At 64.7% G+C, this 55,512-nt stretch carries 54 protein-coding genes, 1 tRNA gene and 1 riboswitch (2 of these 56 cut by a window edge); of the genes, 34 read left to right on the top strand and 21 right to left on the bottom strand.

Annotation, left to right across the window (positions count from 1 at the left end):
- Positions 1–876, top strand: the 3' portion of a protein-coding gene (gene petB / locus ACXAJT_RS05200) for a cytochrome b (RefSeq protein ID WP_475233496.1). Its footprint begins 468 nt before the window's first position; only the last 876 of its 1,344 coding nucleotides appear in the window; its start codon lies off the left edge, out of view; its stop codon occupies positions 874–876.
- Between the two features lie 19 nt (positions 877–895).
- A complete protein-coding gene (locus ACXAJT_RS05195) occupies positions 896–1,684 on the top strand; it encodes a cytochrome c1 (protein WP_475233494.1) in 789 nt (262 codons plus the stop codon).
- An 87-nt stretch (positions 1,685–1,771) separates the two neighbouring features.
- Here the strand turns inward: ACXAJT_RS05195 and ACXAJT_RS05190 are convergent, their stop codons facing one another.
- Genes ACXAJT_RS05190 through thiB form a run of 3 tightly spaced genes read right to left on the bottom strand, consistent with a single transcriptional unit; the run spans position 1,772 to position 4,942 of the window.
- The gene (locus tag ACXAJT_RS05190; protein ID WP_475233492.1) at positions 1,772–2,470 is read right to left on the bottom strand and encodes a thiamine ABC transporter ATP-binding protein; all 699 of its coding nucleotides are present in this window, start codon (positions 2,468–2,470) and stop codon (positions 1,772–1,774) included.
- Complete coding sequence (locus tag ACXAJT_RS05185) at positions 2,457–3,986, bottom strand: thiamine/thiamine pyrophosphate ABC transporter permease ThiP (RefSeq protein ID WP_475233490.1); 1,530 nt, start codon at positions 3,984–3,986, stop codon at positions 2,457–2,459. Before ACXAJT_RS05185 ends, ACXAJT_RS05190 begins: the two co-directional genes overlap by 14 nt.
- Complete coding sequence (gene thiB / locus ACXAJT_RS05180; protein ID WP_475233489.1) at positions 3,962–4,942, bottom strand: thiamine ABC transporter substrate binding subunit; 981 nt, start codon at positions 4,940–4,942, stop codon at positions 3,962–3,964. Before thiB ends, ACXAJT_RS05185 begins: the two co-directional genes overlap by 25 nt.
- 50 nt (positions 4,943–4,992) lie before the next feature.
- A riboswitch (TPP riboswitch) is annotated at positions 4,993–5,099 on the bottom strand.
- A 139-nt stretch (positions 5,100–5,238) separates the two neighbouring features.
- Here thiB and aroC point away from each other — a divergent pair.
- A complete protein-coding gene (gene aroC / locus ACXAJT_RS05175) occupies positions 5,239–6,339 on the top strand; it encodes a chorismate synthase (RefSeq protein WP_475233486.1) in 1,101 nt (366 codons plus the stop codon).
- A 67-nt stretch (positions 6,340–6,406) separates the two neighbouring features.
- Here the strand turns inward: aroC and ACXAJT_RS05170 are convergent, their stop codons facing one another.
- From ACXAJT_RS05170 to ACXAJT_RS05150, 5 genes are all read right to left on the bottom strand, one after another.
- Positions 6,407–8,284, bottom strand: a complete 1,878-nt coding sequence (locus ACXAJT_RS05170) for a methyl-accepting chemotaxis protein (protein ID WP_475233484.1) — start codon at positions 8,282–8,284, stop codon at positions 6,407–6,409.
- A 223-nt stretch (positions 8,285–8,507) separates the two neighbouring features.
- Positions 8,508–9,620, bottom strand: a complete 1,113-nt coding sequence (locus tag ACXAJT_RS05165; RefSeq protein ID WP_475233482.1) for a DNA methyltransferase — start codon at positions 9,618–9,620, stop codon at positions 8,508–8,510.
- Positions 9,621–9,710: 90 nt separating this feature from the next.
- Entirely contained in the window at positions 9,711–10,340 is a 630-nt protein-coding gene (locus tag ACXAJT_RS05160) for a ribonuclease HII (RefSeq protein ID WP_475233480.1), read from the bottom strand.
- A 39-nt stretch (positions 10,341–10,379) separates the two neighbouring features.
- On the bottom strand, positions 10,380–11,306 hold the full coding sequence (locus tag ACXAJT_RS05155) for a tyrosine recombinase XerC (RefSeq protein ID WP_475233478.1): 927 nt from the start codon (positions 11,304–11,306) through the stop codon (positions 10,380–10,382).
- Positions 11,303–12,007 (bottom strand): DUF484 family protein, encoded by a 705-nt coding sequence (locus ACXAJT_RS05150; protein WP_475233476.1) that lies wholly within the window; start codon positions 12,005–12,007, stop codon positions 11,303–11,305. Before ACXAJT_RS05150 ends, ACXAJT_RS05155 begins: the two co-directional genes overlap by 4 nt.
- A 203-nt stretch (positions 12,008–12,210) precedes the next feature.
- Here ACXAJT_RS05150 and ACXAJT_RS05145 point away from each other — a divergent pair, with 203 nt between their 5' ends.
- Positions 12,211–12,528, top strand: a complete 318-nt coding sequence (locus ACXAJT_RS05145) for an antibiotic biosynthesis monooxygenase family protein (RefSeq protein ID WP_475233473.1) — start codon at positions 12,211–12,213, stop codon at positions 12,526–12,528.
- A 31-nt stretch (positions 12,529–12,559) separates the two neighbouring features.
- On the opposite strand, the gene ACXAJT_RS05140 is transcribed toward ACXAJT_RS05145, so the two are convergent.
- Positions 12,560–13,255 (bottom strand): winged helix-turn-helix transcriptional regulator, encoded by a 696-nt coding sequence (locus ACXAJT_RS05140; protein WP_475233471.1) that lies wholly within the window; start codon positions 13,253–13,255, stop codon positions 12,560–12,562.
- A 307-nt stretch (positions 13,256–13,562) separates the two neighbouring features.
- On the opposite strand from ACXAJT_RS05140, the gene ACXAJT_RS05135 reads away from it, so the two are divergent.
- Positions 13,563–13,970, top strand: coding sequence for a universal stress protein (locus tag ACXAJT_RS05135; protein WP_475233469.1), 408 nt, complete (start codon positions 13,563–13,565; stop codon positions 13,968–13,970).
- A 109-nt stretch (positions 13,971–14,079) separates the two neighbouring features.
- On the opposite strand, the gene ACXAJT_RS05130 is transcribed toward ACXAJT_RS05135, so the two are convergent.
- Positions 14,080–15,144 (bottom strand): NAD-dependent epimerase/dehydratase family protein, encoded by a 1,065-nt coding sequence (locus tag ACXAJT_RS05130; protein WP_475233467.1) that lies wholly within the window; start codon positions 15,142–15,144, stop codon positions 14,080–14,082.
- Between the two features lie 573 nt (positions 15,145–15,717).
- Here ACXAJT_RS05130 and ACXAJT_RS05125 point away from each other — a divergent pair.
- The 4 genes from ACXAJT_RS05125 (at position 15,718) to ACXAJT_RS05110 (ending at position 19,683) form a co-directional block, all read left to right on the top strand.
- Positions 15,718–15,951 (top strand): hypothetical protein, encoded by a 234-nt coding sequence (locus ACXAJT_RS05125; RefSeq protein ID WP_475233465.1) that lies wholly within the window; start codon positions 15,718–15,720, stop codon positions 15,949–15,951.
- Positions 15,952–16,080: 129 nt separating this feature from the next.
- Positions 16,081–17,112, top strand: coding sequence for a hypothetical protein (locus tag ACXAJT_RS05120; protein WP_475233463.1), 1,032 nt, complete (start codon positions 16,081–16,083; stop codon positions 17,110–17,112).
- Positions 17,113–17,230: 118 nt separating this feature from the next.
- Positions 17,231–18,211: a nucleotidyltransferase family protein gene (locus tag ACXAJT_RS05115; protein WP_475233460.1), complete on the top strand. Its 981-nt coding sequence runs from the start codon at positions 17,231–17,233 to the stop codon at positions 18,209–18,211.
- Between the two features lie 149 nt (positions 18,212–18,360).
- Positions 18,361–19,683, top strand: coding sequence for a UDP-glucose dehydrogenase family protein (locus ACXAJT_RS05110; RefSeq protein WP_475233458.1), 1,323 nt, complete (start codon positions 18,361–18,363; stop codon positions 19,681–19,683).
- A gap of 68 nt (positions 19,684–19,751) precedes the next feature.
- On the opposite strand, the gene ACXAJT_RS05105 is transcribed toward ACXAJT_RS05110, so the two are convergent.
- Entirely contained in the window at positions 19,752–22,274 is a 2,523-nt protein-coding gene (locus tag ACXAJT_RS05105; RefSeq protein WP_475233456.1) for a right-handed parallel beta-helix repeat-containing protein, read from the bottom strand.
- Positions 22,275–23,063: 789 nt separating this feature from the next.
- Between ACXAJT_RS05105 and ACXAJT_RS05100 the strand changes: the two genes are divergently transcribed.
- The 9 genes from ACXAJT_RS05100 to ACXAJT_RS05060 all read left to right on the top strand — a co-directional run bounded on the left by ACXAJT_RS05100 (position 23,064) and on the right by ACXAJT_RS05060 (position 30,816).
- A complete protein-coding gene (locus tag ACXAJT_RS05100) occupies positions 23,064–24,257 on the top strand; it encodes a glycosyltransferase (RefSeq protein WP_475233454.1) in 1,194 nt (397 codons plus the stop codon).
- Positions 24,254–25,489 (top strand): glycosyltransferase family 4 protein, encoded by a 1,236-nt coding sequence (locus ACXAJT_RS05095; RefSeq protein ID WP_475233450.1) that lies wholly within the window; start codon positions 24,254–24,256, stop codon positions 25,487–25,489. The genes ACXAJT_RS05100 and ACXAJT_RS05095 overlap by 4 nt, the downstream gene beginning before the upstream one ends.
- 1 nt (position 25,490) lies before the next feature.
- Entirely contained in the window at positions 25,491–26,393 is a 903-nt protein-coding gene (locus ACXAJT_RS05090; RefSeq protein WP_475233448.1) for a sulfotransferase, read from the top strand.
- A gap of 85 nt (positions 26,394–26,478) precedes the next feature.
- Positions 26,479–26,552, top strand: a tRNA-Cys gene (locus ACXAJT_RS05085).
- Positions 26,553–26,863: 311 nt separating this feature from the next.
- A complete protein-coding gene (gene rutA / locus ACXAJT_RS05080; RefSeq protein WP_475233447.1) occupies positions 26,864–27,949 on the top strand; it encodes a pyrimidine utilization protein A in 1,086 nt (361 codons plus the stop codon).
- Positions 27,950–27,957: 8 nt separating this feature from the next.
- Positions 27,958–28,653: an isochorismatase family protein gene (locus ACXAJT_RS05075; RefSeq protein WP_475233446.1), complete on the top strand. Its 696-nt coding sequence runs from the start codon at positions 27,958–27,960 to the stop codon at positions 28,651–28,653.
- Positions 28,646–29,029, top strand: coding sequence for a pyrimidine utilization protein C (rutC, locus tag ACXAJT_RS05070; RefSeq protein ID WP_475233444.1), 384 nt, complete (start codon positions 28,646–28,648; stop codon positions 29,027–29,029). Before ACXAJT_RS05075 ends, rutC begins: the two co-directional genes overlap by 8 nt.
- Positions 29,029–29,796, top strand: a complete 768-nt coding sequence (rutD, locus tag ACXAJT_RS05065) for a pyrimidine utilization protein D (protein ID WP_475233442.1) — start codon at positions 29,029–29,031, stop codon at positions 29,794–29,796. The genes rutC and rutD overlap by 1 nt, the downstream gene beginning before the upstream one ends.
- A 231-nt stretch (positions 29,797–30,027) precedes the next feature.
- A complete protein-coding gene (locus tag ACXAJT_RS05060; protein WP_475233441.1) occupies positions 30,028–30,816 on the top strand; it encodes an aldolase in 789 nt (262 codons plus the stop codon).
- Positions 30,817–30,828: 12 nt separating this feature from the next.
- Here the strand turns inward: ACXAJT_RS05060 and ACXAJT_RS05055 are convergent, their stop codons facing one another.
- On the bottom strand, positions 30,829–31,584 hold the full coding sequence (locus ACXAJT_RS05055) for a DeoR/GlpR family DNA-binding transcription regulator (protein ID WP_475233440.1): 756 nt from the start codon (positions 31,582–31,584) through the stop codon (positions 30,829–30,831).
- A 351-nt stretch (positions 31,585–31,935) separates the two neighbouring features.
- Between ACXAJT_RS05055 and ACXAJT_RS05050 the strand changes: the two genes are divergently transcribed.
- The 4 genes from ACXAJT_RS05050 (at position 31,936) to ACXAJT_RS05035 (ending at position 34,928) form a co-directional block, all read left to right on the top strand.
- The gene (locus tag ACXAJT_RS05050; protein ID WP_475233438.1) at positions 31,936–32,292 is read left to right on the top strand and encodes a hypothetical protein; all 357 of its coding nucleotides are present in this window, start codon (positions 31,936–31,938) and stop codon (positions 32,290–32,292) included.
- A gap of 117 nt (positions 32,293–32,409) precedes the next feature.
- Positions 32,410–32,979 (top strand): copper chaperone PCu(A)C, encoded by a 570-nt coding sequence (locus ACXAJT_RS05045; RefSeq protein WP_475233436.1) that lies wholly within the window; start codon positions 32,410–32,412, stop codon positions 32,977–32,979.
- Positions 32,980–32,989: 10 nt separating this feature from the next.
- Positions 32,990–33,592: an SCO family protein gene (locus tag ACXAJT_RS05040; RefSeq protein WP_475233434.1), complete on the top strand. Its 603-nt coding sequence runs from the start codon at positions 32,990–32,992 to the stop codon at positions 33,590–33,592.
- A gap of 97 nt (positions 33,593–33,689) precedes the next feature.
- Positions 33,690–34,928 carry a lytic murein transglycosylase gene (locus ACXAJT_RS05035; protein WP_475233432.1) on the top strand — a complete coding sequence of 413 codons (1,239 nt, stop codon included), beginning with the start codon at positions 33,690–33,692 and terminating at the stop codon, positions 34,926–34,928.
- Positions 34,929–34,949: 21 nt separating this feature from the next.
- Here the strand turns inward: ACXAJT_RS05035 and ACXAJT_RS05030 are convergent, their stop codons facing one another.
- From ACXAJT_RS05030 to ACXAJT_RS05020, 3 genes are all read right to left on the bottom strand, one after another.
- Complete coding sequence (locus tag ACXAJT_RS05030; protein WP_475233431.1) at positions 34,950–35,459, bottom strand: hypothetical protein; 510 nt, start codon at positions 35,457–35,459, stop codon at positions 34,950–34,952.
- Positions 35,460–35,785: 326 nt separating this feature from the next.
- Positions 35,786–36,487, bottom strand: a complete 702-nt coding sequence (locus ACXAJT_RS05025) for a hypothetical protein (RefSeq protein WP_475233429.1) — start codon at positions 36,485–36,487, stop codon at positions 35,786–35,788.
- On the bottom strand, positions 36,459–36,749 hold the full coding sequence (locus tag ACXAJT_RS05020) for a hypothetical protein (protein ID WP_475233427.1): 291 nt from the start codon (positions 36,747–36,749) through the stop codon (positions 36,459–36,461). Before ACXAJT_RS05020 ends, ACXAJT_RS05025 begins: the two co-directional genes overlap by 29 nt.
- Positions 36,750–36,920: 171 nt before the next feature.
- On the opposite strand from ACXAJT_RS05020, the gene ACXAJT_RS05015 reads away from it, so the two are divergent.
- Entirely contained in the window at positions 36,921–37,505 is a 585-nt protein-coding gene (locus ACXAJT_RS05015; protein WP_475233426.1) for a hypothetical protein, read from the top strand.
- Positions 37,506–37,563: 58 nt separating this feature from the next.
- Here ACXAJT_RS05015 and ACXAJT_RS05010 read toward each other — a convergent pair whose 3' ends face one another.
- The 4 genes from ACXAJT_RS05010 to puuE form a co-directional block, all read right to left on the bottom strand.
- On the bottom strand, positions 37,564–38,931 hold the full coding sequence (locus ACXAJT_RS05010) for a uracil-xanthine permease family protein (RefSeq protein ID WP_475233425.1): 1,368 nt from the start codon (positions 38,929–38,931) through the stop codon (positions 37,564–37,566).
- Between the two features lie 89 nt (positions 38,932–39,020).
- Positions 39,021–39,518 (bottom strand): ureidoglycolate lyase, encoded by a 498-nt coding sequence (locus ACXAJT_RS05005; protein ID WP_475233424.1) that lies wholly within the window; start codon positions 39,516–39,518, stop codon positions 39,021–39,023.
- A complete protein-coding gene (locus ACXAJT_RS05000; protein WP_475233422.1) occupies positions 39,515–40,357 on the bottom strand; it encodes a bifunctional allantoicase/(S)-ureidoglycine aminohydrolase in 843 nt (280 codons plus the stop codon). The genes ACXAJT_RS05005 and ACXAJT_RS05000 overlap by 4 nt, the downstream gene beginning before the upstream one ends.
- 5 nt (positions 40,358–40,362) lie before the next feature.
- Positions 40,363–41,775, bottom strand: a complete 1,413-nt coding sequence (puuE, locus tag ACXAJT_RS04995) for an allantoinase PuuE (protein ID WP_475233421.1) — start codon at positions 41,773–41,775, stop codon at positions 40,363–40,365.
- Between the two features lie 399 nt (positions 41,776–42,174).
- On the opposite strand from puuE, the gene smpB reads away from it, so the two are divergent.
- The 3 genes from smpB (at position 42,175) to ACXAJT_RS04980 (ending at position 44,794) form a co-directional block, all read left to right on the top strand.
- The gene (gene smpB, locus ACXAJT_RS04990; protein WP_475233420.1) at positions 42,175–42,648 is read left to right on the top strand and encodes an SsrA-binding protein SmpB; all 474 of its coding nucleotides are present in this window, start codon (positions 42,175–42,177) and stop codon (positions 42,646–42,648) included.
- Between the two features lie 104 nt (positions 42,649–42,752).
- The gene (sseA, locus tag ACXAJT_RS04985) at positions 42,753–43,610 is read left to right on the top strand and encodes a 3-mercaptopyruvate sulfurtransferase (protein ID WP_475233418.1); all 858 of its coding nucleotides are present in this window, start codon (positions 42,753–42,755) and stop codon (positions 43,608–43,610) included.
- Positions 43,610–44,794, top strand: a complete 1,185-nt coding sequence (locus ACXAJT_RS04980; protein WP_475233417.1) for an amino acid aminotransferase — start codon at positions 43,610–43,612, stop codon at positions 44,792–44,794. The genes sseA and ACXAJT_RS04980 overlap by 1 nt, the downstream gene beginning before the upstream one ends.
- 59 nt (positions 44,795–44,853) lie before the next feature.
- Here ACXAJT_RS04980 and ACXAJT_RS04975 read toward each other — a convergent pair whose 3' ends face one another.
- Complete coding sequence (locus tag ACXAJT_RS04975) at positions 44,854–45,198, bottom strand: antibiotic biosynthesis monooxygenase family protein (protein ID WP_475233415.1); 345 nt, start codon at positions 45,196–45,198, stop codon at positions 44,854–44,856.
- Positions 45,199–45,446: 248 nt separating this feature from the next.
- On the opposite strand from ACXAJT_RS04975, the gene ACXAJT_RS04970 reads away from it, so the two are divergent.
- The 5 genes from ACXAJT_RS04970 to rlmH all read left to right on the top strand — a co-directional run bounded on the left by ACXAJT_RS04970 (position 45,447) and on the right by rlmH (position 50,662).
- A complete protein-coding gene (locus ACXAJT_RS04970) occupies positions 45,447–46,136 on the top strand; it encodes a hypothetical protein (protein WP_475233413.1) in 690 nt (229 codons plus the stop codon).
- A 72-nt stretch (positions 46,137–46,208) separates the two neighbouring features.
- Positions 46,209–47,201 (top strand): deoxyribose-phosphate aldolase, encoded by a 993-nt coding sequence (gene deoC, locus ACXAJT_RS04965; protein ID WP_475233411.1) that lies wholly within the window; start codon positions 46,209–46,211, stop codon positions 47,199–47,201.
- Between the two features lie 31 nt (positions 47,202–47,232).
- On the top strand, positions 47,233–49,572 hold the full coding sequence (locus ACXAJT_RS04960) for an aldehyde dehydrogenase family protein (RefSeq protein ID WP_475233410.1): 2,340 nt from the start codon (positions 47,233–47,235) through the stop codon (positions 49,570–49,572).
- Positions 49,573–49,803: 231 nt separating this feature from the next.
- A complete protein-coding gene (gene rsfS, locus ACXAJT_RS04955) occupies positions 49,804–50,181 on the top strand; it encodes a ribosome silencing factor (protein WP_475233409.1) in 378 nt (125 codons plus the stop codon).
- A gap of 10 nt (positions 50,182–50,191) precedes the next feature.
- Positions 50,192–50,662 (top strand): 23S rRNA (pseudouridine(1915)-N(3))-methyltransferase RlmH, encoded by a 471-nt coding sequence (rlmH, locus tag ACXAJT_RS04950; RefSeq protein ID WP_475233407.1) that lies wholly within the window; start codon positions 50,192–50,194, stop codon positions 50,660–50,662.
- Between the two features lie 276 nt (positions 50,663–50,938).
- On the opposite strand, the gene ACXAJT_RS04945 is transcribed toward rlmH, so the two are convergent.
- Positions 50,939–51,742 carry an undecaprenyl-diphosphate phosphatase gene (locus ACXAJT_RS04945; RefSeq protein WP_475233405.1) on the bottom strand — a complete coding sequence of 268 codons (804 nt, stop codon included), beginning with the start codon at positions 51,740–51,742 and terminating at the stop codon, positions 50,939–50,941.
- Positions 51,743–51,968: 226 nt separating this feature from the next.
- On the opposite strand from ACXAJT_RS04945, the gene ACXAJT_RS04940 reads away from it, so the two are divergent.
- The 3 genes from ACXAJT_RS04940 to gltB all read left to right on the top strand — a co-directional run.
- Positions 51,969–53,408 (top strand): NAD(P)-dependent oxidoreductase, encoded by a 1,440-nt coding sequence (locus ACXAJT_RS04940; RefSeq protein ID WP_475233402.1) that lies wholly within the window; start codon positions 51,969–51,971, stop codon positions 53,406–53,408.
- Between the two features lie 120 nt (positions 53,409–53,528).
- A complete protein-coding gene (locus tag ACXAJT_RS04935) occupies positions 53,529–53,966 on the top strand; it encodes a GFA family protein (protein ID WP_475233398.1) in 438 nt (145 codons plus the stop codon).
- 109 nt (positions 53,967–54,075) lie between these two features.
- Positions 54,076–55,512 carry the 5' portion of a glutamate synthase large subunit gene (gene gltB / locus ACXAJT_RS04930; protein ID WP_475233394.1) on the top strand. Its footprint extends 3,105 nt past the window's final position, so 1,437 of the gene's 4,542 nt are visible here — the first part of the coding sequence; it begins with the start codon at positions 54,076–54,078; its stop codon lies beyond the right edge, outside the window.

The following is a 55,512-nucleotide window of genomic DNA, read 5'->3' as shown; positions in this document are numbered from 1 at the left end:
TGGGGCGCGACGGTGATCACCGGCCTGTTTGGCGCGATCCCCTTCATCGGCGAGTCGATCCAGACTTGGCTGCTGGGCGGGCCGGCGGTGGACAACGCCACGCTGAACCGCTTCTTCTCGCTGCACTACCTGCTGCCCTTCGTCATCGCGGCGCTGGTGGCGGTGCACATCTGGGCCTTCCACACCACGGGTAACAACAACCCCACCGGTGTTGAGGTTCGCCGCACCTCGAAGGCGGATGCAGAGAAGGACACCGTTCCCTTCTGGCCGTACTTCGTGATCAAGGACCTCTTTGCGCTGGCGGTGATCCTTGCGGTGTTCTTCGCCATCGTCGGTTTCATGCCCAATTACCTGGGCCACCCCGACAACTACATCGAGGCGAACCCGCTGGCGACACCGGCGCACATCGTGCCCGAATGGTACTTCCTGCCGTTCTACGCGATCCTGCGCGCCTTCACCTCGGAAGTCTGGGTCGTTCAGATCGCCTCTTTCGTCACCGGCGGCATCGTCGATGCCAAGTTCTTCGGCGTGCTGGCGATGTTCGGGGCGATCATCGCCATGGCGCTGGCACCCTGGCTCGACACCTCCTCGGTGCGCTCGGGCAAGTACCGCCCGCAGTTCAAGTGGTGGTTCTGGCTGCTGGTGATCGACTTCATCGCGCTGATGTGGCTTGGCGCCATGCCGGCTGAAGAGCCCTACGCCAGCTTCTCGCTGATCGGCGCAGCCTACTGGTTCGGCTATTTCTTCGTGATCCTGCCGCTGCTGGGGGTGATCGAAAAGCCGCTGCCGCAGCCTGCGACCATCGAAGAAGACTTCGAAGCGCATTACGGCAAGTCCTCGGACAAGGGCGCGACCGCGTCCACCCCGGCCGAGTAAGAGAAAGGACACAAGAGTCATGTTCAAGAAACTTGCCCTTTCCGCCGTCGCGGTCCTCGGCCTCGTCTCCGGCAGCGCCTTTGCTGCCGGCGAGGGTGGCCACGTGGAGGATTACGCCTTCTCGTTCGAAGGTCCGTTCGGTGCCTATGATCAGGCCCAGTTGCAACGCGGCCTGCAGATCTACACCGAGGTCTGCTCGGCCTGTCACGGTCTGCGCTATGTGCCGCTGCGCACGCTTGGTGACGAGGGCGGCCCCGGCCTGCCCGAGGATCAGGTGCGCGCCTATGCGGCGCAGAACTTCGAGGTGTTCGACGAAGAACTGGACGACTACCGCCCGGCGATCCCGACCGACCACTTCCCGGTCAATGACGCGGTCGGGGCGCCCGACCTGTCGCTGATGGCCAAGGCGCGCGCGGGCTTCCATGGCCCGTACGGCACCGGTCTGTCGCAGCTGTTCAACGGCATGGGCGGCGCCGAGTACATTGCATCGCTTCTCACCGGCTACACCGGCGAAGAGAAGGTCGAGGCCGGCACCACCTTCTACGAAAACACCGCCTTCCCGGGCGGCTGGATCGCCATGGCCCCGCCGCTGATGGGCGAGGACGTGGAGTTCGCCGACGGTCACTCGAACGAGCTGCACCACGAGGCGCAGGACGTCGCGGCCTTCCTGATGTGGACCGCCGAGCCGAAGATGATGGCGCGCAAGCAGGCGGGCTTTGCCGGGGTGCTGTTCCTGACGGTGCTGTCGGTGCTGCTGTACCTGACCAACAAGCGCATCTGGCGCCCGATCAAGCACAAGCCGGAGTGATCCGCGCCTGAGCAAAACAGAAGGCCCCGCCGTTTGGCGGGGCCTTTTGCATTGGGCGCGCGATGGATCTTTCCGGCGCGCGCGGCGCTAGTGTCCGAGATAGGCGCGCAGCGCCTCTGGTGGGGCCTCGAACAGCGCCTGCGTGTCGACGGGGGCCTGCGCGATGCCATCCGCCACCAGAACGGTCTGCTCGGCAAAACGGCGGGCATCCTGCGGGTCATGGCTGACCAGCAGCACCAGCGCGCCCAGCTCTCCGGCCACCTCCTGCACCAGATCCAACATCTGCACCTTCAGCGCCGGTCCCAGCGCGGCGAATGGCTCGTCCAGCGCAAGGATCGGGCGTGCCTGCAACAGCACCCGTGCCAGCGCCGCGCGACTCTGCTGTCCGCCCGAGAGCGCGCCGGGTTTGCGGGCTGACATGCCACCGAGGCCCACGCGCTCCAGCGCCTGCTCGACCCTGTGCGTGTCGTCCGCTGTCAGTCGCCCGCCACCGGGGCGCAGCGCCAGCCCGAGGTTCCGCGCGAGGTTGAGGTGCGGGAAGAGGTTGTTCTCTTGAAACAGCATCGCCACAGGGCGCTTGTCCGGCGGGATGGCGGTGATGTCGCGCCCCTGCCAGAGCAGGCGGCCCGTCTTGGGGGCAAGGAACCCGGCGATCAGGTCCAGCAGCGTCGACTTGCCCGCGCCCGACGGCCCGATGACGGCGACGCGTCGACCCGGCGCCAGCGACAGATCCGCCGAAAGGCTGAAGTCGCCTTCGGTGTAGCGCAGGCCTTCAAGCGTCAGCATTGGCACGGCCCCCCCGGTCGCAGAGCCAGAAGGCCCCAAAGCTGAACAGCAGTAGCAGCAGCGCCGCCCCGGCAGCGGCGTCCATCTGGTACGACCCCATCAGCCGGTAGACCTGCAGCGGCAGGGTTGCCCGCTCTGGGTCGGCAAAGAGCGCGATGACTCCCAGATCGCCGATCGACAGCGCGGCGGTCAGCCCGGCGGCAAACCCGATTGGGCGGCGCAGGCGCGGCAGCAGGATGAGCCGGACCCATGCGAGCGGGGTCAGCCCCAGCGCCTGCGCCAGCCGCGCGTAATCGGCGCGCACCGCCTCGGCCTCGGGGCGCAGGATGCGCAGGGCAAAGGGCAGGGCGACCAGCGCGTTGACCAAAGTGGTCACCGGCAGCGCCAGTGACAGCGGATTGGCAAAGGGCCGGACGATCAGGAAAAGCCCGGTGCCCAGCACGAGGGGCGAGACGGCGATGCCCGCCAGCCCCATCCATTCGCCCCAGCGGGTGGACAGCGGCAGCGCCCACGCGAGGCACAGCAGCGTCGAGGCCAGCGCCACGGTCAGTGAGTTCCACGCCGCCTCCCAAGACCCCGTGCCAAGCTGCGTCAGGCCGGGCAGCCCGCGGGCGACGACCATGCCGAGCGGGGTCAGCAGGAAAAGCGCGGCCACGACGATCCACGCGGCGTCTGCGGCGCGGTGCAGGCCCTTGCGCCCGTCCCAGCGCGTCACCATGCGGTCGAGCCCCGCGCCAAAGCCGCCGCCCAAGCCGAGGCGCAGCGCCAGCAGCCCGGCGGCCAGCGCGAGGCCAAGCTGGATCACCGACAGCAGCGCCGCACGCCCGAGGTCGAAATCGAAGCGCACCGCCTGATAGATCGCCAGTTCGACGGTCGTGGCGCGCGGCCCGCCGCCCAGCGTCAGAGCCACGGCGAAGCTCGACAGGCATATGACGAAGATCACCGCAAAGGCTCCGGGCGCGATGCGCAGCAGCATCGGCGCTTCCAGCGTGCGGAATATCCCCCAAGGTGACAGCCCCAGCGAAGCGGCAAGGCGGAAGCGCTCGGCGGGGGTCGCCAGCCAGCCCTGCAGCAGCAGTCGCACCGCCAGTGGCAGGTTGAAGAACACATGGGCCAGCACCACGCCGTGCAGCCCGTAGATGCTGAAGCCCGGCAGGCCGAGGGCGCGTAGTGCGCCGTTGACCATGCCGTTCTGGCCGAAGACCGCGATCAGCCCCAGCACCGCCACGATGGTCGGCAGGATGAAGGGCGCGCCCAAGAGCGAGATCAACAGCCCGCGTCCCGGGAAGCTCCGGCGCGCCAACGCGCGCGCGACGGGGATCGCCAGCGCCAGAGAAAAGACTGCCGAGAGCAGCGCCTGCCAGAGCGTAAACCGTAGTGCCTGCCAGTCGCCGGGGCCGAGCGTGCCCCAGCCACCGGCGCGCGAGAGCACCGCCGCCACCGGGCCGAGCACCAGTGCCAGCACCAGCCCGGCCGCGAGGAGCGCGGCGCTTATTGCGAGAGGCCGCGGCGCCATGCCTCGATAGCCTCGTCGCGCAGCGCGGCGGCCTCATCTTCGGAGTAGAACAGCACCTTGGTCGGCAGTTCGAGCTCCTTGAACCCCTCGGGCCATTCATCGTGCGGCAGCGCCGCAGGGAAGGACCAGTTGCCCGTGGCGATCATCTGCTGGAACTCGGGCGTCAAGATGAACTCCATGAACGCCTGCGCCAGTTCCGGCTGATCGGTGCTGGCGACCTTCGCGGCCAGCTCGACCATGAAGTAGTTCCCCTCGGGGAAAATCAGCGCCTTCTTGCTGCGGTCGTCCTCGGCGATGATGTGATAGGCAGGCGAAGTGGTATAGCTCAGCACCATGTCGGCCTCGCCATCGGTGAACAGCCCGTAGCTTTCGGACCAGCCCTTGGTGACGGTGAGAATCTTCGGTGCCAATTTACGCCATGCGTCCTCGGCCTCGTCGCCGAACACCGCGTGGATCCAGAGCGCCATGGCCAGACCGGAGATCGAGCTGCGCGGGTCCTGAATGACGATCTTCAGATCGTCTGGCGCCTCAAGCAACGCCTCGAAGCTTTGCGGCGGTTCGGGCAGGCGCGTGGTGTCGTAGATGAAGGCCGTCTCGCCGTAGTTGTAGGGAAGGAAGGTGTCGTCGGTCCATTCGATCGGCAAGGTGAGGGGCGAGAGGTCCACATTGTGCGGCGCGAAGAGGCCGCTTTCGCGGGCCTGCTTGGTCACGTCGGTGTTGAGACCAAAGACCACGTCGGCCTCGGTCCGTTCGCCCTCGAGCAACAGCCGTGGCAGCAGATCGCCGGGCTTGAACTGCAGGTCGCAATCGCAGCGCGCCTCGAACATCTCTTCGATCTTCGGGCCAGGGCCCCATTCCGAGACGACGTAATCGCCCGCGTAGACGGTCAGAACGTTCTCCTGCGCCAGCGCCGTGCTGGCAAAGAGACATCCCGCTGCAAAACTGATGGCCTTCATGGCATCCTCCAAATTTGCGGCGAGAGGGCAAGATGGGCCGGGGCGCGTGGGCCTTGGGCCATGACCTTCCCTCCGCCGGTGTTAACCGGGTCAGGTTCAACGGGTTCGCAGTGGCATCTCAGCCGGCGTGGATCGCGCGGCACCCCGAGGTAGCGCAAGACCTAGCGGCGGGCGGGGCGGCTGACAAGATGAATTCCTCGCCGCGGCGCGTCACGACAATTCCCTTGAGACAAGGGCCGTGCTGGCCTAACAGGCTGGGCGAGCAGAGAGCGCGGCGCGACACAGGAGACAAGCCCATGAGCCTCAATACCTTCGGCCATCTCTTTCGTGTGACGACCTGGGGCGAAAGCCACGGGCCGGCGCTTGGTGCCACGGTGGATGGCTGCCCGCCGGGGGTGCCGATCGACGAGGCGGCGCTGCAGCGTTGGCTCGACCTGCGCAAGCCGGGGCAGAACAAATACACCACGCAGCGGCGCGAGCCCGACGCGGTGAAGATCCTGTCGGGAGTGTTCGAGGGGCAGACCACGGGCACGCCGGTGCAGCTGATGATCGAGAACACCGACCAGCGATCGAAGGATTATTCCGAGATCGCGGCCAAGTTCCGGCCCGGCCATGCCGACATCACCTACTACCAGAAGTACGGCATCCGCGACTATCGTGGCGGCGGTCGCTCCTCGGCGCGGGAGACGGCGGCGCGGGTCGCCGCCGGCGGGCTGGCGCGGGCGGCGCTGGCAGAGTTGGCGCCCGGACTATCGATCACCGGCTTCATGGTGCAAATGGGGCCGCAGGGCATCGACCGTGACCGCTTTGACTGGGATGAGATCGCGCGCAACCCGTTCTGGTGCCCCGATGCGGAGGCTGCCGAGGGCTGGGCCGACTATCTGGACGGGCTGCGTAAGTCCGGGGACAGCGTCGGTGCGGTGATCGAGGTGGTGGCGCGCGGCGTGCCGGCAGGGCTGGGCGCGCCGATCTACGGTAAGCTCGACACCGACCTCGCTGCGGCGATGATGTCGATCAACGCGGTGAAGGGCGTGGAAATCGGCGAGGGTATGGCGGCGGCGGCGCTGACCGGCTCGGCCAATGCCGATGAGATCACCATGGGGCCGGACGGTCCGGTGTATAGCTCGAACCACGCGGGTGGTGTGCTGGGCGGAATTTCCACCGGGCAGGACGTGGTGGTGCGTTTCGCGGTGAAGCCGACCTCTTCGATCCTGACGCCGCGCAAGACGCTGACGGTGGACGGTGACGAAACCGATATCGTCACCAAGGGGCGTCACGATCCCTGCGTGGGAATTCGGGCGGTGCCGGTGGGTGAGGCGATGATGGCTTGTGTTATTCTCGACCACCTGTTGCTGCATCGCGGCCAGGTCGGGGCAAATCGCGGGCAGATCGGCTGATCGCGAGCGCCTTGGCTTTGCGGTTTCGGGTCAGCGTTAGCTGGCCCGCGCTTGTTTTTGGGAAGCGCTAGAATTCTTCCCAGCTTACGTCGCTGCCAGCGGCGGCCCGTTGTGGCGCGGGCAGCGCAGGCGGCTCCGAAGGCGGTGCCGGCTCGAAGTCTTCGATGGGCGCCGCCAGTGGCGTGACCTCCTTAGCGGTTGCCTCCTGTTCTCCCATGAAGCGGCCAAGCTGTGAAGAAAGCCGCTCGGCTTCGCTGCTGAGTTGGTCGCTGGCCGTGCTGGTCTCGCCAACCATCGCCGCGTTTTGCTGGGTGACCTTGTCCAGTTCGGCCACACCCACGTTGATCTCTTGTAGGCCCGCTGCCTGTTCCTTGGCCGCCGTGGCGATTTCGGCAACGAGGTCGGACACCTCGCTGACGTTGCGCACGATATCGGAAAGCGCGGTGCCGGTCTGTTCCACAAGCTGGCCGCCGTCCTTCACCTGCTGTGAGCTGTTGGACACCAGCGCCTTGATCTCGCGCGCCGATTCGGAGGCACGCTGCGCCAGTGAGCGCACCTCGGAGGCGACCACCGAGAACCCCTTGCCCGACTCGCCAGCGCGAGCGGCCTCGACCCCGGCGTTGAGGGCGAGCAGATTGGTCTGGAAGGCAATGTCGTCGATCACGCCGATAATCTGGGTGATCTGGTCGGAGGACGCTGCGATCGAGCCCATAGCGGTCAGTGCCTTTTCCATGACAGCGCCGCCTTCCTCGGCGCGGCGGCGCCCCTCACCGACGCGGCGGTCGGCGTCTTCGGCGCGGTCAGCGGCGGCCCGGACGCTGGAGGATAGCTGCTCGAGCGCGGCGGCGGATTCCTCGAGCGTTGCCGCCTGAACCTCGGACCTCCGGGACATCTCGCGCGACATGGAGGATAGCTCTTGCGAATTGCGCTGCACCGTATCGGTGGAGGTGCGCAGAGAGCTCACCAGCCTACTGATCCCCTGCGCCAGCGCGTTGAAATTATCGCACAGGCGCACGGCGCTGTCGCCAAGGGTGCGCCAGTCGTCTGCATCCAGCCTGTGGTCCGTTTCGCCGCGGGTCAGCCCGCTCATTGCGTTGCCAAGGGCGGTGAACAGCGACAGCCGGCGGTCATTGGCGGCGCGCTCCTCCTCGGCGGTGTCTTCCGCCTGACGCAGACGATCGCGGAGTGCTTCGAGATTTCTGGCGATCGAGCCAGCCTCGTCGCCACGTTCAAGACCGGCGATCTCGGTTTCGTAGTCTTGCCGGGCGATGCGCTCGACCGCGCTGGCGGCGGTCTGGAATGGGCGGGCGAGGAGCTTTCCGAACACCACGACGCAGATCAGAGAAAGGGTGACCGCAATGCCGTTCGCGCCGATGAGCATCAGGAAACCGGTGTCCATCGCGGTGCGCGCCATATTGTCGGCCCGCTCGGCCTGTGATCGCAACTCGTCTCGCATCGCTTGCACCTCTTCCCGGGCCTCGTCGAGCGCAGGCAAGAGCACTTTGCTGATGTGGGCATCCCGTTCGAAGATGGTGAGTCCGGGGATTGTCAGCGTGTCGATCTGTGGCACCAAAGACTGCGCATTGGTTGCGACTTCCTGCAGCCGGGTCAGCATTTCCGGGCGGGCGGCTTCTGGCGCTTTTGGGGCGAGGAAGGCAGAGCTGGCATCGTCGATCAGGGTCTGAAGTGACAGAAGATCGGCGCGCAGGTCGTTCAGCGGTTCGCTACCGCTGTGCTCGAAGTGCAAAATCGCGGTGCCCGCATGATCTATCCGCCCCTGCGCCGCCATCAGGACGGATGTCTGCTGCCTAAGGTCATTGCCGAATTCGAGACTGTCCGACATGCGGGCCTGAATAAGCCAAGAAGCAACGGCCACCCCCAGCGTCAGGAGCATGAAGGCCGATCCGAGGATCAGCAATTGTACACGGATGGAAAACCTGCTCATCACCCATTCCTGTTTGGATATGGCGCGGGGCGCCGGACAGGTCTTCGCTATCAGCGGCAGGTAAACAAACCCTTCGGGATAGATAGGATTGATGCGACTTCCCTCCGTCCGCGAGGGCGGCAGAATGAAAAATGCCCCGCCGCGCAGAGGCGCAGGCGGGGCCAGGTCGTGCCTGCCGAAGCAGGCACCGGCGGTCGTCAAACCTTTATGGTATATCGAGGACTCAGTTCGGGCGGTCAGCCATCTCGGCGCGGATCTGCTGGCGCAACACGTCGATCGGCACCAGTTTTCCCTCGCGTTTGAAATGCCAGTAGGTCCAGCCGTTGCACGACGGCGCACCTTCCAGCTGGGCGCCGACCTGATGGATCGAGCCCTTCACTGCGTCGCCCACCAGCGTGCCGTCGGCGCGGACCTTGGCGCTCTTGCCGGAGGGGGACACCAGTGTCTCACCGGGGCTGAGCATGCCGCGTTCGACCACTTGCCCGAAGGGCACGCGCGGCTCGGCGCGCTTGGCTTTGGTCACTTCCAGAGACGCGCCGTCGAAGGTGCGGATGGCATCAATGCGCTGCTGCGCGATCTCGCGGTAGCTTTCCTCACGCTCGATGCCGATGAAATCACGGCCCAGCATCTTGGCGACGGCGCCGGTGGTGCCGGTGCCGAAGAACGGGTCAAGCACCACGTCGCCGGGGTTGGTGGAGCCGACCAGAACGCGGTGCAGCAGCGAAGCAGGTTTCTGCGTCGGATGCGCCTTCTCGCCGTTGGCGTCCTTGAGCCGTTCGCCGCCGTTGCAAATCGGCAGAACCCAGTCGGAGCGCATCTGCACGCCTTCGTTCAGCGCCTTCAGCGCCTCGTAATTGAAGGTGTATTTCGCGCCTTCGCTTTTCGAGGCCCAGATCATCGTCTCATGGGCGTTGGTCAGGCGCTTGCCGCGGAAGTTCGGCATCGGGTTGGATTTGCGCCACACGACGTCGTTGAGGATCCAGTAGCCCTCGTCCTGCAGCGCGGCGCCAACACGGAAGATGTTGTGGTAGGAGCCGATCACCCACAGCGCGCCATTGGGCTTGAGAAGGCGCTTGGCAGCCTTCAGCCAAGCGCGGGTGAACCGGTCGTAGACGGCAAAACTGTCGAATTGGTCCCAGTGATCGTCGACCGCGTCGACCCGCGAGTTGTCGGGGCGGTGAAGATCACCCCTCAGCTGCAGGTTGTACGGCGGATCGGCGAAGATGAGGTCGACCGACGCCTCCGGCAGGGCGTTCATCTGCTCGATGCAGTCGCCGGAAAGAATCGTGTTGAGTGGGAGCGCCGTGGCGCCCTTTGTCTTGGTCATCGCTGTCATTCTCTGCCTCTGCCCCGGCGCATTTTTGCGCTCTGTGGATTGGGGATAAAATGCGGGAACGACGAATCGGGGTCAATTTGTTTTTTTAAATCAGGACCTTACGTTTGCGGCTTGATACAAGATATTGTGTATGGGGGCGAAGGATCTTCTATGGTGTGGGGTCACACCGAAATCTCGGAGCGCCTGCATGTGGCTTTTTGAGCCGTAACCTGCGTTGGTCTCCCAACCATAATTTGGATGGTGTTGCGCCAAGTCCCGCATCAGTGCGTCGCGCCATGTCTTGGCGATGATCGACGCGGCCGAGATACTCACAGACTTACCATCTCCCTTAACCACAGGCGTGGCGGGGCAGGGCAGATCCGTGGGCAGGCGGTTGCCGTCGATCAGCAGGTGGTCGGGCGCTTCGGGCAGCGCGGCGACGGCGCGGCGCATGGCCAGATAGGTCGCCTGCAGGATGTTGATCTCGTCGATCTCTTCCACCGAGGCGACACCCAACCCGACCTTGGCTTGCGCGCGAATGATCGGCTCCAGTGCCTCGCGGCGCTTGAGGGTGAGTTTCTTGGAATCGTTCAGGCCGGCGGGGATCTGCGCCGGGTCGAGGATCACGGCGGCGGCCACCACGGGGCCGGCGAGCGGGCCGCGGCCCACCTCGTCGACGCCCGCGACGCGCTTGGTTTCGGCCCAGAACGGCGATTCGAGAGAAGTGTCAGGTCCAGTCATAGGCCCGTTCTGCGCGCGCGGGCGCCGGGGGGCAATAGGCTAGCGCGCCTTGGGGTGCGTCGCCTCATAGACCTTCATCAGATGTACGCTGTCGACCGAGGTATAGGCCTGCGTTGTCGAGAGCGAGGCGTGGCCGAGCAGTTCCTGAATGGCGCGCAGATCGCCGCCAGCGGAAAGCAGGTGCGTGGCAAAGCTGTGGCGCATGGCGTGGGGCGTGGCGCTGGCAGGCAGGCCGAGCTGCATGCGCGCCTTTTCGGTGACGGACTGTATGAGCCGCGCGTTCAGCTTGCCACCGCGGGCACCGCGGAACATCGGGCTTTCGGGGGTGATGTCGAACGGGCAGAGCGTCAGATAAGTTTCGACGGCACGACGGGCCACGGGGATCACCGGCACGATGCGCTCTTTGCCGCCTTTGCCGAGGATACGCAGCGACTCGCCAAACGGCCAGTCGGCGCCGGTCAGCCCCAGCGCCTCGGAAATGCGCAGGCCGCAACCGTAGAGCAGCGTGACCACCGCCGCGTCGCGGGCGCCGATCCAGCCTTGCGCCGACTGCATTTCGACGGTGTCGATCATCGCGCGGGCGGCGTCTTCGGTCAGCGGGCGCGGCAGTTTCTTCTGGAACTTCGGCGCGCGGGCCGAGAGCACGGCGGTGGGCTCGAACCCTTCGCGTTCGGCCAGCCAGCGGTAGAAGCTCTTCACCGCCGACAGCTTGCGCGCCATGGAGCGTGGCGCCGCTCCGCCCGCGTGCAGATGCGCCATGAAGGCGCGCATATCGGGAGTGGTGACGCGTGCCAGGGGCTTGAGCCCCTGCGGCTCGGCGTGGTGCCCGGTGAGAAAGGCGATGAATTCGGCCACATCCGCGCGGTAGGCGGTGATGGTGTTCTCTGAGGCGTTCTTCAGCGCCCGGGCGTGGTCGAGCCAGCCCTCCAGCGCGTCGCGCGCCGCGGGGGTGAGCGCGAGGCTCACGACAGCCAACGCCGCATGGTGCGCTCGAAGACGCCGCCGAAGAAGGCGAGCAGATCGGTGCCCTGCTGCGGGGTGAACATGTTGCTGTCTTCCGAGCCCATGACCAGCAGGCCGGGCAGGCGGCGCGGCCCGAAGTCGAGCCGCAGGCAGGCCTCGGAGCGAATCCAGTCTGCCTTGGGGCCGTAGATGCGGCTGTCACCCGCGCCGAGCTGGCGCAGCGTGACCTGCCGCAGCGGCGCGTCGGTCCGTTCGGTCAGGTAGCTGGCGACGAACCCCGGCTCGGCCAGCGACAGCACGTCGCCAAGGCGGCTGACGGTGCGGGTGTCGTCGGGGTGGCCGGTTTCCAGCACCAGACGCATGATGTCGACCCGCAGAATGGCCGCGACTTCGCCGTTCAGGTCGCGCAAGAAGGGCTCGAAATCCACCGGATCGAGCATGCGCAGGATCGCGCGGTGGATTTGGTTGGTGCCGGCGAGATTCTCGTAGGCAGCAGCGATGACGCTGCGATGGGTGTCTTCGAGCCGGTCGAGCCGGGTCTCCAGCCGCTCCATCGCCAGACCGCGCAGGTCGACGATATTGCTGCCCATCGCGCTCTCGTTAGAGGCGATGAGCGCCTGCATCAGATCGCGGTCATCGAGAATCATGTCGGGGCGCGAGAGGAGCTGCTCGCGCAGCGTCTCGTCGATACGGGGACTGCTCATGCCTGTTCCGGTCTATCCGTGCCTGTTCCGGGTGATCGGTGTTTTGCCGCGGAGCGTAGCACCTCTGTGATGCGAATGCGCCCCCTTTTCTGGACGTGCTGGCCGGTTTCCGCGCGCTGTGGCCTCAAGGGCAATCTGCGAAGGGAAGGCTTTGGCGAAACGGGGTTTTCTGGCACACTGGCCCGGGCAGAGGAGGAGAGCTCATGCCAACGATCAGCCATCCAAGCCCCGTCCAGACGGTCATCACCACGTTCGAGACAAGCCCCGGCACCTGTCAGGATTTGCTCGAGGCGCTGGAGGAGGCCTATGCCGATTTCATCTCGAAGCAGGCGGGGTTCATCGGGGCGGGCCTGCATGTGAACGATGCGCAGACGCGCATCGCCAATTACTCGCAATGGGAGCGGCGCGAGGATTTTCAGGCCATGCTGCGCAGCGCGGTGATGCGGGAGTGGAACCGGCGGTTCAACGATCTTTGCCGCAGCTTCGAGCCGGTGATGTACGAGGTGGCGGCGGTCTACTGACGCCGCGACCCCGCGAAGTGCACTCGGTGTGTCAGGCGGCGATGGTCCGCGTGTCGCTGCGGCGTTCGGTGACGCGCAGCCGGTAACCTTCACCGCGCACCGTATCGATGCTCAGCGCGCCTTCGAGCGAGGCGAGATGGGCGCGCAGGTTGCACATGTAGACGTCGAACACCCGCGGTGCCGGCTCGTTCTCGAAGCCGTAGACATGGCTCATCAGTTTTTCGCGCGTGGCCAGGCGACCGGGGCGCAGGGCGAGAAATTCGAGAATTTCGTAAAGCTTGGGCGAGAGCGAAAGCGTGGTCGCCCCGACGTGCACGCGTCGCCGTTCCAGATCGAGCCGCAGCGGCCCGCACTCCGAGATCGGAAGGGAGATGCCATGTGCACGGCGCGCCACCGCGCCCAAGCGGGCGAGGACCTCGTCGGTCGGCGCATCTTCGGCCAGCACGGTATCTGCACCGCCCATCAGCCATGTGGCGATCTGGGCACCGTCCGCCCCGCGCGCGATGAGCGCGATGGGAACCTCGGGGTTCAGTTCGCGAAGCCGGGTCAGGGTGGTGTGCTCGCGCAGCACACCGGCGTCGATCAGCAGCAGGTCGTGGGCGCCGATCCGGTGGAACTCCTCGATGTCCTCGGCGGCTTCGCAACTGGTCAGCAGCGTGCCGGTCTGGGCCAGCGCATGGCTGTGGCTCATCATCTTCCAGGTGGTTTCGGCAATCAGGTATCGCATGGGCGCGCTCCTCCAAGTGCCGCCAGCGCGGGGCGGGCGGGCAATCCGTTCTGCAAGGCGAGGGGTGACCGTTCTTGCGGGTCAGCCGGTGCTCCATGCGAACCCTTGTGGATTCGGGAGGCCGGGCCATTTCCCATCGCGGCTTTCGTCGCGGGAAAGGCGGCGCGTTCTGCGGCCCGATGAAAGGGATACGGGGCAATTGTGCCCGAAATGTGTTGGGATCAGGGGCTGCGCGAGATGATTTGTATCAAGGCGCTATACGTTTGAAGGGCGCAAGATCGCGGCAGGTCAGGAAAGGAGGCCTCGCATGTACAAGAATATTCTCGTTCCCATCGCGTTCGACAGCGACTCCAAATCGAAGAAGGCCATCGAGGTGGCGCGCTCACTGGCGTTGCCCGACGCGAAGATCACGCTGCTGCACGTCATGGAGCATGTGCCGGGCTACGCCGCGACCTATATGCCGCCCGATTACCTCGTGCAGTCCCGCGCCGCGGTCGAAAAGGAACTGCAGGCGATGGCTGCCGACGTGCCGGGAGGCAAGGGGCTGGTGGTTGAAGGGCATTCGGGCCGAACGATCCTCGAGTACGCTCAGGAAAACGACCACGATCTGATTGTCATCGCCTCGCACCAACCAGCGATGAGCGACTACCTCCTCGGCTCGACCGCAACGCTGGTGGTGCGACATGCCCATTGCGCGGTGCACGTGCTGCGCTAGCGGCTGTTCAACCTCTTTTGGGCGGCACCGGGGCCGCGCGGCAAGCGCGGCCTCGTCGTGGTGAGGCGTCGAGGGGACGTCTGTTCTTCCGTGACTGCGAGTCGGCCTCTCAGCCCGAGATGCGGCGCAGGCTGCCGGAGTCGAGCGAGTTCTCCGGCCAATTGGCGATATTATAGTAATCGCGGTACCACGCGACGAATGCGGCGACGCCTTCGCGCAGCGCGGTGCGCGGGCGATAGCCGGTCAGATCGTGCAGCAATGCAGCGTTCGCCCAGGTGGCCGGCACATCGCCCGGCTGCATACACATGGGATTGCGGCGGGCCTGCACACCAGTGGCCTCCTCGATTGCCGAGATGAACTCTGACAGTGGGACCGCCTGTGAATTGCCGATATTCACGATCCGCCAAGGGGCCACGGGCGACAGCGAGTCTCCGGTCGGCACAACACCGTCCTCAGGCCGCTTGGGGATCACGTCGATCAGCAGTCGGATGCCCTGCACCAGATCGGTGACATAGGTGAAGTCCCGCATCATGTGACCATGATTGTAGACGTCGATCGGCGCGCCGCTGAGGATCGCCTTGGTGAACTTGAACAGCGCCATGTCGGGCCGTCCCCACGGGCCATAAACGGTGAAGAAGCGGAACATCGTCGCCGGAAGATCGTAGAGATGGGCATAGCTGTGAGCCATGCATTCCGTCGCCTTCTTGGTCGCCGCGTAGAAGGACATCTGGTGGTCGGTGCGGTCGGTTTCGGCATAGGGCATCGACTCGTTTGCCCCGTAGACCGACGAGGTCGAAGCAAGCAGGATGTGTTGCGGCTTCGTCGCCCGCGCCGCTTCGAGCAGTTCGAAGGTGCCGCGCATGTTGCTGCAAAGGTAGCTGCGCGGGTCCTTCAGAGAATGGCGCACACCGGCCTGCGCGGCGAGGTGGACCACGACGTCGGGACGTTCTTTTTCGAAGAGTTCGGTCAGCAAACCTTCGGTCTCGATGGATTGGTTGACGACCGCGAACCCTGGCGACTGTAGCAGCATCGCCTGCCGCCGGCGTTTGAGCCCAACATCGTAGTAATCGGAGAGATTGTCGACGCCGATGACGCGAAATCCGTCGTCCAGCAGTCTTTGGCAAAGGTGGTACCCGATAAAGCCCGAAGAGCCCGTGACCAGAGCGGTGCGCATCAAAGAACTCCTACAATGAATTTTAGACAATAAATGTAATATAGCATGTCTTGTGCTCTGCCTGTTGGCAAAGCAAGATCTTTCTTCCCAGCGTCCGCTATTCCACCAGGGCCCACGCCAGTAGGCCCAATCTGGTGGCGACTTGCTGCACGGCGTCCAGAATTTCGATCCGGGCCGTGGCGAGTCGGAGCATGCGCGGAGGGCAACCTTCGATGGATCGTTCGATGTGCCGGTTCACCCCCATGGTCACATTGGCGAGCGTCGGCCCATGCTGCCATGTTGCAGGCGGGTTCTGGCTAGGGGCGGCAATGTGGCTTGTCATAAGATAGATGAGAAAATGGGCGATCTTGCGCTCATCTGAGGCGTGACGGCGGTCGAGCGCCGCCGGGCTGCGCCTCTCATGTTGCTGTGAAACAAAGGAGTTCCCGATAGATTGAGAAGATCCGACCGGGCACGGCGGGGTTCGCCGCAAAAGATTCCGCCAAATCGTAGGTTAACTCTTGGTTAAAGATAATTGGCAGAGGTCCTTTGCTGCGCTATAGTCTGATTCATTGAAAAAAGGAGTTTTTAAACATGACGGATAAGACCACCCAAGGTGAGTCCGTGGAATCCCCGGGCCGCCGCGAACTGCTCGGCAAGGCTGGCAAGTACGCCGCCGTCACGCCGCTTGCAGTTTCCGCGCTTCTGTCCACCTCGATGAAGGCCGATGCCGGTGGCATCTTCCGTTCGGGCGGCATGAAGCACAAGCACAAGCATAAGCACAAAATGAAGATGAAGATGAAAAAGCATGGTGGTGGGTACCACTAATCTCCGAGACCAGTTTTCCGGTCTTTTGTTCTTTCCTCTTTAATCTTGCGTATTTCGTTGAGTGAAACCCTTTTCGTCCTCCCCGCAGCAGGGGTCACGCTGGCCGAAGTGAATGGTCAGCATCTTCTCTTGGTCCCAGAGAAGGAGCTTCTGTTTTCAGCCACTCCCCCGGTGGCCGAGGCATGGGAAGAGTTAGAGTTCGGCGTTACGTATGTGCGACCGGATGCCGCCGAGGTCCCAGACGGCGGCATCCTAAATGATCTGCTGCAGATCGGCGCGCTGGAGCCATTGTCCACTGCGGACGGCTCCGCGCGGGTCGGTTGCTGCGACACGCTTGATCTGGCCGGTCTGCATGTGGGGCTGGCCTTCGAGGATGATGCGCTGCGCGCCGAGCTGATGCCGAGTTTCGCGCATCTTGCGACCGCGCAGCGGCGCTGTGTTGATCACCTTGTGATCCAGCGCAACTCTGGGCAAATCGGCGTTGCGCGGCGCGACGAGGACATCGACTGGGTGGCGCCGCATGAGGCGGTGCCGCTTCTGAAGATCAAGATGACCGAGGTTGTCTTCGATCACACGGAACACGTAATGCTGCATGCGGCGCAGCTCGAAAGGGCAGGGCGCTGCCTTCTGCTGCTTGGTGATGCTGGGGCTGGCAAGAGCACCCTTGCCACAGCGCTGGAGCCTGCCGGGTTCCGCTTGCAGAGCGATGACATCGTGATGATGTCGGAGACGGGTGAGCTTGGTGCGCTGCCGTTTCCTGTGACACTGAAGGAAGGCTCGTGGCGGTTGATCGATCACCGGCGCGAGGAAATCGACGGCGCTGCCCGGCATGTCCGACCGGACGCGCTGAACGTACGCTACGTCGGGCTGGCGCGGGACAGTGGCTGGATCAAGGCCGGTTGGATCCTTGTTTTGGACCGGCAGGCCGACGGGCCGGCTTCGGTGGCCGAGATCAGCCTTTCCGAGGTCTTCGCAGCGCTACTGCGCTCGGCTTGGTCAGGAGAGGAGGCTATGTCTCCGGCGGTGTTCGCCGCCATGGCGGCTTGTCTGGACGGTGCGAAATTCGGTCGCCTGACCTATTCGGACCTACCGCGCGCCCTTGAAGTGGTGTCGCGCTTTTGCGGAGAGGTCGAGGCTGGCCCAGAAGGATATGGTTCGTAATTACAGTTTGAAGTGATTGTTTTTAAGTGATTTTAGAATAACTATTTGCTTGCTGCGCATATTTTAGCGCGTGGTGTTTCCCTAAAGTTTTTTATTTTGTAAGATATTGGAGCAGCCCATGAAAGCAGGGACGCTTTCCCCTTCACCCCTCGAGACGCTCGGTCGCATCCTCCGGGGGGATGCCTCGCCGGTAAAGGCGCAGGTCTCGGACTGGGCCGACCTCATCCGCACCGCGAACGAAGAATTCGTCACGCCCGCGCTGTTTCAACACCTGTCGGCGGGCCGGGGGATCTCTGCCGAACCCGAGGCGATGGCCTATCTTGGCGAAATCGAAACGCTCAACTGCGAACGAAACCGCAGCCTCTGGGCGCTGGTGTCCGAGATCACCGAGCTCTTCAACAAGGAAGGGATCACGCCGACCTTGATCAAGGGCGCCAGCGAAATGGCCCTGCAGGAGGATCCGGCAAGCTTTTACCGTCTGATGATCGATGTCGACATGGTTGTCGCCCCCGACGAGGCGGACAGCGCGCAGGACATCCTGCAGCGCGCGGGATTTCAGCGCCTGGAGGAGAGCACATATGCGCACTCTCCTGGGTGTTTCTGGAAGGAAGGGTACGCGGGAACGCTTGATCTGCACGCGGGTCTGCAGGTCGATATCGCCAGATTTCTGTCCGAGGACGATTGGCAGACACGACGCGTGCTGTGCGAGCGGGATGGCCTGCGCTACTACGTGCCCGACGCGTCGTTTCGCCTTCTGATCAACGTCAGCCACGACATGTTGCACCATTCCGGCCTCGCGCGTGGCGGCATCAGCCTGCGCTATCTTCTGCCGCTCTGGCAGCAGATGCAGAACCAAGAGACCCTGGACTGGCCATGGTTGCTGAAACTCCGTCGCGATCGGCGGTTTCGCCTCGCGTTCGATCTGCAAATGCTGATGTTGCACGAGTTGTTCGGGATGCGGCGGACGCTGCCGTTCAGGAAATCCCCGCTCACCGCGTTCCTGCATCGGCGCCGCCTTTTGAAGGCGCGCCATCCACGGCTGGGCGATGCGGAGTGGGCGCTGGTCAAGCCGATCTACACGCGGTTGAAGAGGCTGTGAACGTCGCGGATTTTGGGCGAGTTAGTGCCCGCGCGATGCGCAAGTCTCTCGCGAGCAGGTCGAAACGGGCCCTGTTGCGCGATTCTTCTTTGAGTTGTGACTTCGCAGCGGTACACCGCGAATATTGATTGTTTTGAGGATTATCCGAAATGAAAATTGCGATTATCGGCACCGGGTACGTGGGCCTTGTTTCCGGCGTCTGTTTCTCTGACTTCGGTCACGAGGTGGTTTGTGTCGACAAAGACCCGCGCAAGATCGAGATGCTGGAGCGCGGCGAGGTGCCGATCTTCGAGCCGGGGCTGGATGTGCTCATGGCCAAGAACGTCGAGGCCGGGCGGCTGACCTTCACGCTCGACCTCAAGGCCGCTCTCGACGGCGCCGAGGCGGTATTCATCGCTGTTGGCACGCCGACCCGGCGTGGCGATGGCCACGCCGATCTCACCTATGTCATGGCCGCCGCCGAAGAAATCGCCAAGACCGCCGATCACTACATCGTTGTGGTGACCAAATCGACGGTGCCAGTGGGGACAAACCGCAAGGTGCAGCAGGTGGTTGCCGCCGCCAACCCGGACCTCGACTTCGACGTCGCCTCCAACCCCGAGTTCCTGCGCGAAGGCGCAGCGATCGACGACTTCATGAAGCCCGACCGCGTCGTGGTCGGCGTCGAGACCGACCGCGCCGCAAAGGTGATGGAAGACATCTACCGTCCGCTCTACCTGCGCGATTTCCCGATCGTCACCACGGATCTGGAGTCCGCCGAGATGATCAAATACGCCGCCAATGCATTCCTCGCGACGAAGATCACCTTCATCAACGAGATCGCGGCGCTCTGCGAGAAGGTCGGCGCGGACGTGAAAAGCGTGTCGAAGGGCATGGGGCTCGACGGCCGCATCGGCAACAAGTTCCTGCACGCCGGCCCGGGCTACGGCGGCTCGTGTTTCCCCAAGGACACCAAGGCTCTGGCCCGGATCGGTCAGGAGCACGCCGCGCCGATTTCCATCGTCGAGACGGTGATCAAGGTCAACGAGGACACCAAGCGGCGGATGACCGACAAGTTGCTCGATCTCTGCGAGGGCTCGTTCAACGGGAAGAAGGTCGCCGTGCTAGGTGTCACCTTCAAGCCCAACACCGACGACATGCGCGACGCGCCGGCGCTGACCATCGTTCCGTCTCTGGTCGGCGGCGGGGCTTCGGTCTCGGTGGTCGATCCGCAGGGCAAGCGCGAAGGCGAGGCGCTGCTGCCGGGCGTGGCTTGGGAGGATGACCCCTACGCGGCGGCCGAGGGCGCCGATCTGCTGGTCATCCTCACCGAGTGGAACGAGTTCCGCGCGCTGGATTTGTCAGTGCTCGCCAACAAGATGTCCACGCCTCGCATGGCCGACTTGCGCAACATCTACACCTATGACGATGCGCTCGCCGCAGGGTTCACCAATTACGAGAGCGTCGGGCGCGGCGATCCCGCCCCCACCTAAAGAAAGAAAACCGGGCGGCGCTGAAAGCGCGCCGCCCGGCCACAAGCTGCTCGACAGCTTTGCCTGGTTCAGCCCAGGATTGAATCGGTCGGCATGAACTCGAGCGCGTCAATGCGCAGGGGCTCGCTGCCGCCATCGCCGTAACCGGCGAGCACGAGTTCGTCGCCCGCTTCGATCTCGACGTTGTCGATCACGTGACGAGTGAGCGTCGACTTGTTGGCAAGGCTGCCGCCAAGCTCGGCATCCCAGTGCCAGGCGTCCATCACTTCGCCGTTCACGCGGAACTCCAGATAGGACACGCCGTCGGTCTCGTCGAAGTAATCGATCCCCACATTGTAGGTGCCCGAGGAGCCCTCGAAGTCGGCCTTTGCCTCGGCATCGCCGAGCGCGCTCAGAACCTTGCCGCCGGACGCTGCCTTGAGGTTGGCCACGTCGAAGCCTTTGTATGCGCCCTCTTCGAAGACGAACTCCTCGGCTTCCATGAAGGCCCACTCGCCGGTGCTTGCAGCCGGTCGCTCGACCTCTTCGGTGCTGTCGGTGGGCCCGGTGGTATCCGTCGACTCGAGCGTGTCGGTCATCTCTAGGCTGAGACTGTCGATGCGCAGCGGTTCGCCCCCATCGTTCACGCCCTGCAGAGTGACACTGTCGCCCGCCTGCAGTTTCAGCCCTTCGATGACCTTCGCGGTCAGGGTCGAGGTGTCGGCATAGGCGCTGCCCAGGTCGGCATCCCAGTCCCAGCTTGCCACGGCCTCACCGTTGACCAGAACGCTCAGCGCGCTGACGCCGTCGTTTTCGTCGAAGTAGTTCACGGTGAGGTCGTAGACCCCGGCATCTCCGCCGAAATCGAAGGACGCGGTCTGCGCCTCATCGGTTTCGTTCTGGATGACCGCATTGCCTGAGGCCGGGCCGATCTTCTGCACGGCAAAACCGTCGGAAAGATCGAGCTCCTCCGCCTCGTAGCTGATCACCGTGCCGATCGCGTCGCTGTTGCCGCTCTCGGTGCCAGTATCGGTCTCCGGCTCAGGCTCCGGCTCTGGCGTGGTTTCCAGATCGCCGTCGCCGTTGTCGAGTGTGCCGGTCATCTCGAGGCTGAGCGTATCAATGCGCAGAGGCTCGCCCGAGTCGTTCACACCCTGCAGCGACACAACATCACCCTGCTGCAGTTCGAGCCCCTCGATCAGTTTCGAGGTCTCGGTGCCGCGATCCGCGTAGGCGCTGCCCAGGTCGGCATCCCAATTCCAGCGGCTCACTTCTTCGCCGTTGACCAGCACGCTCAGGGTGCTGACGCCATCGTTCTCGTCGAAGTAGTCGACCGTGAGGCTGTAGACCCCGGCATCGCCATTGAACGCATAGGACGCGGTCTGGGCCTCGTCGGTCTCGTTCTGGATCACTTTGCCACCGGATGCCGGGCCGATGCTCTTTACCGCGAAACCGTCGGACAGCGCGAGGTCTTCGGCCTCGACGGTGATCACCGTGCCGATCGCTGCGCTGTTGTCACCACCGGTTTCGGGCTGAACGGTGGCTGTGTCGTCGCCGTCTTCCCCGCCATCGGTGATGTCCTCGGGCTCGCTACCGCCGGTCTCGGGGGTGTCATCGAACCCGTCGAGCAGGCCGTTGATGTAGTCCTCGATGTTGGCATAGCCGTCGCCGTCGGCGTCGCGATGCGCATCGGCGGTCTTGGCGTCCGATCCGATGATATCCTCGTAATAGTCCGGGATACCGTCATCGTCGGTATCGGTCAGCGCCTCGGTCCGCGAGCCATCCCCATAGCCGCCGACCTCGTCCGGCGAGTCGATGATCTTGCCGGAGTTGTTGAGCACCGTATCGATGATGCGCTGGTCGATTTCGTTCAGCTCGCCGTCGATACGCGCACCGACGTTCGAAAGCACCCAGTCAACCACGGCGCCCGAAGACATCACCTCGGTTGTGGCAGGATCAAAGACGAAATCGTCAACGATCTTGCCCGCGTTCTCGCCGCCGACCGACGCGTCGTTGTCGAGCACGTAGTAGGACGCACCGCCATCGCTGCCGATAAAGCGGATCGCATCGCGACCGCCGGTGTCCTGACCCTTGATGAAGACGTTGCCGATCACGTGCACGGTGGATGCACCCGAAACGACGAGGCCTTCTTGGCCGTAGTTGTAGATCAGGTTGTTGATGAATTCGACGTTCTTGGCGTCGTCCTTGACCAGCGCGTTGCGGAACTCGTTGCTCGCAAACAGATTGCCGATCATGCTGACGTTCGAACTGTGGTCGCCGATCAGCAGCCCCATGCTGTGATCGCCCTTGGGGTGGAACGAGTCCTGCAGCGCCTCGGCAATGATATTGTTCGAGAACGTCACATTGCTCGGCCCACCCCACGTGGCGGCGACCTCGTCGATCGACCAGCTGAGCGAGTTGCTGTCGATCATGACGCTGTCGACCGTCTGGCCGGACTTCCCGATGGAGATGCCGTCGCGGTCATCGGCGTTTTGCGCGTCGGGGTCGTCGCCCGGACGCACGTTCATGCCGCGGATGATCACGTTGCTGTCGACGACGCGCAGGCGCCCGCCGGTCACCGTGACACCACCGGGGGCCGTCTGGCCCGCCAAGGTTACGTCACCGTTAATTTGGATCTGATCCTTGAGGTCGATTTGTCCGCCAACTTCAAAAACTACAATGCGCGGATAGTCCAAATCTTCCAGAGCCCAACGCAGCGAGCCCTCGCCGGAGTCGTTCAGATTTGTAACTTTAACAACTTCACCACCACGTCCTCCGGTCGCACTTGCCCCAAACCCTTGCGCTCCCTCAAACGCAAGGAGTTCTGAATTTTCTACTACCATGTGTACCTTGGTCCCGACTTTCTGTCTTATGTTGTGAGTGTGTAGTCCCTTTGCAGTGCTGAACGGATATCCCCGGACGTTTCGGGGTGCATCGCTTTTGAAAGTTTCCCCATGGTTACTGAGTGAAATTCCGCCGACCTCTGGGGCGCAAATTCCCGCTCAGAGCGGGGTATGGGGGCGATCAAAGCGGTGGATCAGGGAACAAAAATGGCGGAATTCTGTCCAATTGGGGCGGGTCGCCACGCTGTGTCGGTACAGAGACATTTGAGTTTCAATGTCTTTTGTACGTTAACGTTAAGTTAACGTCCGGGAATGGATCTGATTTGTCCTGAAACCCGAAAGCGCGGGAAAACGCTCGTGCCGGTCTGCCCAAAAAATGGGCGCGGTCCGAGTTAGCCCTGTTCGCTGCCGTTGCGGTGCGGCATAATCACCACAAGCGTCGTATGCTGCGTGGGTGGTGACGGTCATTTCAGGCCGAATCGAGCCACCTCGGCGGCCCGCAGCGGCGCAAATTTTTGAACATTTAAGTCCAATTGTTTCTCATTACGTGGATTACCCATGCGACAGATCAGTCTACTTGCTTTGACGAAGTCGACAGGTGGCATTGCCCTCTACAACAAGCTGCTTCTGACCGAACTCCGAAGGATCGGGGTGCGCTCTCACACGCTGTGCCTGTCCGAAAATGCCGAGGCCTACGCGGCCGATCTCGCCAAGCGTGGGCTTGGAGCCGAACCCGTCGAAATGGCGCGCTACAGTATAGATCCGCGCGGTGATGCCCGGGTGCTGCGCCGGGTGGTTTCGGCCAGTCGCGAGCACGAAGCCGATGTGATCGTCTGTCATGGCAGTAAGTCGGGTTTCATTGGTCGCGCCGCCGGACGTCTGACCGGGCGGCCGGTGGTGTACCGGCAGGCGTCGATGCCTTTCCAGCGCAGGGTGCAGGGGGCGAAGGCGCCGCTCTACTGGGCCCTCGATTTCGCGGCGCGCGGCTTTGGCGGGCACATCGTGACCCTGACCGAATACGCACGGCAGCAGACTCTGGCCGCCAAGTTGATGTCGGCAGATCGGATCAGTGTGATCCGCACCGGGGTCGATGTGGCCCGTTTCAAACCGGCGGCGGACCGTGCCGCCCAGCGTGCGGCGCTGGGGCTGGATCCTGATCGTCCGGTGGTCGGCTGGATGGGGCGAATGGAGCCGCAGAAGGCGCCGCTCGATTACGTCCAGTCCTTGCGGGATCTGGTCGATCGCTACCCTGAGGTGCAGTTCGTCATGGCGGGCGAAGGGCGGATGGAGGCCGAGATCTCGGCGGCGCTGGCGTCGGCAGGATTAGCAGGCCGCGTCGCAATGCTGGGATGGCAGTCAGATCCGGTCCGCGCACTGCAGGCCTTCGACATCTATGTGCTCAGTTCGCATTGGGAGGGGCTGCCGATCACGCTGCTCGAAGCGATGGCGAGCGGCTGCTGCTGCATCTCCACCGATGTGGACGGCTGTTCGGACGCGCTTGAGGACGGCGTCAGTGGCCGTCTTGTAAGTGCCGGCGATACCGGAGCACTCGCGCAGGCGCTCGACAGCGTGCTGCGTGATCCAGACCTGCGTGACCGCTACGCCGAAGCGGGGCGGCATCGCGCTGTGACGCTGTTCGATAAGGAAACCATGGTGGCAAAGTGGGTGGACCTGCTGTCGACCCTGACCGCCGGGACAACGGCGCTCCCGGTCGCAGGGCAGGCCGAGCAAGCGCCGGAGGGCGGGCAATGATCGGCAAATCTTCGTCCCTCACGCACAAGACTGACGTCGTAGAGCCAGCGGCCGGGCGGTCACTGCGCATCTGCATGATCATCTCGTCCTACCATCCCATTGTCGGCGGGGCCGAGAAACAGGTGGCGCAACTGGCGGGGCTGATGACCGCGCAGGGGCATAAAGTCTATATCCTGACCCGCCGCTATCCGGGGCTGGCTGCGAGCGAGACCATCGACGGCGTCGAAGTGCGCCGCATCGCCATGCCCAAGCCGATGAAGGGCATGGGCTTCATTCTCGGCGCCGCGCGCATGGTGCGTACGCTCAATCCCGACGTGATCCATTGTCACTCGCTGTTCTCACCGTCACTGGCCGGGGCGCTTGGCAAGAAACTGACCGGGGCCCCGCTGCTCTCGAAGCCGATGTGCGGAGGCGAGGCCACCTCGATCGCGCAAAAGCCGCTGGGACGCCGCCGCATTGCGTACATGGGGCGCACGGTAGACCGCTTCCCGATGGTCAGCCATGAGATCGAGACCGAACTGACCGGGCTGGGCATTCCCGAAAGCAAGCTGCGGTTCATTCCCAATGGCGTCGATGGCGAGCGCTTCCGTCCGGCGCGCACTCAGGTCGAAAAGGACACGCTGCGCCTGCGTTTCGGACTTCCTTCCGGGCCGCTGTTTCTGTTCGCAGGCAGGCTGGCAGCGCAGAAGCGCCTGCCGCTGCTGCTCGAAGCTTGGTCGGACATCCGCGAGCGTATCCCTCAGGCGACGCTGGCGATTGCCGGGGCGAACCGCGCCTCCGGCAGCTATCAGGCGACCTTCGGCGAGGCCGATGAAATCCCCGCCGAGCTGATGCAGCAACCCGGAGTGCGCATGCTAGGGCACGTGGCCGACATGCCAAATCTGCTGCGCGCGGTGGATGTTTTCGTGCTGCCCTCTGCGCGCGAAGGCTTGTCGAATGCGCTGCTGGAGGCCTGCGCGTCAGGGCTGGCCTGCGTGACGGCACGCACCGGCGGCGCGATGGATTTCATCGTCGACGGGGAGAACGGCACGCTGTTCGACGTGGACGACCGTGCTGCGCTCGGCCATGCGCTGGAGGCACTGGCTGGCGATGCCGATCTGCGCGACCGGCTTGGCCTCGCGGCGCTGCGCACAGTGGCGCGCGACTATGATATCCGCCAGACCGCGCGGTCCCTGCTTGGTCAATATGTGGAGCTTGGTGCCGGCGCGGTGACCGGGGCAGGGGGCGCATGAGATGACCGATACCGCCCCGATCTTTCTCCTCGGCCTGCAGCGCGGCGGCACCAACCAGATGCTCAATGCGCTGCGCTCGCACCCAGATACCGTCTGGCCCGAGGGCGAGATGCACGAAGTGCTGCGTCCCAAGCCCAAAGCGCGCGCGGATGTCCTGCACACGCTCGCCGGTTACCTGCCGACAGTGCTGCGCAGCGGCGACATCATGAACCCGCGGCAGCCAGCCGGACCATTGCGCCCCCGCGACCGGGCATGGATCGCCCGCGAGCTGGCCCGCGCCACGCAACGCAACCTGCCTGAAGTGCGCCGTTACAAACGTGCGCTCGCGGCGCAGGGGCTGGGTCCGTGCTTTCCTTCGGGGCGCGGACGCATGGTGCTTAAGGTGATGAACTACAACATCGGGCTCGCCGCCGATCTGGACCGCATCTATCCCGGCGCGCGGTTCGTCGGGTTGGTGCGCGATCCCTACGGCATCTGCGAGAGTATGATGGCGCGCGGAGGTGATCCGGCGAAGATTCTCGAACTATACCGCTACTTCGGCGAGAGCTTACTGCGCCTCGAGCAGCGCGGCCTGCCGCTGAAAGTGGTGCGGCTGGAGGATATGATTGGTGATTTCCGTAATTGCGTGGACGAGGTGTTCGATCTTTGCGGCCTAGCGCCCAACGCGACGCAGGGCCTGTGCCTGCAGAGCAAGGAGCGGATCATCGACGCCGACGGGCGGGTGATCGGCACCCGCAAGGTTGATACGTTTCATGCCTTTGACCGCGTGAACCACCATATGCGCGGTGACATCAACGATGCCGCGCGCGCCGAACTGGCACCCGAGGTGGCCGGATTGGTCCAGAAGAACTGCGCGGCGATCATGGAGCGCTTCGGCTACCTCGCGCCCGCGGCCTTGGGGTGATGCGCGCGGCACAGCAAAGCCGCACATCGCCTCGGAAACCTGCTTGACGGCACTCCGTAAGAAACTTATGGAGTGCCACACCCCCGGCGAGTTGGCGGAGTGGTGACGCAGCGGATTGCAAATCCGTGTACACCGGTTCGATTCCGGTACTCGCCTCCAAACACCCCCAGACATTTCGTAATGATCGCGGTCCCGATCCGGGGACGGGTGTGGTGTGTCCGGTCGCTGCGTATGTTCGTTGGCGCGTCCCTAGAAGGTGCGCTGCGCAGGCCGCGCCGAAACCCGTCTTCCCGATACATATTTTGATCAGCATTTGGTGTCTCGTCGCCAGACTGCCTGCATCTTCACCATCTTTGTGCATGGCACGCGGAAATCGGCAAAAATTAATTTTACCGTTTGGTCAAAAAACGCCTGATGAGGACAGACCGGCGCGCAAGCCGGCCCACTTATGTCCGCACATGGAGGCACGCATGGAAATCGGGGTATTCCTTCCCATCGGCAACAACGGCTGGCTCATCTCCGAGACCGCGCCGCAGTACAAGCCGAGCTTCGAACTCAACAAGGAGATCACGCTGAGTGCCGAGAAATACGGGCTCGACTTCGTGCTCACCATGATCAAGTTGCGCGGCTTTGGCGGCAAGACCGAGTTCTGGGACCACAACCTTGAGAGCTTTACGCTGATGGCCGGGCTCGCCGCCTGCACCAGCAAGATCAGGCTCTACGCCACCGCCGCCTCGCTGGTGATGCCGCCGGCGATCGTCGCGCGGATGGCCTCGACCATCGATTCCATCTCGGGCGGGCGGTTCGGCGTCAATCTCGTGACCGGATGGCAAAAGCCCGAATACAGCCAGATGGGCATGTGGCCGGGCGACGAGTTCTTCAGCACGCGCTACAAATATCTGGCGGAATACGCGCAGGTGCTGCGCGACCTGTGGGAGACCGGCAAGAGCGATCTCAAGGGAGAGTTTTTCCAGATGGAAGACTGCCGTCTCAGTCCTCAGCCGCAGGCCGACATGAAGGTGATCTGCGCCGGTTCGTCCGATGCAGGCATGGCGTTCTCGGCGCAATATGCCGACTACAACTTCTGCTTCGGCAAGGGGGTGAACACCCCGCAGGCCTTTGCGCCCAATGCCGAACGTCTGAAGGAGGCCACCGCCAAGACAGGTCGCGATGTCTCGACCTATGCGCTCTTCATGATCATCGCCGATGAGACCGACGAGAAGGCCCGCGCCAAGTGGGAGCTTTACAAGGAGGGTGCCGACGAAGAGGCGCTGGCGTGGCTCGGCCTGCAGAGCGCGGCCGATACCAAATCGGGCGCGGACACCAACGTGCGGCAGATGTCCGACCCGGTCTCGGCGGTGAACATCAATATGGGCACGCTGGTGGGGTCCTATGAAACCGTCGCAAAGATGCTCGACGAAGTGGCAGAAGTGCCCGGCACGGGCGGCGTTCTGCTGACATTCGACGATTTCGTGCAGGGCGTCGAGGATTTCGGCTCCAAGATCCAGCCGCTCATGGCCTGCCGCAAGTCGGTTCAGGTCTCCGAACCCGCATGAGGCCGAATATGGACGTCACAGCCCAACCCGAGAACTTTCCCTTCGATCCCGAGACCACCGCGCTGATCGTGGTGGATATGCAAAACGCCTATGCTACCAAGGGCGGCTATGTCGACCTTGCCGGGTTCGACGTGTCCGGCGCGCGGTCATGTATCGAGAACATTTCGAAGGTGACCAAGGCCTGCCGCGACGCCGGCGTGCTGGTGACCTTCCTGCAAAACGGCTGGGATCCGGCCTATGTCGAGGCCGGCGGGCCAGAATCGCCGAACGTCAAGAAGTCAAACGCTATCAAGACCATGAAGAAGCGCCCCGAGCTTTGGGGCCAGCTTCTGGCCAAGGGCGGCTGGGACTATGACATCATCGACGAGCTTGATCCGCAGGAGGGGGATCTGCTGATCCCCAAGCCGCGCTACTCGGGCTTTTTCAACTCCTACCTCGACAGCGCGCTGCGCTCGCGCGGGATCAAGACGCTGGTCTTCACCGGCATCGCCACCAACGTCTGCGTGGAAAGCTCGCTGCGCGATGCGTTCCACCTCGAGTACCACTGCCTGATGCTCGAAGACGCCACCAACCACCTCGGCCCGGACTTCATCCAGAAGGCCTCGGTCTACAACGTCGCCACCTTCTTCGGCTGGGTGGCCAAGACCGACGACTTCTGCGCCGCGCTCACCTCCAAGGAAGAAAAGGAACTTTCGAATGCCTAAGACTCCCGTGATCCCCGAAGGCACCGGCAAGCCGCTCGCACCCTATCTGCCGGGCGTGCTGGCCGACGGGGTGGTGTATGTGTCGGGCACCTTGCCCTTCGATAAGGAAAACAACGTCGTGCACGTGGGCGATGCGGCGGCGCAGACCAAGCATGTGCTGGAAACGATCAAGTCGGTGGTCGAGAAGGCCGGCGGCACGATGGACGACGTGGTGATGAACCATATCTTTGTCACCGACTGGGCCAACTACGCCGCGGTGAACGAGGTCTATGCCAGCTACTTCCCAGGCGACAAGCCGGCGCGCTACTGCATCCAATGCGGTCTGGTGAAGCCCGATGCGCTGGTCGAGATCGCCACGGTCGCGGTCATCAAGTAATGGAATTTACCCATCTGAAGTGCGGGCGCGATGGTGCCCGCACGCTTGTTTTGTGCTCGGGTCTCGGCGGTGCACAGGGCTATTGGGGTCCGCATCTGGAGGCGCTGAAGCCGCGCTTCGATCTCATTCTCTACGACCAGCGCGGCACCGGCGCGAATGCCGAAGCGCTGGGGCGGACCACGATCGCCGACATGGCCGATGACGTGCTGCAGATCTGCGATGCAGCCGGGGTCGACAGGTTCGACCTGATGGGGCACGCGCTCGGCGGGCTGGTCGGCTTCGATCTGGCGGCACGCGCGCAGCGCCGCGCCCAGCGGGTTGTGGCGATCAATGCCTGGCCCAAGATCGACGCCCATACCGCGCGCTGTTTCGACATCCGTCTGGCAGCGTTGGAAGAGCAGGGGCTCGCGGCGTTTGCCGCTCTGCAGATGAACTTCCTCTACCCTCCCTTCTGGATCGCCGGGTTCCCCGAGAAGATCGCCGCCGAAGAGGCGCATGCGGTTGCGCATTTCCAAGGGGCGGAGAATATCACCCAGCGCATCGGCGCGCTGCGCAGCTTCCGGTTGCCGGAGGAGATGACGGGGCAGGGCATTTTGCTTGTTGCGAGCAAGGATGACGCGCTGGTCGATGTGGGCCAGTCCGAGCGGCTGGCCGAGCGCCTGCCTGGCGCCAAATTGGTCGTCTTTGACCAAGGTGGCCACGCTGTGAACCTGACCAAACGCGAGGCTTTCGAAGCGGCCGTGCTGCCATTCCTTTCGGCGGCCTGAGGTCGAAGGGCGGGACCAGATTTCCTTGGCTTGGCAGAGCGCCGGCCCCTGCACTGGGACCGGCGCGCTTTGCGTTTCGTCTATGAGCGCACGCGCCGCGCGAAGATATGCCGATATTTTAGATCGGCTGTCTGTCTTGTCGTAGAGTTTCGGGCGTTGAACGTCTCGGCTCTCTGGACAATCCCGCAGGTGCCACGCACCGTCCGCCTGACTTTAAGGAAAGGACCCCCCATGGCCCATGAGATGCAGAGACCCTCCGCTCCGGCGCCGCTGCGCAACGTCGATCTTGACGCCGACGAGATTCAGCAGGCGCGCGTCGATCTCGCCGCAACGCTGCGCATGGCGGCGCGCTATGGGCTGGAAGAGGGCATCTGCAACCACTTCTCCGCCGTGGTGCCGGGCCATCCCGACCTTTTCCTCGTCAACCGTCTGGGCGATGCCTTTGCCGAGGCGAAGGCGTCGAGCCTGCTGATCTGTGACTTTGACGGTCATGTGCTGCAGGGGGAGGGCGAGCCGGAGGCCACGGCCTTTTACATCCACGCCCGACTGCACAAGCGGCATCCACGGGTCGGCGCGGCCTTCCACACGCATATGCCCAATGCCACAGCGCTGACCATGATCGAGGGCGAGCCGCTGGTCTGGGCCGGGCAGACCGCGCTGAAATTCTACGGGCGCACCGTGGTCGATGAAGCGTACAACGGGCTGGCGCTGGACAATGACGAGGGCGACCGGATCGCCGAGGCCATGGGCGAGGCTGACGTGATCTTCATGCGCAACCACGGTGTCATGGTCTGCGCCCCCAACATCGCCGAGGCGTGGGACGATCTTTATTACCTCGAGCGCGCCGCCGAAGTGCAACTCAAGGCGATGGCCTCGGGCCGCCGGTTGATCCCGGTTTCTGAGGCGCTGGCGGAGAAGACCGCAAAGCTCATGCGCGAGGGGGATCCCGAAAGCGCGCGGATGCATCTGGAGAGCATCAAGCGCCAACTCGATGTCTCCTCGCCCGGGTTCCGCGACTGATCCGGCAGGCGGTCAGCCGGCGACGATGACCTCGACGCCGGCGGCTTCCAGCGCGTCGGCCAGAGCGCCGGTTGGCGCGGCGTCTGTCACCAGCGTGTCGATCTGCGACAGCCCGGCCACCTGAACCAGAGCGTTGACCGCGAACTTGCTCTGATCGGCCAGCACAACGCAGCGCGCGGCGCGCGCGGCATAGGTGCGCTTGATCTCGGCGTCTTCGATGCAGAAGTCGAAGATGCCGGCCTCGGTGATCGACGAGACGCCCAAAAAGGCGACATCGAACCACAGCTTGCTGGCCTGCTCCATGGTCACCGGCCCGACCAGAGACATGGCGGCGGGGCGCATTTTGCCGCCCAGCATGTAGACTTCGGCCCGTGTCTCCAGCGCGGCGACACGCAGGCTGTTGCTGAACAGGCGCCGCGCCGGATCGCCCACCATCAGCCGCGCCAGTTCCAGAACCGTGGTGCCGATGTCGAGCGCCACCATCTCTTGGGGCCCGGCCAGAGACAGCGCCGCCCGGGCGATGCGGCTCTTGGCGTCGGCGTTCTGGCGCTGCCGGTCGCAGAAGAACGGCGCGGGCGCGGGATCTGGCGGGCAGCTGTTGCTGAGGATCGCGCCGCCGTGGGTGCGGCGCAGGTCGCCGCGCTCTTCCAGATCGCTGAGATCGCGGCGCACGGTCATCTCTGACACGCCAAACATGCCAGCAAGATCGGTGGACGACATGAAGCCCTTCTCGCGGATGATCTGCGCGATGCGGTCCTTGCGCACCACACCCATCATCCGGGGCGCGGATTTCTCGGCGGCGGTCTTGGCTGGGCGTGCTTTGGCTGGGCGTGCTCTGGCTGGGCGTGCTCTGGCTGGGCGTGCAGGTGTCTCGGCTGTCATGGTCGGGTCAACGCCTGCGGGGCCGAATGGATTGCTTCGGCTGCATGGCGTGCTCCTGATGGCGGGCGCTGCCCAAGCGTGGCGGCACCGATGAAACTAAGCTTACACGAGGGCACATAGTCCAACAAAAGATAACGCGTGGTTAACTAACGAAGGTCCGACTCGATGGTGTCTGGTGCCTGCATATGCGACGCCACGTCCCTTTCCAAGCGCGATGAAACCCCGTTACATGGAACCATGACCCGCGCGCTCGCTCATCGTCTGATGCTGCTCGCCACCGTGCTCACGGTGGCGCTGGCGAGCGTTGTCTTCGCGGCGCGCATGGCCCCCGAGGACGCTTCGCAGGCCGCCGCGCTCGAAACCTATCTCGCCATGGGCGGCACGCTGGCCGAGCTTTGCGACGGGCAGGAGGCGCATCACGCGCATCAGTGTCCGATCTGCCACCTGCTGCCCGAAGCGCCGCGGGTGGGTGTGGACCGTCCGTCGCAGCGGGTCGCTCCCGCCTTCGACGTCGCACTCTTGCGCGATCTGGCCACCCGCCCGCAGCGCGGCGATCCACATCGCTCGGCACGGGCGCCGCCGGTCTTGGTCTGAGTGCGCCGCCGCCTGATCGGCGCGCGCGCAGCAGCGATCTTTCCCGATTTCGCGAGGGCTGACCTCGCCCTGATCATGCGCAGGCTGCGGTGCGTCCGCGCGCGCGAGGAGACCAAGATGAAGACCACCCTGATAACCGCCCTCGGCCTTGCCGTTCTTGCCGCGGGCACTGCCCGCGCCGAAGGCCCGACGACCCAAAAGATGAGCCATGCGACGAGCCAAGGCGAGATGCCCGCCTCCGCTGCGGCAGAAACCCGTTTCGAGCTTGGGGCGCTGGTGATCGAGAACCCGTTCTCGCGTGCGTCCCTGCCCAACCAGCCGGTCGGCGGCGGGTTCCTCACGGTGACCAACACCGGCGCCGAGGATGACCGGCTGATCGCCGCCAGCGCCGCGCCCGAGAGGGCCGACCATATGGAGATCCACGAGATGGCGATGGACGGGCAGGTGATGAAGATGCGCGAACTGCCGGACGGGCTGCCCATTCCCGCCGGCGCGACGGTCGAGCTGAAACCCGGCGGCTATCACTTGATGCTGATGGGGCTGAAGCAGCCGTTGGTAGCGGGCGAGACGGTCACGGTGACGCTGACCTTCGAGCGCGCGGGCAGCGTCGAGCTGCCGCTGGCCATCGGCGCGCCGAACGCCAAGGGTGGCCAGGGCGGACACGGCCAGATGAAACACGGCGGGTGAGGCGCAACAGATGACCAAACCAGCGATCTCCGCAATCCGGCTGGCGCTCTGGGGGCTGGTGCTGCTCGCCCTCATCGTGCTGCTGTGGTTTCGCGTGCTTGCGCCGCGGCTCGAGCAGGATGTCACCGCCTCGCTGGGGCGGGGCGAGTACCGGCTGACCGCCACCGACGGCAGCACCTTCACCGAGGACAGTCTCGAGGGCGCACCATCGGCGGTGTTCTTCGGCTTCACCCATTGCCCCGAGGTCTGCCCGACCACGCTTGGCGATATCGCGACTTGGGAAGAGGGGCTGGGCGCGGATGCGCAAGACTTGCAGGTGTTTTTCGTCACCGTCGACCCTGAGCGCGACAGCGTCGAGCAACTGGAGGACTATGTCTCATGGGTGCCCGGCGTGCGCGGTGTGTCTGGCCCGCCCGAGGAAGTCGACAAGGCCATCAAGGCGTTTCGCATCTATGCCGGGCGCGTGCCGCTGGACGACGGCGGCTACACGATGGATCATTCGGCGATGGTGCTGCTGTTCGATGAGCGCGGCGACTATGCCGGGCTGATCAACTATCAGGAGGATTACGACCGGGCGCTTGGCAAGTTGCAGGCGCTTGTGGCCGGGTCCTGACGGCAGGCGCTCGCCGAAATCTCGTGTCGCCCCTTGCCGAGAGGGCAGGGGCGCGCCACTCTTCCCGCAAAGCACACAAGAGGCGGAGCGGGCAGAGATGGGCAGCACGAGACGAACTTTCCTTTTTTCCGGGGGCGCGCTGGCGTTGCTCGCCGGATGTGGCGGAGGCAGCGGCTATAGCGCGGCCGAGGCGCCAACCGATCCGATGCTCTTGCCCCAGCCGAACCCCGGCTGGGATGCTTGGGTTGCGTCGTTCCGCGGGCGGGCGCTGTCGCAGGGCATCTCCGGCGGCACCTTCGACACGGCGTTCCGCTCTGCCGGGTTCTTGCCGGGCGTGATCGAGCGCGACCGCAGCCAGACCGAGTTCACCCGCACGCTCGAGGACTACCTCGCGATCACCGCCAACGAGCAGAAAGTCAGCCAAGGGCGGGCGGAACTGCGCCGCAACATGGGCGTGCTGCGCGAGATCGAGGCGCGCTACGGCGTGCCGCCGCATGTGGTCTGCGCGGTCTGGGGCATGGAAAGCAGCTACGGTACCCGGCGCGGCAGTATTCCGGTGATCTCGGCCTGCTCGACGCTGGCTTACGACGGGCGGCGCGGTGCGTTCTTCGAGGCGCAGACGCTGGCCGCCCTGCGCATCTTGCAGCGCGGCGACACAAGGTCTTCGGAGCTGACCGGCAGTTGGGCCGGGGCCATGGGCCACACGCAGTTCATTCCCACCACCTACCAGAGCTATGCGGTGGATTTCCGCGGTGATGGGCGGCGCGATATCTGGTCGGAAGACCCGACCGACGGGCTGGCTTCGACCGCCAACTACCTGTCGCGCAGCGGCTGGCGGCAAGGCGAGCCCTGGGGCCTCGAAGTGATTTTGCCAGCCGGCGGGGCTTCGATGGCTGGCGGCACGCGCAGCGGATCGGGTTGGTCGGCGGCGGGCGTGCGCGCGGCGTCCGGCGGATCGCTCCCCGCGGGGTCCGGCAAACTGCTGTTGCCGGAAGGGGCGGCAGGGCCGGCCTTCCTCGTCTATCGCAACTTCAACGTCATCCTGCGCTACAACAACGCGCAGAATTACGGGATCGGCGTCGGGCACCTTTCAGACCGGCTGCTGGGCGCGGGACCGCTGCGCGGCAGCTTCCCCCCCGACCGCTATGGGCTGACCATCGACGACCGGCGTGACCTGCAGCGGCGGCTGACCGCTGCGGGCTTTGACGCGGGCGCGCCCGACGGGGTGCTTGGCAGCAAGACCACGGCGGCGATCGAGGGCTATCAGGTGCGCAATGGCTTGCCGGTCACCGGCACGCCCTCGCAGGCGCTGCTGGCGCGGCTGCGGCGCGGCTGAGCCGCGCCGCCAATTGGCCTTTCAGACGGTCGCCGTGCCTGCGGTAAGCGCGGCCTTGATGTCGTCGAGGGTCTTCTTCTCGGCGTCCGAGACCGCCTCGCCGCCAAAGCCCAGAAAGCCCCCTTCTTTCGCGGCTTCGGCGGTGCGCGTGGCGGTCTCAACGAGGAACTCCGCGAACCCCGGTGCTTCTTCTGGCGCGGTGGTCTTGACCAGCCCGAGGATCACACTCAGCCGGGCGACGGCGGCATCGGTGATCTCCTGCGGTTTCTTGCCCTTCACCAGTGCCTTGACCCCGTCCATCGCGGCCGAGCGGCCCTCGGAGCTTTTGTAGGCTTCGGCCACTTCGGCGGCCAGCGTGCCGGTGCCGTCCTCGGTTGCGTGGTCTTTCAGCGAGCCCGCCATCGCCGCGCTTTCCTGCACCGCGCCGATCAGCCCGCCGGGATCGGCGGCGGTGATCGCAAGGCCTGCCAGCATCGGGGCCTCGAGAACCGCAGCCCAGTCGGTCTCGGTGAATTTTTCCTTGAGTGCCATGAGAGAGCCTCCGCTCGTTTGAGGGGCCGCGCAGGACGCAAGGCATATGCGAGAGGCGCGGCGCGGGCCGAAAACTGCGGCCCTTGCGGTCTGAAATGATCCGCGCTGCCGAAAACAGGCAAGGGCAGGCGGCTGAGTCCATCTGCGATGGTCCCCGGATACTAGCGCAACCTAAGCGTGCGGGCTAGTTAGGGTTTGTCGGACGGTGTCTCGGGGCGCAGCGCAGAGGCTGTTCCGCTGCCGGAGGCATGCTGCGGGCGGTCCGGCCTTCGGCACACTCAGAGCGATTTCAGGCGTGATGGGTATCGCTACAATGCTGGCCGCGCCTAGACGACCTCGATGACCGTCTTGTCGATGGCCAGATGATAGCCCTTGCGCGCGATGTTGCGGACCAAAAGCTCGCTCACCAATTGGTTTCCCAGACCGTCGCGCAATCTCTTGATGCGGGTGGCGCCCGCGGCCTCCTCGCAGTCGCTGGCATCGCGGCCCGAGATCATCGCCTCAATCTGCGCGCCGCTCAGCATCTCGTCGTCCATCCGCGCCTCGGCCAGCACCGAAAGGGTCTCGATCATCGCCGGGGTCAGTTTGAAGCCCATGGTGTTGAGGTAGACCATATTCTCTTCGCGGCTGATGATCAGAGAACTGACCTGAATGCCCGAGCGCTCGATCTGCGCCATGCGCCTGTTCATCCCCGCCAGCATCACCAGAAACACCAGCGCCGCGACCAGCATCGCGGCGGCAAAGATCAGCAGCACGAAGATCACCATGCGGTAGCTGGCCAGAGTGTCGGCAAAGGCGGTGCCCGAGAGCGCGAGGATCTCCAGCAGCTTCACCTCGGCCTGCGCGGTGAGATCGTGCTCAACGAAGATGCGCTCGACGCGGGCGTTGAAGGCGTTGCCGTCGGGCAGGGTCAGCATCAGCAGCCCGCCTGCAAGGGCCAGCAGCGCGACTATGGCAAGAATGCCGAAGGTAACGATCCGCCCGCCGGTGCGGCGCGCGTCAGTAGCGGAGATAGAACTCGCCGGCATTGGTCTTCTTTTCTTCCGAGGGTTCCTGCTCCGACAGGCCGACGATGCTCAGCAATGTCCAGTTGTTGCGGTCCAGCCGGATTTCCAGCTGCGCCGCGGCGGTGTTCTTTGTCGGGCATTCGGGTGTGGGAAGCAATGCGATCCCGTACTGCAGGCGCAGCGGATCGTCCTGCTTTGCCTTGTACTCCGCATAGCACTGTGCCTGCGCCGCGGACGCGGCGAGACCGGCGATAAGGGAAAGGGCGACAAGCGGCGTATTCATAGCCAAAGACTGAGCGCGCCGCGGCGGCAATTCAATAGCCCCAGACGGATAGGCGCCGGATATCCGATAACATCAGGGGGATATTGCCTGTTTTCCCGAGGCGGAGGGAGGAGTGGATAGATCGCGGCGGCTGCCGTGGTTTGCTCAGGTTCCCCCAGAAGGAGACAGCCCATGTCCAGAAAGTTCATTGCCGCCATTCTTGCCGCCTCGCTGGCGGTCACCGGGATTGCCGCCGGATCAGCCCGCGCCGCCGATGCCAAGGATGTGGCCAAAGTGCTGGGCACGGCGGCGGTTGTCTACATGATCGGCAAGGCGGTCAGCGAGGCGCGCGCCAATGCGCGTGATGATGACGATGACAAAAAGCGGCAGACCCCGCAGGTGCAGAGCCGCAGAGCGGACGCCGCGCCACATCTGCCGCGCCCCTACCGCTTTGAGCCCTCAAAGAGAGACCGCTTCGACCGGCGTTCGGAAGCCGGGCTGCGTGGCGTGCTGCCCGGCGCCTGCCGGCGCGAGGTGCGCGGAGCGCGCGGTGATGTCTTGCTTCGCTCCTGCCTGCGCGCCGCCGCCGTCCGCACAAAGGCGCTGCCGGACCAGTGCAAAAGCACGGTCCGGCTCGGCAAGGACCGCGAGCAGGCGTTTTCGGTGCGGTGCCTCGAGCAATCGGGCTGGCGCGTGGTTGGGCGCAGCGCGCAGCGAGGGGCCGAGCGCAACAGCGCGTGGAACCGCGAGTGGCGGCAGGGTGGGCGACACGACTGAGCGCGCCGCAAGAACACGACGCACGACCACTAAGTCCGACCACGACGCCTGATCGGGCTCAGTGCATGTCCTGCGGCAGCAACAGGTTGAGCAGGATCGACAGCCCCGCCGCCGGCAACAGGCCGGAGGTCAGCAGCACCTGTGCCGTCTGCGGCAGGTGCTGCAGCGCCGACGGCTCGAGTTGCAGCCCGAAGCCCACCGACAGCGAGATGGCGAAGATCACCATGTTGCGGCGGTTCCACACGACCTCCGAGAGCATGTTCACCCCCGCCGCGCAGACCATGCCGAACATCACGATCACCGCGCCGCCCAGCACATTGATCGGCACCGTCGAGACTGCCGCCCCGACTTTCGGAACCAGCCCGCAGACGATCAGGAAGAGCGCGCCGATGGTCACCACATGGCGGCTCATCACGCCGGTCATCGAGATCAGCCCGACGTTCTGGCTGAACGAAGTGTTGGGCAGCCCGCCAAAGACCCCGGCCACCGCCGAGCCCAGCCCGTCGGCGAAGGTGGCGCCGCCAACCTCGCGGTCGGTCGCCTCGCGCCCAGCACCGCCCTTGGTGATGCCCGAGACGTCGCCCACGGTCTCGATCGCCGAGATGATCGCCATGAAGCACATGCCGATGATGATCGCGGCGTTGAATTCAATGCCCCAGCGGAACGGCATGGGCAGTTCGAACACCGGCGCGTTGGCGACGCTGGCAAAGCTGACCTGCCCCATGAAAAAGGCCACTACGTAGCCGGCGATCAGCCCGACCAGCACCGCCGAAAGCGACAAGAGCCCCTGGGTGAAGAACTTCACCGCCAGCGTCACGAGGATCACCACCAGCGCGGGTGCCCACATGGCAAGGCTGCCGAACTCAGGGGTGCCCAGCTTCGGCACGCCGCCGGCGGCGTATTGAATGCCCACCTTCAGCAGCGCCAGCCCGATCATCAGCACGATCAGCCCGGTGACCAGCGGCGGCAGGGCGTGGCGGATCTTGGTGACGATGAAGCCAAGGCAGAAGTGGAATACGCCGCCGATCATGATGCCGGTCATCAGCCCGGCCATCCCGGCCACCCCCTGTCCGGCGACCGCCGGGATCATCACTGGCAGAAAGGCAAAGGAGGTGCCCTGCACGATCGGCAGCCGCGCGCCCACCGGGCCTAGGCCGATCGACTGGAACAGCGTGGCAATGCCGGCAAACAGCATCACCATCTGGATCATGTAGATCATGTTGGGAAAGTCGGGGCTGTTCGAGCCGTAGCCGAAACCCGCCGCCCCGGCGATGATGATCGCCGGGGTGACGTTTGAGGCGAACATGGCCAGCACATGCTGCAGTCCCAGCGGCACGGCCTTGCCGAGCGGCGGCATGTAATTGGGATCGCTCAGCTGTTCCGGCGTGCCGATCGGGTGGCCCTTGGGGGCGGTTGCGTCAGTCATTCCATAGTCTCCCTCGTCGTTGTTGCGTCGTGGTTATGAGATGACCCGCCGCCTCTGCCGGGCGCTTGCGCGGGGTGGTGGGGCCTTGCTCAGCCCCGGGTGATCAGCAGCGGCTCCTCCAGCCAGTGTTCTTCAAGGTTGGGCGTCTCGCCGATGCGGTCGACCACGGCAAAGAGGCCGGGCGCATGCAGCGGTGTCAGCACCCCGTGCCATGTGCCGCGGTGGAAATTGATCCCCTGACCGGGCGCGGCGAGAAAGGCATGCACCTCTCCCGGTGTCGCGTTGCCGCCTGCGCCCGGCTCGGCCACGATCACCAGCCATTCGTTCTGGTGCATCGGCACGAAGGCCTGACTGCCTTCGGGATGTCGCTCGACCAACTCCAGCGTGTAGGGCAGGGCGCGTGGCTCGGCGTCGAAGAGGCTGATGCCCGCCCGTCCGCCGGGCCCGAAGGCCATCGCGGCGCGGTCGTGGTGCCGCCCGCACAGCCCTTGGTTGATGATCTTGTCAGGCGCGCCATTGATTTCAAGCACCTCGCCGAAGGGGGCGAATGCCTCTGCGGTCAGCGGTTTGATCAGGACTTGCTTCATCGTGCCGCTCCCACGGGTGCCAGCGAGACGTGGCGGTTGACGTCCTTGTAGAGCAGGTAGCGGAAGCGCTCGCTTTCCTCGACGATGCAGGCCTGCGGGCAGAAGGCGCGCAGCCACATGAAATCGCCCGGACCGACATCCACCCAATCCTGATTGAGCAGGTAGCGCGCCCGCCCTTCCAGCACGTAGAGCCCGTGCTCCATCACATGGGTCTCGGCGAAAGGGATGCGCCCGCCCTTGCCGAAGGTGACGATATTGGCGTGAAAGTCGTGCCGGATATCGGCGGGATCGAAAAACCGCTGCGTGCCCCAAAGCTCTTCGCAGCCGGGCATCCAGTTGATCGCCACCTCATCGTCATGGGTGACGATCACCGGTGGCACCGAGACCCCGGGCGCCGCCTCCCAGCGCTTGCGGATCCAGTGAAACTTGCAGGGCAGCTCGCCGCTGTTCCACAGCGTCCAGCCGGAACTGGGCGGCAGGTAGACCACATGGCCTGCGCGCAGATCAAAGGTCTCGCTGCCGACGCTCAGCCGCGCCATGCCCTCGGTGATCAGCAGCGCCGCCTGTGCCTGCGGATCGGGTTCGGGCGCATCGCTGCCGCCGCCGGGCGCCAGGTCCACCGCGTATTGCGCGAAGCTCTCGGCAAAGCCCGAAAGCGGCTTGGCGATGATCCACGCCCGGGCGTTCTGCCAGCCCGGCAGCAGCGAGGTGACGATGTCGCGCATAGTGCCGGCGGGGATGAAGGCATAGGCGGTGGTGAAGACCGCAGCGCCATGAGGGTTGTCCTCGCGCGGGGGCATGCCGGCGGGCGGGAAGGCGTAGGTTCGGGGCAGGGACATGACGCTCACAGGATCGCCTCCAGCCGCAGCCGCGCGATGCGTTCGACCTGACGGCAGGCCTCGGCAAACTCGGTCTCGGTGTCATGATCGATGCGACGTTCAAAGGCCGCAAGGATCCCCGCCTTGTCGTGGTCGCGCACCGCGATGATGAAGGGAAAGCCGTGCTTCTCGACATAGGCGTCGTTCAACTGGGTAAACCGCGCGCGTTCGGCGTCGGTCAGTGCGTCGAGCCCGGCGCTGGCCTGCTCGGCGCTGCTGTCTTCGGTCAGGCGCTTGGCCTCGGCCAGTTTTCCGGCGAGGTCGGGGTGCGCCTGCAGGACGCCCAGCCGTTCCTCGCGGCTGGCGGTGCGCAGCACGCGGGCGAGGGCATTGGCCAGACCGGCGGGGCGATCATGCGCAGCGCCCAACTCCAGATCAAAGGCGCGCTCGGCGACCCATGGCGAATGCTCGACGATGCCGCCGAAAGTGCCGACGAAAGTTTCGCGGTCCATGGTCGAGGGGCGCGGGCCCTTTTTCGGCGGATGCGTCTGCGCCCAGTGCTCGGCGATCTGCAGCCGCGTCGGCGTCCACACGCCCTCAAAGCCGCTGATGTAATCGATGAAGCGCTTCAGCCCCATCATCTTGCCGGGACGGCCGATCAGCCGACAGTGCAGACCCACCGACATCATCGCCGGCTTGCCCGCCTCGCCCTCGACGATCAGCGCGTCGAAGGCGTCCTTGAGGTAGGTAAAGAACATCTCGCCCTCGATCCAGCCGGGCGAGGTGGCGAAGCGCATGTCGTTGGCCTCGAGCGTATAGGGGATGATCAGCTGGTCCCGGTCGCCGACCTCCAGCCAATAGGGCAGATCGTCGTCGTAGGTGTCCGAGACATAATCGAACTGGCCGGTTTCCGCGACGAGCCGCACGGTGTTCTCGCTGCAGCGCCCAGTGTACCAGCCGCGCGGCGGGTCGCCCACGACCTCGGTGTGCAGGCGGATCGCCTCGGCGATGGCGGCGCGCTCTTCTTCCTCGGGCATGTCCTTGTGCTCGACCCACTTGAGGCCGTGCGAGGCGATCTCCCAGCCCGCGTCCTTCATCGCCTCCACCTGCTCGGGCGAGCGCGCGAGCGCGGTGGCGACGCCGTAGATGGTCAGCGGGATGTTGTAGCCGGTGAACAGCCGGTGCAGCCGCCAGAAGCCGGCGCGCGCGCCGTACTCGTAGATCGACTCCATGTTCCAGTGCCGTTGGCCTGGCCATTGTGCGGCCCCGGCGATGTCCGACAGGAAAGCTTCGGAGGCGGCATCGCCATGCAGGACGTTGTTCTCGCCGCCTTCCTCATAGTTAAGCACGAATTGCACGGCGATCTTCGCGCCGCCGGGCCATTTGGCGTCGGGGCGGTCGGGGCCGTGGCCGATCATGTTGCGGGGGTATCGCTGCATCTGCCGGTCCTCTGGCATGGGTCTTTCTCCTGTCGATACTGGCGCGCCGGAGGGTGCGGAACCGCAAAGCGACTGGGCCGCGCGCGCGCCTTGCCTCTTCTGTTAGCACCGCTGAAAAAAGGAGCAAGTTCTTGTGGGAAGGGCGCGCCCATGCCCGGACGGTGCGCGACCGGCATGTCCGGATGCCTCCGGCGGGGATATTTGGGTCTAGACGAAGACCACAAGAGACACGCCTGCCGCTTCGTCTAGACCCAAATATCCCGGGGGAGAGGCGCGCCGCGCCTCGGGGGCAGAGCCCCCTCTATTCCCTTTCTGGATGCCGCTATCGCTGGTGTGCCGGGTCCATTCTGCACGGCACCATATGGACAGAGTGCCCCTCAGACCCTATGTGCACCCATCATGGCCAAGCAGAAGTCCGACCCGAACTACAAGATCATCGCCGAGAACCGGCGCGCGCGCTTCGATTACGCGATCGAGGACGATATCGAATGCGGTATCGTTCTGACCGGCTCGGAGGTCAAAAGCCTGCGTGAGAACAGCTCGAACATTGCCGAGAGCTACGCTGCGGTGGAAGAGAGCGAGCTGTGGCTGGTGAACTCTTATATCGCGCCCTACAACCGCGCGATGTTTCCGCACGAGGAGCGGCGCCGCCGCAAGCTGCTGGTGTCGAAAAAAGAGCTGGCGCGGCTGTGGAACGAGACCCAGCGCAAGGGCATGACGATCGTGCCGCTGGTCATGTATTTCAACCACAAGGGCATCGTTAAGCTGAAGATCGGCATCGCCAAGGGTAAGAAGAACCACGACAAGCGCGAGACCGAGGCGAAACGCGACTGGAACCGCCAGAAGCAGCGCCTGCTCAAAGAGCGCGGCTGAGACGCAAGACGCCCTGCAACACGCGTGGCCTGGCGGCTCAGGGTTGCCAGTCCGCGGCGAGCACCGTAGAGACGACACGATGCTGACTGCCCCGGGGAGAGGTAATGGCAAGTGACGATCCCAAGACGCTGGTTTCAACTGACTGGCTGGCGCGCCACCTGAAGGACCCGGACCTGCGCCTGCTCGACGCGAGCTGGTATCTGCCGGGCTCGGGCCGCGATCCCAAAGCCGAGTATGAGGCGGCGCATATTCCCGGCGCGCGGTTCTTCGACATCGACGAGGTGTCCGACCAGCGCTCGGAACTGCCGCATATGGTGCCGCCGGTCGACAAGTTCATGTCGCGCATGCGCGCGCTTGGCGTCGGCGATGGCCACCAGATCGTGGTCTATGACGGTGCCGGTTTGTTTTCCGCGGCGCGCGTGTGGTGGCTGTTCAAGCTGATGGGCCACGACGATATCGCCGTGCTCGACGGCGGGCTGCCGAAATGGCAGGCCGAAGGCCGCGAGATCGAGGATCTGCCGCCGCTCATCCGTGACCGTCACATGATGGTGCGCCGGCAGAACCATCTGGTGAAGGACGTCACGCAGGTTTCGGCCGCCGCCAAGCTGCGCGATCACGAGATCATCGATGCCCGCGGTGCCGAGCGCTTCCGCGGCGATGTGCCCGAACCGCGACCGGGTCTGCGCGCCGGCCATATTCCCGGCTCCAAGAATGTGCCGTTTTCCGTGCTGCTCAACGCCGACCAGACGCTAAAGGCACCCGAGGCGCTGCGCGCCGCTTTCGAGGCGGCAGGGGTCGATCTGTCGAAGCCGGCGATCACGACCTGCGGCTCGGGCGTCACCGCGGCGATCCTGAGCCTTGCCCTGACACGCATGGGAAAGACCGACCATGCCCTTTATGACGGGTCCTGGAGCGAGTGGGGGCAATTCCCCACGCTGCCCGTCGCCACCGGAGAGGACTGATGTTCGAGACTCTGAAAGAGCAACCCGCCGACAAGATCCTGATGCTGATGCAGGCCTTCCGCGAAGACCCGCGGGAGCAGAAAATCGACCTCGGGGTCGGCGTCTACAAGGACGCCAGCGGCAACACGCCCGTCATGCGCGCCATCAAGGCCGCGGAAAAGCAGCTCTGGGAGACCGAGACCACCAAGGCCTATACCGGGCTGGCGGGCGATCCCGCGTTCTCGAACGCGATGATCGATCTGGTGCTGGGCGATGCCGTCCCGCGCGAGACCGTGGCCGCGGCGGCGACGCCGGGCGGCACCGGCGCGGTGCGTCAGGCTTTTGACATGATCAAGCAGGCCAACCCCAAGGCCCGCGTTTTCGTGTCGGACCCGACCTGGCCGAACCACCTGTCGATCCTCAAGCACATGGGGCTGGAAATCGTCCCCTACCGCTATTTCGACAATGAGACCCGCAGTGTCGATTTCGTCGGCATGATCGCCGATCTGCATCAGGTGATGCCGGGCGACGTGGTGCTGCTGCACGGCTGCTGCCACAACCCCACCGGCGCCAACCTCAACCTCGCGCAGTGGAAGGCGGTCACCGATCTGCTGCTCGAGAAAGAGGGCACGCCGATGATCGACATCGCCTATCAGGGCTTTGGCGACGGTCTGGAAGAGGATGCGGCGGGCGTGCGTCACGTGGCGTCTTCGGTGCCCGAGTGCCTGATCGCGGCCTCCTGCTCGAAAAACTTCGGCATCTACCGCGAGCGCACCGGCCTGCTTATGGCGGTGGCCAAGGACGCCGGCGCGCAGAAGCTCAACCAGAGCACGCTGAACTACCTCAACCGCCAGAACTTCTCGTTCCCGCCGGACCACGGCGCGCGTCTGGTGTCGATGGTGCTGGCCGATCCCGAGCTGCGCGCTGATTGGGCCGCGGAGCTTGAAGCGGTGCGCCTGTCGATGCTGGGCCTGCGCGAGCAGTTGGCATCGGAACTGCAGCGCCTGTCGGGGTCCGACCGGTTCGGCTTCATCGCGCAGCACCGTGGCATGTTCTCGCGACTTGGCGCGACGCCCGAGCAGGTCGAGACCATGCGCCGGGACCACGGTGTCTACATGGTTGGCGACTCGCGCCTGAACATCGCCGGGCTGAACGAGACGACCGTGCCGGTCCTCGCCGAAGCGATCGTGAAATCCGGCGTCTGAGCCGGGATTGGAATGACGTGGCAACGCGGGCCTTCGGGCCCGCGTTTGCGTTTGAGGCGTCAGCCGTGCGTGGCGAGACTGTCCTGCGGTGCCTCGTCCCGATTTTCCATGCCGTAGTCGCGAAGAACGTGACACACCCGCAGCCGGTAGTCCGCGAAGATGCCGTCGCGACCGGCCTTTTGAGCGCCGCGGTGCGCTGCAAGGCTGCGCCAACGGGCCACCGCCGCCTCGTTTTCGAAAAAGCTGATCGAGAGCAGCTTGTCGGGATCGGTGAGGCTCTGGAACCGCTCGACGGAAATGAACCCTTCGACCTGCTCGACCATGGGGCGCATCGTAGCGGCGATATCGAGATACTCCTGCTTGCGCCCTGTGGCGGGGATGACCTCGAAGATGATGGCGATCATGGCTGGCTCCTCCTTGCGGGCAGCTTTCACCGCGGCGCCGGGAATTGGCAAGCGGGCCGGGGGCGGAGAGGTTGAGCTGTGCGTATTTTTGAAGAGAAGAAGGCGGCTGGCGAGGTGTGGCGGGCTTCTGTCTTCGCGAGATATGTCGCGAAAGTCGCGCCTTTTGTCTGTCATGCGGTGAGCCGGGGTGCGCGGATTTACAGACCCCGAGCAAACACCTATGTCGCGCCTGAGTATCGGAGGTTTGCATGGCGCAGAAAGACACCGCTCTACGTCGCGGGGTGGTCTACGTGGCTTGGGGGCGTGAGCACGTCGAGGTGGCGCGGCGGTCGGCGGCGAGCGTCAAGAAGCACAACCCCGACCTTGGTACGGCGATCTGGTGCAAGGACGGCGACGATGTCTCGGGCTTTGATCAGGCATTCTACATCCCAGAGGGGCTGAAGCGCCCCAAGGTTAATGTGCTGGGCGAAAGCCCCTATGACGAGAGCCTCTTTCTCGACAATGACACCATCGTGCGTGCCGATCTGGGCAGCTTCTTCGACCTGCTGCGCAAATACGAGATTTGCGGCACGCAGGTGATCCTGTGGCATCGGCCGCGGCATCAGAAACCGATCCGTGAGGACCTGCCGGAGAGCTTTCCCGAGATCAACACCGGCGTTTTGCTCTATCGCAAGACACCGGCCGTGCTGGAGCTTTTCGCCGATTGGGCCGAGAGCTTCAGAGCCTCTGGCATGAAGATCGATCAGCCGAGCTTTCGCGAGGCGCTGTGGCGCTCGGACGTGAAATTCTATGCCTTCACCCCGCAATTCAACAAGCGCGTCTTCTTTGCGTCGGAACTGATCTGGTCCGATGCGCCGAAGCCGCGCATCCTGCATCTTGAACTGCTGCGCCCGCAGAAGAACGCCTTTCTGCGCTGGCTGTCGCACCGTATCCGCTGACCTCGCCCGCTTCTGCGCTAGCTTGCCCGCAGGAGGGGCTCATGCGACCCTTCATCCCGGAGGATGTGATCCATGTCTGAGACGATGACCCGAGACGAAACCAGCCTGCTGCCGCAGGTCCACGAGCCCCGCAATCCCGGCATGCCGCTGGATATGGACCTGGTGATGCGCTGCACCGCCAACCGCTCGGCGATCGAGCGACGTGCCGCGAGCCTGCCGGGCCGCCGGTCGGTGAAGAAGGACTATCAGGCGGCGTGGCTGGCGCGCGCCATCAGCTGCATCGACCTGACCACACTGTCGGGCGACGACACGCCGGGCCGGGTGGCGCGGCTCTGCGCCAAGGCGCGCCAGCCGGTGCGCGCGGATATCCTCGAGGCGCTGGGGCTGGAAGGGCTGACCACCGGCGCGGTTTGTGTCTATCACGACATGATCGCCCCGGCGGTGCAGGCGCTTGAGGGCACCGGCATCCCCGTGGCGGCGGTTTCAACGGGCTTCCCGGCGGGGCTGTCGCCGTTCCACCTGCGCGTGGCCGAGATCACTGAGAGCGTGAAGGCGGGTGCGCGGGAGATCGACATCGTCATCTCGCGCCGCCACGTGCTGACCGGCGATTGGCAGGCACTCTACGACGAGATGCGCGCGTTCCGGGAGGCCTGCGGTGAGGCGCATGTGAAGGCGATCCTCGCCACCGGCGAGCTGGGCACGCTGCAGAACGTCGCGCGCGCCTCGATGGTTTGCATGATGGCGGGCGCGGATTTCATCAAGACCTCCACCGGCAAGGAAAGCGTCAACGCCACGCTGCCGGTGAGCCTCGTGATGATGCGGGCGATCCGCGAGTACTTTGAAGAGGCCGGCTACCGGGTTGGCTACAAGCCTGCGGGCGGCATTTCCAAGGCCAAGGATGCGGTGACCTATCTTGCGCTGGTCAAGGAAGAGCTGGGCGATCGCTGGCTGCAGCCCGACCTCTATCGCTTTGGCGCTTCCTCGCTGCTGGGCGACATCGAGCGGCAATTGGAACACCATGTGACCGGGGCCTACTCGGCCTCCTGGCGCCACGCCGCTGGTTGATGGCGCGTCTGCGTATTTGGAGAACACTGAAATGGGCGTGAAAGAGATTTTCGAGAGCATGGACTACGGACCGGCCCCCGAGAGCGCCGCGGATGCGCTGACGTGGATTGTCGACCAGGGCTCGCGCTTTGGCTGCTACATCGATGGCGAATTCACCAAAGCGGGCGAGACCTTCGAGAGCCGCAACCCGGCCACCGGCGAGGTGCTGGCCGAGGTGACGCAGGCGGCGCAGGGCGACGTCGACGCGGCGGTGAAGGCGGCACGCGCGGCGCAGCCGGGCTGGGCGAAGATGGGTGGCAAGGGTCGGGCGCGTTTCCTTTACGCGCTGGCGCGGCTGGTGCAGAAGCACGCGCGCCTGCTGGCGGTGCTGGAAACCCTCGACAACGGCAAGCCGATCCGCGAGAGCCGTGATATCGATATCCCGCTGGCGGCGCGGCACTTCTACTATCACGCAGGCTGCGCGCAGTTGATGGACAAGGAACTGCCCGGTCAGGAACCGCTGGGGGTCTGCGGGCAGATCGTGCCGTGGAACTTCCCGCTGCTGATGCTGGCGTGGAAGGTCGCGCCGGCGCTGGCCATGGGCAACACAGTGGTGCTGAAGCCAGCCGAATGGACTTCGCTCACGGCACTGTGCTTTGCCGATCTGTGCCAGCAGGCCGGTCTGCCGAAAGGCGTGGTGAACATCGTCACCGGCGACGGCGCGGTGGGCGAGATGATCGTCGGTGCCGAGGTCGACAAGATCGCCTTCACCGGGTCGACCGAAGTTGGCCGCAAGATCCGCACCGCCACCGCCGGCAGCGGCAAGTCCCTGACGCTCGAGTTGGGGGGCAAGTCGGCTTATGTGGTGTTCGAGGACGCCGATCTCGACAGTGCGGTCGAAGGGCTGGTGGACGCCATCTGGTTCAACCAAGGACAGGTGTGCTGCGCTGGCTCGCGCCTGCTCGTGCAGGAAGGCATCGCCGAGCGCTTCTATGAAAAGCTCAAGGCGCGGATGGCCAAGCTGCGTATCGGCGATCCGCTCGACAAATGCATCGACATTGGGGCCATCGTCGACCCCAAACAGAAGGCCCGGATCGAAGCGCTGATGGCCAAGGCGGACGGCGAGGGCGCGGTCTATCAGAGCTGCGCTGCGCCGGAAGGCTGCTTCTACGCGCCGACGCTGGTGACCGGCCTCGCGCCGGCCTCAGTGCTAATGCAGGAAGAAATCTTCGGCCCGGTGCTGGTCTCGACCACTTTCCGCACCCCCGCCGAGGCGGTGCAGATCGCCAACAACACCCGCTACGGGCTGGCGGCCTCGGTCTGGTCCGAGAATATCAACACCGCGCTCGACGTGGCGCCGAAGCTCGAAGCAGGTGTGGTCTGGATCAACGGCGGCAACATGTTCGACGCGGCGGCGCCATTCGGCGGGCTGCGCGAGAGCGGGTTCGGTCGCGAAGGCGGCTGGGAGGGGCTGACCGCCTACACCAAGCCCGCCGGCAAGGCGAAGGCGCTGAAGAAGGTCGAGGCCTTTGCGGGCGAGACGGCGGAGCCGCAGGACGTCGACCGCACCGCCAAGCTTTACATCGGTGGCAAGCAGGCGCGGCCCGATGGTGGCTATGCGCAGAACATCTACGACAAGAAGGGCAAGCTGTTGGGGCAAGCGCCGATCTCGTCGCGCAAGGACATCCGCAATGCCGTGGAGGCGGCGCGAGGTGCGGCGGGCTGGTCTGCTGCCACGGCGCACAACCGCGCGCAGGTGATCTATTTCATCGCCGAGAACCTGCAGGCGCGCGCCGGCGAATTCGCCGCCCGGATTGATGCCATGACGGGCGGCAAGGGCGGCGCGGCGGAGGTTGAGGCCTCGGTCGATCGGCTGTTCACCTATGCGGCATGGGCCGACAAATACGAGGGGGCGGTGAAGCCCGTGCCGCTGCGCGGCACCGCGCTCTCACTGCGCAAACCCACCGGCGTGGTCGGGGCGTTCTGCCCGGACGAGGCGCCGCTTCTGGGGCTTGTCTCGGTCATGGCGCCGGCCATCGCCATGGGCAACCGCGTTGTGCTGGTTGCCTCCGAACCCTTCCCGTTGGCGGCGACGGATTTCTATCAGGTGCTCGACACATCCGATCTGCCGGGCGGGGTGGTCAACATCCTCACCGGTCCGCACGAAGACCTCGCGCCGACGCTGGCCAGCCACATGGACGTGGAGGCGGTGTGGAGTTTCTCGTCCTCCGATCTGTCCAAGGCGATCGAGGCAGGCGCGGCGGGCAACCTCAAGCGCGCTTGGGTGAACGGCGGTAAGGGCCGCGACTGGATGGCGGCGGACGGGGAGGGGCATGCCTTCCTCGAGGCCGCGACCGAGGTGCAGACCGTGTGGATTCCCTGGGGCGCGTGAGTCGCCGCCTGTGCGAATTGCGCGGGGCGCATGGGCGCCTCGCCGATTCAGGCGTTGATTCAGCCGGCTGGCTTGTCTAAAGGGCTGTCTTTCCCCGCGCCGTTGAGAAAACGGCCTCGCGATGCTATCTTTAGATCATGCCCTGCGCCGGGGTTACATTCGGCGTGCGCAACCAAGGAGGACATTGTCCTGTCTGTTACTGCCGATGCGGCTGGTGCCGCTGATGCGGGGATGCCCATGACGGGGCTGACCCAAACCGAGGTCACGAGCGAGCAGATCCTTGCCGCCGTCCTCAAGTCTCTCGACGACAACAAGGCCGAGGAAGTCGTGCAGATTGATCTGCGCGGCAAGACCTCTGTCTGCGATCACATGGTGATCTGCTCGGGGCGCTCCTCGCGGCAGGTGGCATCGATCGCCGAGAAGCTCGCCGAGGATCTGAAGCACGAGCTGGGCGTCCTCGCCAAGACCGAAGGCGAGGAAACGGGCGACTGGGTTCTGGTGGACACCGGCGATGTGATCGTCCACGTGTTCCGCCCCGAGGTCCGCGAGTTCTACCAGCTCGAGAAGATGTGGATGCCGCTGGGCAAGGTGACCCAGAGCGCGACCTGACGGAGCGTTCATGCGCGTGCATCTCTGCGTCGTGGGCCGGCTTCGGTCTGGCCCCGAGCGCGACCTTATTGACGATTACCTCAAGCGGTTCGACCGCACCGGGCGGGCGCTTGGCCTTGGACCGGTGAACGTTGTCGAAGTGGAGGACCGCAAGGGCGGGGGGATGGCAGCCGAGGCGGCGCTGCTGCGCAAGGCGATCCCCGCCGGTGCCAAGCTGTGCGTGCTTGACGAGCGGGGCAGGCTGGTGAGCTCGCCCGATTTCGCCCAGAAGGTTGCCGGATTCCGTGATCAGGGCGTCGGCGATCTGGCCTTCGTTATCGGTGGGGCGGATGGGATCGATCCGGCGCTGCGCGCCGAGGCGGACATGGCGCTCAGCTTCGGGCAGATGGTCTGGCCACACATGCTGGTGCGGGTGATGCTTTCAGAGCAATTGTACCGCGCTGCGTCGATCCTTGCCGGAAGTCCTTATCATCGCGTTTGAAACAGGTCTGTCGGCGGGTTTTCGCCGTTACGGCGACACGACCTTGGCGGGAATCCGCGCGGACACAACCCGTTCGTTGCAAAGGCGGAAAAGCCTGAATTAGCTGCAAGATATCGCGCCGTCGCGCAGCTGTGAAGACGAGCGAGGTTGACGTGCCCCATATCTGTCCCTGCCGGCTCCCCCGCCGGTCCCGGGTAGGTCAACAGCCCCGGAGTTTCCCCGAACTCCGGGGCTCCCCAATTCCAGCGGTCCCCCAAGTGGCGCCCAAGCGGGCATTCAGCTGTACGCGTAGACCAGCAGAATGATCCCGAGGATCACCCGGTAGATTACGTACGGCGTGAAGCTGACCGAGCGCAGCAGCCGCATCATCAATGTCAGCGCCAGCAGCGCCGCGACGAATGCGAAGGCGGCGGCGATCGCACCGTCCTTGGCGGCCTGTGCATCGGCGGTGCCGATCACCTCTGCGCCCAGCAGCACGCCCGAGGCAAAGATCGTGGGGATCGACATCAGCATGGCGATCTTGGCGGCGTCGTGGCGGGTGTAGCCCATCTGCCGCGCGCCGGTGATGGTGATGCCCGAGCGCGAGGTGCCGGGGATCAGCGCGACCGCCTGCCACAGACCCAGCTTGATCGCGTCGCTCAGGTTCCAGTCTTCTTCGGTCTTCATCTGCGGGCCTTTCTGGTCGGCCCACCACAGCACGATGCCAAAGATCAGCATGGTCCAGCCGATCACGGCGACCGAGCGCAGCATGTCCGACAGGCCCGTGACACTGAGGATGAGCCCGATGAGAATGACCGGAACGGTGGCCACGGCCAGAAGGAAGGCGAGTTTTGAGCCGGGCGTGTCGATCTTGCCGGTGAGCATGCGCGGCACGCCCGCGAGGCCTGTCTTCACGTCTGACCAGAAATACAGCACGACGGCGAAGAGCGTGCCCACATGGACCGCGACATCGATGACTTGGCCCTGATCCTGCATGCCGGTGAGATTCGGCAGAAGAATCAGGTGACCGGAGGAGGAAATCGGGAGAAACTCGGTAATACCCTGGATGAGGGCGAGGATAATCAGTTGCGTCAGGGGCATGTAATCTGCACTCCGCTGAAATAATCCATATCGTCTTAGGCCCTTGGTTTTCAGGGGGAAAGAGGGAAATTGGTCCGATATCGGACCTATTTCCCGGTCAAGAACAGCTGCCGCTGGCGGCTTCGGGGAAATTTTTATCAATATAGGTCAATACCTCTGACTTTTATTCGGATCGGACCTTATGTAATGAAGCCCGACCGATTGATTTGCTTGGAGACAAGGCATCATGGCAAAGCAACCCATGCTGAAATTCGTGAAGATCGAGCGCGACATGCCCGAGAAGCGGGAGGCGAGTGTCCGTAGCCACGACTTCGACGAAATTTACGCTGAGTTCGCAAAGGCCAAGGCCGAGGAGCAGGCGAGCCGCTGCAGCCAGTGCGGTGTGCCGTACTGCCAGTCGCATTGCCCTCTGCACAACAACATTCCCGATTGGCTGAACCTCACAGCGACCGGCCGTCTGGAAGAAGCCTACGAGATCAGCCAGGCCACCAACACCTTCCCCGAGATCTGCGGCCGCATCTGCCCGCAGGACCGTCTGTGCGAAGGCAACTGCGTGATCGAACAGTCCGGTCACGGAACCGTGACCATTGGCTCTGTCGAAAAATACATCACCGACACCGCGTGGGAGCAGGGCTGGGTGAAACCCCCGGCACCCGTGGCGGAGCGTGACGAAAGCGTTGGCATCATTGGCGCGGGCCCCGGCGGTCTTGCCGCGGCTGACATGCTGCGCCGCGCCGGCGTGCAGGTCACTGTCTATGACCGCTACGACCGCGGCGGCGGCCTGCTGACCTACGGCATCCCGGGCTTCAAGCTCGAGAAGGACGTGGTAATGCGCCGTATCAAGCAGCTCGAGGACGGCGGCGTGCGCTTCGTCTTCAACTGCAATGTCGGCGGCGACATGAGCTTTGACGAGATCCGCGATCAGCACGACGCGGTGATCATCGCCACCGGCGTCTACAAGTCGCGCGACCTGCGTGGCCCCGGTGCGGGTGCCAAGGGCATCGTCAAGGCGATCGACTATCTCACCGCCTCGAACCGCACCGCCAACTTCGGCGACACCGTGCCCGAGTACGAAAGCGGCGAGCTCAACGCGAAGGGCAAGCGCGTCGTGGTGATCGGCGGCGGCGACACCGCCATGGACTGCCTGCGCACCGCGATCCGTCAGGGTGCAGAGAGCGTGAAATGCCTCTACCGCCGCGACCGCGCCAACATGCCCGGCTCGCAGCGCGAGACCGCCAACGCCGAAGAAGAGGGCGTGCAGTTCGAATGGCTGACCGCGCCCAAGGGCTTCAAGGGCGACGAGGCTGTCGAAGCGGTGATGGTGCAGCGCATGCGCCTCGGCCTGCCCGACGCCACGGGCCGCCAGTCGCCCGAGTTGATCGATGGCAGCGACTACGAAGAGCCTGCCGATCTGGTGATCAAGGCGCTTGGTTTCGAGCCCGAGGAACTGCCGACGCTGTGGGGCGCGCCCGAACTGGAAGTGACCCGCTGGGGCACCATCAAGGCCGAGTTCACCTCGGGCCGTACCGCGCTGCCCGGCGTCTATGCCGTGGGTGACATCGTGCGCGGCGCGAGCCTTGTGGTCTGGGCGATCCGTGACGGCCGCGATTGCGCCGAGCATGTGCTCAAGGACTTCGACAAGGTGGCGGCGATCGCCGCTGAATAAGCCCCGCTCAGCCAATGCACATCCCATGCACAAACCATGCGCATGGGGCGTGCGCCCCCCTGAGACCCGCCGCAAAGAAAGGTCAGCCCTGCCGACCTTCGCCGAGAAAAGGATCGGAGCATGACGCAGAAGACCGGACATTGCCTGTGCGGCGCGGTGCGCTTCACGGTGACCGAGTTCGGCAACTTCGGCGTCTGCCATTGCGAGCAGTGCCGCCGCTGGGCCGGCTCCGCGCTGTTCGCGGTGAACGTGCCCGAGGCGGCCATCGAGATCGAGGGCGCCGAGGCGATCCGCAGCTTCCGCAGCTCGTCCTGGGCCTCGCGGCACTTCTGCGGCACCTGCGGTTCGGTGTTGTGGTATCGCTTCGACAAGGGCGTCGACGGGGCAGGTGAGTATGAGGTCTGTCTGGGGCTGCTGGATGACGGCAACGGGTTCGAGATGAAGAGCGAGATCTTCTCGGACGAAAAGCCCGACAGCTGGGCGCTTTCCGGGGGCCATGCGACCTACACCCGCGCCGAGACGCTTAAGAAGTTCGGTGCGGATGTGAGCGGCGCCTGAGCCGCCACCAAGAATTCCGGCGCGACATCGCGCCATTTCATTCGGCGCGCGTGTCGCGCCAGCCACGTATCCCGGCCGCTGCCGCGGCCTTCCATGGAGGTGCTAAGCCATGACCACTTTCGACGCAAACTGGGTTGCCGCAGAGGAAGCCAAGCGCAAGTGGATGGAGGAGAACGGCCTGTTCCGCGAAGAGCATGAACACTCTTCGTGCGGTGTCGGCCTTGTCGTCTCCATCGACGGGAAACCGTCGCGCAAGGTTGTCGAGGCGGGCATCGACGCGCTGAAAGCCATCTGGCACCGCGGCGCGGTCGACGCCGACGGCAAGACCGGCGATGGCGCGGGCATCCACGTGCAGATCCCCGTCAGCTTCTTCTACGACCAGATCGAGCGCACCGGCCACGCGCCGCGCAAGGACGAGCTGATGGCCGTCGGTCAGGTGTTCCTGCCGCGCACCGACTTTGCCGCGCAGGAGACCTGCCGGACCATCGTCGAGACCGAAGTGCTGCGCATGGGTCACTACATCTATGGCTGGCGCCACGTGCCGGTGAGCGTGGAGTGCCTTGGCGAGAAGGCCAATGCGACCCGCCCCGAGATCGAACAGATCCTCATCTCCAACGCCAAGGGCGTCGACGAGGAAACCTTTGAGCGCGAGCTTTACGTCATCCGTCGCCGCATCGAGAAAGCCGCGGCTGCCGCTGGCGTGGGTGGGCTCTATATCGCCTCGCTGTCGTGCCGGTCGATCATCTACAAGGGCATGATGCTGGCCGAGCAGGTCGCTGTGTTCTACCCGGACCTGCAGGACGAGCGTTTCGAAAGCGCCTTTGCGATCTACCACCAGCGCTATTCCACCAACACCTTCCCGCAATGGTGGCTGGCGCAGCCCTTCCGGATGCTTGCCCACAACGGCGAGATCAACACCATCAAGGGCAACACCAACTGGATGAAGTCGCACGAGATCCGCATGGCCTCGGCGACCTTCGGAGAGATGGCAGAGGACATCAAGCCGATCATCGCGCATGGGGCGTCGGACTCTGCCGCGCTCGACGCGGTGTTCGAAGTGCTGGTCCGCGCCGGGCGCAACGCGCCGATGGCCAAGACCATGCTGATCCCCGAGGCGTGGTCGAAACAGGCGGTGGAACTGCCGCAGGCGTGGCTGGACATGTATTCCTACGTCAACTCGGTGATGGAGCCGTGGGACGGCCCGGCCGCGCTGGCGATGACCGATGGCCGCTGGGTCTGCGGCGGTCTCGACCGCAACGGCCTGCGCCCGATGCGCTACGTCGTCACCGGCGACGGGCTGCTGATCGCCGGCTCGGAAGCGGGCATGGTGCCGGTGGACGAATCCACCGTGCGCGAAAAGGGCGCGCTTGGCCCGGGCCAGCTGATCGCCGTCGACATGGAAGAGGGCAAGCTCTACCACGACACCGAAATCAAGGATCGTCTGGCTGGCAGCCAGCCGTTCGGCGACTGGGTCGGCAAGATCACCGAGCTGGACGAGAGCCTCGGCAAAGTGGCCGAAAAGCCGCTGTTCACCGGCGGTGAGCTG

The sequence above is a fragment of the Salipiger sp. ABF4_146 genome, assembly GCF_056161345.1.
This window is presented reverse-complemented; position numbering and strand designations above follow the sequence as displayed.

Coding starts and splice junctions, on each gene's coding strand:
- ACXAJT_RS05030 (WP_475233431.1), bottom strand. CDS start 35,459: ATGGCACTCAAGGAAAAATTCACCGAGACCGACTGGGCTGCGGTTCTC.
- ACXAJT_RS04940 (WP_475233402.1), top strand. CDS start 51,969: ATGGCAAAGCAACCCATGCTGAAATTCGTGAAGATCGAGCGCGACATG.
- ACXAJT_RS05005 (WP_475233424.1), bottom strand. CDS start 39,518: ATGAAGCAAGTCCTGATCAAACCGCTGACCGCAGAGGCATTCGCCCCC.
- ACXAJT_RS05100 (WP_475233454.1), top strand. CDS start 23,064: ATGCGACAGATCAGTCTACTTGCTTTGACGAAGTCGACAGGTGGCATT.
- ACXAJT_RS05160 (WP_475233480.1), bottom strand. CDS start 10,340: ATGACTGGACCTGACACTTCTCTCGAATCGCCGTTCTGGGCCGAAACC.
- rutC (WP_475233444.1), top strand. CDS start 28,646: ATGCCTAAGACTCCCGTGATCCCCGAAGGCACCGGCAAGCCGCTCGCA.
- ACXAJT_RS05045 (WP_475233436.1), top strand. CDS start 32,410: ATGAAGACCACCCTGATAACCGCCCTCGGCCTTGCCGTTCTTGCCGCG.
- ACXAJT_RS05075 (WP_475233446.1), top strand. CDS start 27,958: ATGGACGTCACAGCCCAACCCGAGAACTTTCCCTTCGATCCCGAGACC.
- ACXAJT_RS05010 (WP_475233425.1), bottom strand. CDS start 38,931: ATGACTGACGCAACCGCCCCCAAGGGCCACCCGATCGGCACGCCGGAA.
- aroC (WP_475233486.1), top strand. CDS start 5,239: ATGAGCCTCAATACCTTCGGCCATCTCTTTCGTGTGACGACCTGGGGC.
- ACXAJT_RS04980 (WP_475233417.1), top strand. CDS start 43,610: ATGTTCGAGACTCTGAAAGAGCAACCCGCCGACAAGATCCTGATGCTG.
- ACXAJT_RS04960 (WP_475233410.1), top strand. CDS start 47,233: ATGGGCGTGAAAGAGATTTTCGAGAGCATGGACTACGGACCGGCCCCC.
- puuE (WP_475233421.1), bottom strand. CDS start 41,775: ATGCAGCGATACCCCCGCAACATGATCGGCCACGGCCCCGACCGCCCC.
- ACXAJT_RS05095 (WP_475233450.1), top strand. CDS start 24,254: ATGATCGGCAAATCTTCGTCCCTCACGCACAAGACTGACGTCGTAGAG.
- rutD (WP_475233442.1), top strand. CDS start 29,029: ATGGAATTTACCCATCTGAAGTGCGGGCGCGATGGTGCCCGCACGCTT.
- rlmH (WP_475233407.1), top strand. CDS start 50,192: ATGCGCGTGCATCTCTGCGTCGTGGGCCGGCTTCGGTCTGGCCCCGAG.
- ACXAJT_RS04975 (WP_475233415.1), bottom strand. CDS start 45,198: ATGATCGCCATCATCTTCGAGGTCATCCCCGCCACAGGGCGCAAGCAG.
- ACXAJT_RS05025 (WP_475233429.1), bottom strand. CDS start 36,487: ATGCCGGCGAGTTCTATCTCCGCTACTGACGCGCGCCGCACCGGCGGG.
- ACXAJT_RS05125 (WP_475233465.1), top strand. CDS start 15,718: ATGACGGATAAGACCACCCAAGGTGAGTCCGTGGAATCCCCGGGCCGC.
- ACXAJT_RS05040 (WP_475233434.1), top strand. CDS start 32,990: ATGACCAAACCAGCGATCTCCGCAATCCGGCTGGCGCTCTGGGGGCTG.
- ACXAJT_RS04945 (WP_475233405.1), bottom strand. CDS start 51,742: ATGCCCCTGACGCAACTGATTATCCTCGCCCTCATCCAGGGTATTACC.
- ACXAJT_RS05135 (WP_475233469.1), top strand. CDS start 13,563: ATGTACAAGAATATTCTCGTTCCCATCGCGTTCGACAGCGACTCCAAA.
- smpB (WP_475233420.1), top strand. CDS start 42,175: ATGGCCAAGCAGAAGTCCGACCCGAACTACAAGATCATCGCCGAGAAC.
- rsfS (WP_475233409.1), top strand. CDS start 49,804: ATGCCCATGACGGGGCTGACCCAAACCGAGGTCACGAGCGAGCAGATC.
- ACXAJT_RS05050 (WP_475233438.1), top strand. CDS start 31,936: ATGACCCGCGCGCTCGCTCATCGTCTGATGCTGCTCGCCACCGTGCTC.
- ACXAJT_RS04970 (WP_475233413.1), top strand. CDS start 45,447: ATGGCGCAGAAAGACACCGCTCTACGTCGCGGGGTGGTCTACGTGGCT.
- ACXAJT_RS05015 (WP_475233426.1), top strand. CDS start 36,921: ATGTCCAGAAAGTTCATTGCCGCCATTCTTGCCGCCTCGCTGGCGGTC.
- deoC (WP_475233411.1), top strand. CDS start 46,209: ATGTCTGAGACGATGACCCGAGACGAAACCAGCCTGCTGCCGCAGGTC.
- ACXAJT_RS05130 (WP_475233467.1), bottom strand. CDS start 15,144: ATGCGCACCGCTCTGGTCACGGGCTCTTCGGGCTTTATCGGGTACCAC.
- sseA (WP_475233418.1), top strand. CDS start 42,753: ATGGCAAGTGACGATCCCAAGACGCTGGTTTCAACTGACTGGCTGGCG.
- ACXAJT_RS05170 (WP_475233484.1), bottom strand. CDS start 8,284: ATGAGCAGGTTTTCCATCCGTGTACAATTGCTGATCCTCGGATCGGCC.
- ACXAJT_RS05140 (WP_475233471.1), bottom strand. CDS start 13,255: ATGCGATACCTGATTGCCGAAACCACCTGGAAGATGATGAGCCACAGC.
- ACXAJT_RS05060 (WP_475233441.1), top strand. CDS start 30,028: ATGGCCCATGAGATGCAGAGACCCTCCGCTCCGGCGCCGCTGCGCAAC.
- ACXAJT_RS05195 (WP_475233494.1), top strand. CDS start 896: ATGTTCAAGAAACTTGCCCTTTCCGCCGTCGCGGTCCTCGGCCTCGTC.
- ACXAJT_RS05000 (WP_475233422.1), bottom strand. CDS start 40,357: ATGTCCCTGCCCCGAACCTACGCCTTCCCGCCCGCCGGCATGCCCCCG.
- ACXAJT_RS05090 (WP_475233448.1), top strand. CDS start 25,491: ATGACCGATACCGCCCCGATCTTTCTCCTCGGCCTGCAGCGCGGCGGC.
- thiB (WP_475233489.1), bottom strand. CDS start 4,942: ATGAAGGCCATCAGTTTTGCAGCGGGATGTCTCTTTGCCAGCACGGCG.
- rutA (WP_475233447.1), top strand. CDS start 26,864: ATGGAAATCGGGGTATTCCTTCCCATCGGCAACAACGGCTGGCTCATC.
- ACXAJT_RS05150 (WP_475233476.1), bottom strand. CDS start 12,007: ATGAGCAGTCCCCGTATCGACGAGACGCTGCGCGAGCAGCTCCTCTCG.
- ACXAJT_RS05190 (WP_475233492.1), bottom strand. CDS start 2,470: ATGCTGACGCTTGAAGGCCTGCGCTACACCGAAGGCGACTTCAGCCTT.
- ACXAJT_RS05185 (WP_475233490.1), bottom strand. CDS start 3,986: ATGGCGCCGCGGCCTCTCGCAATAAGCGCCGCGCTCCTCGCGGCCGGG.
- ACXAJT_RS04935 (WP_475233398.1), top strand. CDS start 53,529: ATGACGCAGAAGACCGGACATTGCCTGTGCGGCGCGGTGCGCTTCACG.
- ACXAJT_RS05020 (WP_475233427.1), bottom strand. CDS start 36,749: ATGAATACGCCGCTTGTCGCCCTTTCCCTTATCGCCGGTCTCGCCGCG.
- ACXAJT_RS05165 (WP_475233482.1), bottom strand. CDS start 9,620: ATGACAGCGATGACCAAGACAAAGGGCGCCACGGCGCTCCCACTCAAC.
- ACXAJT_RS05145 (WP_475233473.1), top strand. CDS start 12,211: ATGCCAACGATCAGCCATCCAAGCCCCGTCCAGACGGTCATCACCACG.
- ACXAJT_RS05035 (WP_475233432.1), top strand. CDS start 33,690: ATGGGCAGCACGAGACGAACTTTCCTTTTTTCCGGGGGCGCGCTGGCG.
- ACXAJT_RS05115 (WP_475233460.1), top strand. CDS start 17,231: ATGAAAGCAGGGACGCTTTCCCCTTCACCCCTCGAGACGCTCGGTCGC.
- ACXAJT_RS05110 (WP_475233458.1), top strand. CDS start 18,361: ATGAAAATTGCGATTATCGGCACCGGGTACGTGGGCCTTGTTTCCGGC.